Below are 57,671 nucleotides of genomic sequence, written 5' to 3'. Positions count from 1 at the left end.
TTAAATCAGCCAAGGAGGCCACCATGAGTGTTCGTGGTAAAGATCGGCAAATCGACAAGATCGAGTTCAACGTTGGCGACATTGCCCGCAGCAAGGCGTTCTACGGTGACCTCCCCACCTCCAGACAACAAAAAAGCACCCGAAGGTGCTTTTTTTGTCGCTGCTGTGAGCGTTACGAAGTCTTCACGCTGGCCCGGGCCGCGTGCAGTTTCTTGTAACTGTCGATCAGTCGCAGGTGACGGTCGAGGCCTTCGAGTTTCATGCTGGTCGGCGTCAAGCCGTAGAAGCGAACGCTGCCGTCCACCGAGCCGATCGCCGCGTCCATCCGTTCGTTGCCGAACATGCGGCGGAAGTTGGCTTCGTAGTCGGCCAGTTCCAGGTCTTCGTCCAGTTGCATCTCCAGCACCCCGTTGACGGCCTGATAGAACAGGCCCCGCTCCACGGTGTTGTCGTTGTACTGGAGGAACATTTCCACCGCTTCTTTCGCTTCCTCGATTTGTCCCAGAGCGAGCCAGATCAGCAGTTTCAGTTCCAGGATCGTCAGTTGACCCCACACGGTGTTGTCATCGAACTCGATGCCGATCAGCGTGGTGATGTCGGTGTAGTCGTCCAGTTCGCTTTCCACCAGACGCTCGACCAGTGACTGGAGTTCTTCTTCGTTCAAGCGATGCAGGTTGAGGATGTCTTCGCGGAAGAACAGCGCCTTGTTGGTGTTGTCCCAGATCAGATCGTCCACCGGGTAGATTTCCGAGTAATCCGGCACCAGGATGCGGCAGGCAGTGGCGCCGATGTGCTCGTACACCGCCATGTACACTTCCTTGCCCATTCCCTTGAGGATGCCGAACAGGGTTTCGGCCTCTTCGACGTTGGAGTTTTCACCCTGGCCGGTGAAGTCCCACTCCACAAATTCGTATTCCGCCTGGGCGCTGAAGAAGCGCCACGACACCACGCCGCTGGAGTCGATGAAGTGCTCGACGAAGTTGTTCGGTTCGGTGACCGCCTGAGCTTCGAAGGTCGGCTGCGGCAGATCGTTCAGGCCTTCGAAGCTGCGGCCCTGCAGCAGCTCGGTCAGGCTGCGCTCCAGCGCCACTTCGAAGCTCGGGTGTGCGCCGAACGAGGCGAATACACCGCCGGTACGCGGGTTCATCAGCGTGACGCACATCACCGGGAATTCACCGCCCAGCGACGCATCCTTCACCAGCACCGGGAAGCCCTGGGCTTCCAGACCTTGAATGCCGGCCATGATCGCCGGGTACTTTTCCAGCACTTCCTGCGGCACGTCCGGCAACGCGAATTCGCCTTCGATGATTTCGCGTTTCACCGCACGCTCGAAGATTTCCGACAGACACTGCACCTGGGCTTCGGCCAGGGTGTTGCCGGCGCTCATGCCGTTGCTCAGGTACAGGTTTTCGATCAGGTTCGACGGGAAGTACACCACCTCGCCGTCCGACTGGCGCACGAACGGCAGCGAAACGATGCCGCGTTCTTCGTTGCCGGAGTTGGTGTCGATCAGGTGCGAACCACGCAGCTCGCCGTCGCGGTTGTAGATCTTCAGGCAGTACGGGTCGAGGATCTCGCTCGGCAGCTCGTCATTGCTGCCCGGCTTGAACCAGCGCTCGTCCGGGTAGTGCACGAACGGCGCATCGGCCAGGTCCAGACCCCAGAACTGATCGTTGTAGAAGAAGTTGCAGTTCAGGCGCTCAATGAACTCGCCCAGCGCCGACGCCAGCGCGCCTTCCTTGGTCGAGCCCTTGCCGTTGGTGAAGCACATCGGCGAGTGCGCGTCACGAATGTGCAGCGACCACACGTTCGGCACGATGTTGCGCCACGAAGCGATTTCGATCTTCATGCCGAGGTCGGCGAGGATGCCCGACATGTTGGCGATGGTCTGCTCCAGCGGCAGGTCCTTGCCCGGAATGTAGGTGCTGGCGCTGGAGTTCGCGCCCGGCATCAGCAGTGCCTGGGCGTCGGCGTCGAGGTTTTCCACCTCTTCGATGACGAACTCGGGGCCGGCCTGCACCACCTTCTTCACGGTGCAGCGGTCGATGGAGCGCAGGATGCCCTGGCGGTCCTTGTCGGAGATATCTGCCGGCAACTCGACCTGAATCTTGAAGATCTGGTTGTAGCGGTTCTCCGGGTCAACGATGTTGTTCTGCGACAGGCGGATGTTATCGGTCGGGATATTGCGGGTTTCGCAATACAGCTTCACGAAGTACGCCGCACACAGCGCCGACGAAGCCAGGAAGTAGTCGAACGGACCCGGTGCCGAACCATCGCCCTTGTAGCGGATCGGTTGGTCGGCCACCACCGTGAAGTCGTCGAACTTGGCTTCAAGTCGAAGGTTGTCGAGAAAGTTGACCTTGATTTCCATGGGGGACTACCAGAATAGCGAGCTGAACAGAATGGCCGCCATTATCCGGTTTTTGAGCGGGAAGTCTTGTGCTTTGGCGTTTTGGCCGCCGACCGGAGCCCCGCTCAGGTCGAGATATTGCGTTGCGCCATCTCGTCGGCGATGGCGTCGATCACGCAGCGGGCGGTCGGTGACAGGCTTCTGTTGGGCAGGCTGACGACACCGATTTCGGAGTGCAGTCCGGGCCGGTCCACGACCTGCAGTTCGATCAGCTTGCCCCTGAGCAGGTCTTCAGCCACGGCACCGTGGATCACGCCGAGGATCGTATCGGTCGAACAGGCCACCGTCCTGAGCAACGCCACATCGTCGCACTCCAGTGCCAGCGGCAAGGCCTGGCGAGCGGAAATGCCCAGGGTATGCGCAGTCTCCTCCTTCACTACGGCCGGCAGGCGCGTCGTGGCGATGCCGTACTTTTCCAGGTCTCTCATCGCCACCGCGCGTCCGGCCAACGGGTGCTGTGGCCGGACGAAGAACCCCGCCGAGGCCTGACCCAGCGGGCGGATCAGCAGATCGGTGTCGGCCGAGAAATTGCGAATGTCCGCGACGAAGAATTCGATCGCCTCATCCCGCAACCGTGCTTCGAGTATCTGCCAGTTATTGATCTCTACCCGCAGGGTGACTTGCGGATATTCCCGGCGCAACCGAGGCACCACCTGGTGCATCAACATCGCCGCCGGAAACGGTCCGACGCCAAATGCGAGGCTGCCGAGCCGGCCATCACCGTAAAGCGCCAGATCCCGCTCCAGCGAGCGTGCATCGAACAACAGCCGTCGCGCCCGCTCGATCAGAAACTCCCCCGCCGGCGTCGGGCGCACATCGCCGCTGTCCCGGTCGAACAGACGCTGACCGGTCTCGCTTTCGAGCGCCTGGATGCTGCGGCTCAGGGCCGGCTGGCTGAGGTGCACGCGTTCGGCGGCGCGGCCGAAATGGCGTTCATCGGCAAGGGCCAGCAGGTGTGTCAGTCGCTTGAGGTCCATGTCGCCGATGCTAGCCACGCATTATCCGGATGTAAACAATGCATTGGATACATCGCACCCACCTCCCTACTCTCTGATGAATTGATCCTCGGAGAACAACAAGAATGAGACCGACCTTCCATACACTGATCGCCCTGACGCTGGTTTCCCTCGCCGGCTGTGACAAACCGCCCAGCGTTGCCAGCGGTGAAGCGACGCCCGCCACTGCGGCGGTGATAGAAGCCTCGATCAAGGGCCTGGACCTCAACGACACGCGGGACATGGAAGACGCCCAGCGCGGTCTCATCGCCCGCCCGACCGGCCAGATCCTCGGCTCCGACGGCTCGGTGCTGATCGATTTCGATGCGTTCAGATTCGTCGAAGGCAAGGCCCCCGCCACGGTCAACCCGAGCCTGTGGCGCCACGCGATGCTCAACGCCCAGATCGGTCTGTTCAAAGTCACCGACGGCATCTACCAGTTGCGCGGTTTCGACATCGCCAACATGACGCTGATCGAGGGCCAGACCGGGTGGATCGTGGTCGACCCGCTGACCTCGAAGGAAACCGCCGCCGCAGCCCTGGCATTCGCCCGCACACAACTGGGCGACAAACCCGTGACCGCCATCATCTTCACCCATGACCACGCCGACCACTTCGGCGGCGTACTGGGCATTACCTCGGTCGCGGAAGTGGCCGAGCGCAAGATTCCCGTGGTGGCTCCTGTCGGTTTCATGGAGGAAGCCACCAGCGAAAACGTGTTGGCCGGGCCGGCGATGTCGCGCCGTTCGATGTATCAGTTCGGCAAGAACCTGACGCCGGGCGCCACCGGCATGGTGGATACCGGGCTGGGCAAAAACGTCGCCTACGGCAGCATCGGCATTCTGCCGCCGACGCAAATCATCGATCAGCCGACGCAGGAACTTGTGATCGACGGCGTGACCTTCGTGTTCCACAACATTCCCGGCGCTGAGGCCCCGGCCGAGCTGACCTTTTCCATCCCCGAACGCAAGGCCTACGGCGGTGCCGAGCTGCTGGCGCAGACCATGCACAATCTGTTGCCGATCCGTGGCGCCAAGGTCCGCGACGCGTTGCTCTGGTCCGACTACGCCCAGGCTGCCCTTGATGAACTGGGCGACACCGAGGTCTATTTCGGCCAGCACAACTGGCCGGTCTGGGGTAATGAACGCATCCGCGAATTCATCACCAAGCACCGCGACGTCTACAAGTACATGCACGACCAGACCGTGCGCCTGATGAACGCCGGCTACACGCCCGACGAAATCGCCGAAAAGATCCAGTTGCCCGACTCGCTGGCCTCGTATTTCGGCACCCGCGGCTATTACGGCGACGTGCGACACAACGTCAAGGCGATCTACCAGATGTACCTCGGCGCCTACGATGGCAACCCGGCGCATCTGAATCCGCTGCCCCCCAGAGAGTCCGCCAGACGCTACGTCGAGTTGATGGGCGGCAGCGCCAAAGTGCTCGAAGCCGCACGCGTGGCCTATGACAAAGGTGAATACCGCTGGGTCGCCGAGCTGCTGGATCAAGCCGTCCTCGACCAACCCGGCGACAAGGCCGCCAAGGAACTGCTGGCCCGGGCCTATGAACAGCTGGGCTTTCAATCGGAGTCAGCCACCTGGCGCAACAGCTACCTGACCGCCGCCCAGGAACTGCGCAACGGCCCGCCGGAAAAAGGCGTGCGCCGCTCGGACCTGATCGAGCTGATGAAGCAGACGCCCACCGAACGCTTCCTCGAAGCCATGGCCGCGAGCCTCGACGGGCCGGCGGCGGACGGCAAAAACTGGACCTTCAACCTGCAACTGACCGATACGAAGGAATCGTTCGTGCTGTGGATCGAGAACGCCGTGCTGCACTATCGCCGGGGCGCACCGGCCAGCAATGCCAACGCCACGTTGAGCGTCACCAAGGATCTTTTTGTGCAACTGCTGGGCGGCACGGCGGGGTTCAAGGACGCGCTCACCTCCAAAGACCTGAAAGTCGATGGCAGCACGGTTGACCTGGTGAGATTCCTTGGATTGCTGGAGAAAGCCCCAGGTAACTTTGCAATCGTCGCCCAGGCGCGCAATTGATTCGTGCAGGGTCGTTCGGATGTAATGCCTGAAGAGGTCAAACCCTGAGCAAGTCCGGCTAGGTATGTGTACGCCGCTTTCGACGATTCTAGGGCCGACCGTTACTCCAGGAGCTTCACTCCGTGCCAGACGCACCGACGCAAACTGCCTACGCAAAGCGCTTCACCGTCGTACTCGCCTACATCGACGCCAATCTTGAGGGCGATCTGTCGGTGAAAACGCTGAGCCAGGTGGCGAACTTTTCCGAGTTCCACTTTCACCGCCAGTTCACGGGATACGTCGGCGTGCCCGTCTCGCGCTATGTGCAGTTGATGCGCCTGCGCCGTGCCGCGCACCGTTTGAGCACCCTGCCCGACCACTCGGTGATGGAAGCCACGCTCGACGCGGGGTTCGAAAGTCCCGAAGCGTTTTCCAGGGCATTCAAGCGGGCCTTCGGCACCTCGCCGGGGGCATTTCGCAAGGCTCCGGACTGGAGCGTCTGGCACACGGTCTTCGCCATACCTCACTTTTCAAGGAGCATTGCCATGCAGGTACGAATCGTCGACTTCCCCGGAGTCCAGGCCGCTGCGCTCGATCACCGTGGGCCACCAGCTCTTGTCAATCAAAGCGTGCAACGCTTCATCCAGTGGCGCCAGCAGAGCGGGCAGTCGCCGGTGACTTCGAGCCGCACGTTCGGGATTCCTTACGGCAACCCTGACACGACGCCGCCGGAGGACTTTCATTTCGCGATCTGCGGCGAAATCCGGGAAGCGGTGGCACCGAATGAATTCAGCGTCCGCGAGCTGAACATTCCTGCCGGCCGCTGCGCGGTGGTGCGTCACACAGGTTCCACCGATCACATCGGTGAAACCATCTACCCGGTCTACCGCGACTGGCTGCCCGCCAGCGGCGAAGAATTGCGCGATCACCCGCTGTTTTTCGAGTACTTGAGCATCAGTCCCGAGACCCCGCAGGAACAGTGGCAAACGGATATTTACGTGCCGCTACGCTGACAATCGCCTGCCCCTCAGGCTCAGCTAAGTTTCACTGGATACCTTCTCTCCTGCGCACATTCAGCGCTGCTCAGGAGAGGCCATCCACCCATGAAACCCGCCATAGCCGACTGGCTCAACAAAGTGCCCGAAGTGACGCTGTCCTTCTGGGTGATCAAGATCCTGTCCACGACCGTGGGTGAAACCGGTGCCGACTTTCTGGCCGTCGACGCCGGTTTCGGCGCCGGCCCGACCAGCCTCGGCATGGCCGCGCTGCTGGCCATCGCGCTGTTCACCCAGTTGCGTACCAAGGCCTACACCCCGTGGATCTACTGGCTGACCGTGGTGCTGGTGAGCATCGTCGGCACGCAGATCACCGATATCCTGACCGACATGCTGGACGTCAGCCTCTACGCCAGCACGGCGGTGTTCTCTGTGTTGCTGGTGGTGAATTTCCTGATCTGGTACCGGACCGAGCGCAGCCTGTCGATTCGCGAAATCGTCACTCCGCGCCGGGAGCTGTTCTATTGGGCCACGGTGCTCTGCACCTTTGCCCTCGGCACCGCCGCCGGCGACCTGGCCACCGAAGCGCTGGGCCTGGGCTTCACCGTCGGCGCAGTGATTTTCGGCGCGTTGATCGCCGCCACCCTGATCGCCTGGCGTCTGGGTGCCAACACCGTGCTGACCTTCTGGATCGCCTACATCCTGACCCGTCCCTTCGGCGCCTCCCTCGGCGACTTGCTGACCCAGGCCAAGACCTACGGCGGCCTCGGCATGGGCGCAACCTGGACCAGCGCGATCTTCCTCTGCGTCATCGTCCTGCTGGTCACCGTCGCGCAGATCAGCGTCGGCAATCGCAAAGCCATCACTCAGTAAACCTTCAGACTTTCATCAAGGAATCATCATGCGCCAGATTCAAAACATCATTCGTCACGTTGCCATCGTCTCGTCCATCTGCCTGCTGAGCATTGCTGCCGGCTGCTCGAAGCCGGCGGACAAGCCGGCTGCAAACGCCGCTGCAGGAGCCGTCAGCACACAAGGCCAGGCCGCCTCCAAACTGGGGGATCTGTCCGAGTTCCGCAACATCGCGGCCGACGTCGCTGCCCTGGTCGATAAAAACGATCTGCCCGGCGCCAAGGCCCGGATCAAGGATCTGGAAACCGCCTGGGACTCGGCCGAGGCCGGGATCAAACCCCGTGCCGCCGGCGACTGGCACATGCTGGACAAGGCCATCGACCGCTCGCTCGATACCTTGCGCGCCAGCGCCCCGCAACAGAAAGACTGCAAGGCGCGGATGGACGAGTTGCTCAAAGCCTTCGACTCGCTGAAGGGCAACGCCTGACCCGGGGCCGGACAAACCCTTGCACAGATGCTTCAATACAAGCGCGACGGCCCTGCCCGTCGCGCTATTTTTTTTGGAGAGCAGGTCATGCGGATATTACTGGTGGAAGACGATCCGATGATCGGCGATGCCATCCAGGGCGCGCTGAACGACGCCAGCTACGCCACCGACTGGGTGAAAAACGGCCTCACCGCACTGGCCACCCTGGACACCCAGCACTACGACCTGGTGCTGCTGGATCTCGGTTTGCCCGGCAAGGACGGCCTGGACGTGCTCGACAGCATTCGCGCTCGCAACAACCCGGTGCCGCTGCTGATCATCACCGCCCGGGATGGCCTCGACGATCGCCTGCGCGGCCTCGATGGCGGTGCTGACGATTACCTGCTCAAACCTTTCGACATGGCCGAGCTGCTGGCGCGGATGCGCGCGGTACTGCGGCGCAAGGGCGGGACTGCGTTGTCCTTGCTCGACAACGGCGTGGTGTCCCTCGATCTGGTCTCCAAGCAAGCCACGACCGTCGACAACCCGGACGTGCAGTTGTCCAGCCGCGAATTCGCCCTGTTGCAGGCCCTGTTGATCCGGCCCGGGGCAATCCTCTCGCGCAGTGAACTGGAAGACCGGCTCTATGGCTGGGGCAATGAAGTGGAAAGCAACGCGGTGGAGTTTCTGATTCACGCCCTGCGACGCAAACTCGGCAGTCACGTCATCAAGAACGTCAGGGGAATGGGATGGATGGTTTCAAAAGGCGCCTGAGGGATTCGGTGCAACTGCGGCTGTCGGTCACCCTGTCGCTGGCGATTCTGCTCGTTGCACTGCTGGCCGCGGCGTTTGCGTTCGTTTCGGCGCTGGACGAAGCCCACGAAATGCAGGATGAAACCCTGCGCCAAGTGGCGGCCCTCTACGACCGCCAGCAAATGACCCTGCACTACCCCGCCGCTCAGGCCGTGGACGACGACAACGAAGAATCCCGGGTCATCGTGCAATACCTGGCCGACGGCAGCCAAGCGGTCGGCAACGACGACGCCCTGTTGCCACTGCCCTTCCCCACGACCCTGTCCGATGGCCTGTCGACCTTGAAAGTGACGGGTGAAGACTTCCGCGTACTGGTGAGAACCACCGCCCGTGGCGAGCGCATCGTCGTCGCCCAGGAAACCGGCGTGCGTGACAAGGAGGCCCGCGAAAGCGCCTGGCGCAGCCTGCTGCCGTTTCTGATCCTGTTTCCGGTGCTGTTGCTGGTGGTGGGCGATCTGGTGCGCAAGATGTTCCGCCCGATCGCCACGCTGTCGGCCGACATCGATCAGCGTGACGAACAGGCCCTGCACCCGGTGGACGAAAGCCATGTGCCGAGCGAGATCCGGCCGTTTGTGGTGGCCATCAACCGCCTGCTCGGTCGCGTCGCCCAGTCCGTGGACAACCAGCGGCGTTTCGTCGCCGATGCCGCCCATGAACTGCGCTCGCCGATGACCGCCCTGTCGCTGCAGGCCGAACGACTGGCCGCCACGGAAATGCCGGCCGCCGCCCGCGAACGCCTGCTGCCGTTGTCCCGGGGCATAGAACGCAGCCGGAACCTGATCGATCAACTGCTGAGCCTGGCTGCTGCGCAGTCGAGCTCTAATACAGCGCCAACCAGCGTTTCAGTCCTGCACATTTACCGACGGATTCTGGAAGACCTGCTGCCGCTGGCGGACCGCAAGAATATCGATATCGGCGTCGAGAGCAGCGAGGACGTGCAGGTCAGCATCAATGAAACCGACCTGCTGATCCTGATCCGCAACCTGGTGGACAACGCCATCCGCTACACCCCGTCCGGCGGACGCATCGACCTCTCGGTCAAACGGGAGCAAGCGGCGGTCGTCCTGCAAGTCAGCGACACCGGCCCCGGGATTGCCGTGGAAGAACAGGCGCGCGTCTTCGACCCGTTCTACCGCAGCCTGGGCACCGATGAGTCGGGCTCGGGGCTGGGTCTGTCCATCGTCAAGGCAATTGCCGATCGTACGGGGCTCAAGGTTGATCTGGGGTTTACCGACGTCAACGAGAACAGCGGACTGTGTGTCACTGTCAGCATCGAGCAGCCCTGAGCCGTTTCCAGTCCTTACATTTCGACCTGCGTGCCCAGTTCGATCACCCTGTTCAGCGGCAGCTTGAAGTACTTCAGGTTGCTGTTAGCATTCTTGAGCAGGAACGCGAACAGATACTCGCGCCACTTGGCCATGCCGATGCGCTTGGTCGGGATGACCGTTTCACGACTGAGGAAGTACGTGGTGCGCATCGGACTGAAATCCAGTTCGGCCAGGTGGCAAAGGCTCAGCGCCATTGGCACATCCGGTTCCTCGGTAAAACCGAAATGCAGGTTGACCCGGAAGAAGCCGTCGCCATAGGACTCGACTTCAAAGCGACGATCCACCGGCACTCGCGGGCTGTCTTCGGATACCACGGTCAGCAGCACCACCTGCTCATGCAGCACCTGGTTATGCAACAGGTTGTGCAGCAGCGCGTGGGGAACCGCGTCGGCCCGCGCCGTCAGGAACACCGCCGTGCCCTGCACGCGATGAGGTGGCTGCGCACGGATGCTGCTGATGAACAACGGCAGCGGCAACGCGGTTTCATCCAGTCGCTCGACGATAATTTTGCGTCCGCGCTTCCAGGTGGTCATCAGGATGAACAGGCCGATGCCGGCGATCACCGGGAACGCACCGCCCTGCAGAATCTTCGGCGCGTTGGCCGCGAAGTACAGGCTGTCCACCAACAGAAAACCGAACAGCATCGGAATCGCCAGCCAGCGCGGCGTCTTCCACAGCAACAACACCACGGCGGCGGACAGGAGGGTGGTGATCAACATGGTGCCCGTCACCGCCACGCCATAAGCGGCAGCCAGGGCACTGGAAGATTCGAAACCGATCACCAGCAGCACCACACCGACCATCAACGCCCAGTTGACCGTGCCGATGTAGATCTGGCCCTGCTCCTGGCTTGAGGTGTGCTGGATGAACATGCGCGGAACGTAGCCCAGCTGGATGGCCTGGCGCGTCAGGGAGAACGCACCGGAAATCACCGCTTGCGAAGCAATGATCGTCGCCAGCGTCGACAGCGCCACCATCGGCAGCAGCGCCCATTCCGGGGCCAGCAGGTAGAACGGGTTACGCACCGCTTCCGGATTGCCGAGGATCAACGCGCCCTGGCCAAAATAATTCAGGACCAGACCGGGCAAAACCAGCATGAACCAGGCACGGGCAATCGGTTTGCGACCGAAGTGGCCCATATCGGCGTACAAGGCTTCCGCACCGGTCAACGACAGGACGACCGCGCCCAGAATCGCCACGCCCATGCCCGGATGGGCCGTAAAGAAGCGCACCGCCCAAATCGGGTTCAGCGCCTGCAACACCTCGGGGCGCTGCACAATGCCGTAGACCCCGAGCGCGCCCAGCACCACGAACCACAGCACCATGACCGGGCCGAACAGGATGCCAATCCGCGCGGTGCCATGTTTCTGGATCAGAAACAGCGCCACCAGCACCAGCACCGACAACGGCACCACCCAGTGCTCGATGCCGTCGAACGCCAGCTCAAGCCCTTCCACCGCCGAGAGCACCGAGATCGCCGGGGTGATCATGCTGTCGCCGTAGAACAGCGCCGCACCGAACAGTCCGAGCAACACCAGCACCTTGCTCAAGTGCGGGTAAGGCGCCGACGCACGACGGGCCAACGCCGTCAGCGCCATGATGCCGCCCTCACCCTGGTTGTTGGCCCGCAGGATGAACAGCACGTACTTGATCGACACCACCCAGATCAGTGACCAGAAAACCAGCGACAGAATGCCCAGCACACCGTCGTGATTGAGCTGCACACCGTAGTGGCCGGAAAACACTTCTTTGAGGGTGTAGAGGGGACTGGTGCCGATATCCCCGTAAACCACACCGACAGCAGCCACCAGCATGGCTGCGCCCGAGGTTTTGGTTGGGGAATTTTCGTTGGTTTTACTCAAGGGTCGCGGCTCTCGAACGGCGGGAATTAGTGGCATGCCATCCTTGGGCAATACGCGGACCGTGGCCTTCAGGAATACAAGGCTCAGGTGCGGTCAAAAAAACGCGGCCAGTATCGATGCGAACCCAATCCTCCACCGTAAAGAATGCGTAAAAAATCCACCTGACCCGAGCCGTCGCGCAGTTTTTTAGAGTCGGCCGATTGTTATGGCTGATGGCATAATCGCCAGCAGTTCATAACAGGGGCGCATCAATGTCCGTTGAAAGCTACGACCTGCTCGCGATCTTTTCGGCGGTGGCGCAAGAGCGCAGCTTCACCCGTGCGGCGGCGAAACTGGGCATGTCGCAACCGGCCTTGAGCCGGGCGATGCGTCAACTGGAGGAGCGTCTGGGCGTGCGCCTGCTCGCGCGCACCACCCGCAGTGTTTCCCCGACTCAGGCCGGCGAGCATCTGTTGCGCGTGATCGCGCCGCGGTTCGAGGAGATCGATCACGAGCTGGCCTTGCTCAGCGAGTTTCGCGACAAACCCGCTGGCAAATTGCGCATCACCGCTGGCGAGCATTCGGCGATCACCATTCTGCAACCCGCCCTCGCCCGGCTGATGCCCGACAACCCCGACCTGAATGTCGAGATCATCGTCGACTACGGCCTGACCGACATCGTCGCCGAAGGCTTCGACGCCGGCGTGCGGCTGGGCGAACAGGTGGCCAAAGACATGATCGCGATGCGCATCGGGCCGGACATGCGCATGGCGGTGGTCGGCTCCCCGGCGTACTTCGCCCGCCATCGCAAACCGCTGGTTCCACCCGACCTCATGGAACACAACTGCATCACCCTGCGCATGCCGACCCATGGCAGCCTGCTGCTCTGGGAGTTCGAGAAGAACGGGCAAACCCTGAATGTACGGGTCGAAGGGCAACTGGTGTTCAACAACATTGCCATGCGCCTGCAGTCCGTGCTCCAGGGTCTGGGGCTGGCGTACATGCCGGAAGACCTGGTGCAGGAGCATGTCGCGCAGGGCCGGTTGATCCGGGTGCTCGCCGACTGGTGCGAGCCGTTTTCCGGCTATCACCTCTACTACCCCAGTCGACGCCAGAGTTCACCCGCCTTCACTCTGCTGCGCGATGCGTTGCGATATGGCGGCTGACGCGGCTCAGGGTTGAGCCAGGTGTTTCTCCAGCGCTTCGCTGGCGCGTCCCGCCGCTTCGACTTCTCCGTGCCGGGTCAGCACCTGCGTTAACTGACGCAATTGTGCAGCACTCAAGCCCACCCGCAGGCTTGCCGCGACATGCGAACGCAACTGCGATTCGGCCCCGGGCGTAGCCGCCAAGGCTGAAACCGTAGCCAGTTCGCGGCTTTGCCAGTCCAGGTTGTCGCGTTCGAAAATGTCGCCGAACAGGTGCGTCTGCAAAAACTGGTTGATGACCGGCGCGAAGTCGAACAACGGGCCCTGAACCGGCGCCCCGGCGATACGGGTCTGATTGGCCTTGCCCACTGCCAGCAAGGCGTCGCCTGTCGCCACAGCGTGACCGGGTTCGCGCCCCGGTTCATCGTAAAGGCCCCGTTGCTTGCGGGCCTCGACCACTTTCATCAATTCGCCCAGCGCATTGAGGCTGCGTGGGAAACCGGCGTAGGCATACAGTTGCACCAGGATTTCCTTTGCCTCGCTGACGGTCAGCCCGGCATCCAGCCCTTCGTTCAATGCGCTGTTGAGACGCGGCATGTTGCTGCTGGCCATGGCCGCGCCAATCGGCACAATTGCCTGCTGCCGCGCGGACAACACTTCGGAGACGGCGGCTTCTGCCGGTGCTGTCGGCGGCACCGGCCGATCTTCGGTGACTTTCTCCAGCCACTCCACATTCTTGCCGTTCACCGAGCCGGTCACCGCCAGATGGGTCATGGTGCTGTTGGGCGCGGCGCCATGCCAATGCTTGACGCCCGGCGGGCAGACGATCACATCGCCGGGATGAATCTCCTGCACAGGCTTGCCCCATTCCTGGGTCTGCCCGACACCGGAAATCACCACCAGGCGCTGTCCGGCGGGATGGGTGTGCCACGCTGACCGGGCGCCCGACTCGAACGTCACGTAAGCGCCGGACGCATTGATTTCGCCCGTGTCGTTGAACAACGGATCGACGCGCACACGACCGGAGAAATAATCTTCAGGCCCCACAAATGACGCCTGAGACCCCGCACGACGGATCTGTTGCGCGCTCGACGGCTCGCTGCCGCCGCCCGCGACTTCGGCAGCGCTGGCAAAAGGGGTGGCCGCGCACATGGCGAGGCCCAACAAGGTTTTGTTCATGAAGATGGCTTCCTTCGAATCAGAGAGTTCGGGCGTAGAACGCCGTCAGCTGTTGCATGGCGACGTCGACGTAGGCCGGCACCCAATAGGTTTCGATGTGGGTGGCGCCGTCGATCTTGAACAGCGTCTTGTCTTGGGTCCCGGTAGCCTTGGCGAAGGCTTGCTCCGACATGTACAGGCTGTCGGCCTTGCTGCCGGCGATCATCAGCAACGGCTTGTCGATCAGTTCGATCTGGTCCGTCGCGTCGAAACTCATCAGGTCCAGCAGGCTGCTGAGGGTGTAACGGAAAGTCGAGTTGGGATGCGTGTGGGTCTTGCCGTAATACTCGAAGCCCTGGCGGTACAGATCGAATGGCAATTTGGCGATCTGCTCGTCGGTCAGTTTGGCATCGTCGATGTATTGGATTTCCCCGCCGGCGGCTTCCTGGGCGCGGGCGGCCGAGGCTTGCTGCAAGCGCTGCTGGATGGTGTCGAGTTGCGAATCCTGATACCCGTTGCGGCGCACCAGCCCGGAATTGAACATGCTCACCGTGGCAATCGAGCGGAAGCGTTTGTCGGTCTGCGCAGCCTTCAACGAATAGCCGCCACCGCCGCAGATGCCCAGCAAGCCGAGATGGGCAGTGTCGACGCCGGGGTAGCTGGCGATGAAGTCGGCCATGCCGTGAATGTCTTCGACGCGGTTGGCCGGTTTGTCGATATTGCGCGGCTCGCCCCCGCTCGCGCCCTGATAGGCCGCGTCCGCCGTGATCGTGATGTAGCCCTGGTCGGCCAGACGCTGAGCATAAAGACCGGCAACCTGCTCTTTCACCCCGCCATTGGGGTGCGCGACGACAACGGCGGGATAGTGCCGGGCAGGATCGTAGTTCGCGGGGGTGTAGACGTTGGCGGAAATGGCCAGGCCATTGAGCGTGTAGGTCACCGGGTGAATATTGACCTTGCCCGGTTCGTTGCGGGTGATCGCGCCACCGTAGGTCAAGGTGAACGGGTTCTGCCGGTAATCCGCTGCCTCGACTTCAGCGCCCGACATTCCGATCATCGCGGCCAGCACGCCGGCCTTCATCGTGGTTCGCATCGTTTGCGCCCTCCTTTCCATCAATACGGTATGGAGATGCAAACTACCCTTCGACGATTGATTGATAAACGGCACTAATTGGATAGCACTGATATCAGAATCACATAAGTCCAACTTCGGCTTCCTGACCATGCACTCGCGACGCTGGCCCGCAGTCGAGCGGGCCAACGCCGATCCTCTCAACTTGCCCTCTGCCCTATCCACCGATGGCGATAGGCAAGCCCGGCCTGCAAGCCGAACGCGAGCAGCACCGTCGCCGGTGCAGAAAAACTGCCGGGAACACCGCCTGTCCACATCAGTAACAACCCCAGCGCCGTGGCAGCGAACCACGCCATCAGGCCGACCGGGTTGAACGCCGGGCTGCGTTCAAGTGCAGCCTCGTCATTGCTGCCATAGACAATCTGCGCCAATGCCACACCGACCCAGGCGACCACAAAAATGCCCTGATACGCCAATGCCTTGAGCAAGTAGGAAAACACGTCAGCGAGCATCAAGCCGTACACGATCACCCCGACCACCAGTGCCCACAGCAGATACGAACCGCGTACGCCGAAACGAGCGAAGAATGCCTGCATGTTGAGGGTCGCCAGATAGTAGTTGGCGGTGTTGATCCGGGTTTGCGTAGCCCAGACGAACAACAGGCCCCACAACCCCATCAACTGCAGAATTGCCATCACCACAGAGACTTCGTTCAGCGCGCCTTCATGGGGAATGCTGCTGACCAGATAGATGCCTGCCGCGCCGTTGAGCAGAAACGTCACGGCATAAAACGGCATGCCGAAGTTCCAGCGCCCATGATACTGAGCGTCCTGCGGCTTGCCGAAGCGGGCGTAGTCGAAGGTGAACAGCATCAGGATCCAGACGCCCATGTAGGCCACAAAGCAATCCCACCAGCCGAAGGTCGCGGGGGTTGCCGGGCCGAAATCGAGCCATTGCGGCTGGTAACCATAACGGCTGATCGACAGCCCGACCGCCAGCAGCAAACCGCCCAGATACACCGGCAACAACACGCCGTTGAGCTTGTCCAGCCAGTGCTGCACGCTACCCAGGATCATCGGCACGCTGTACAGCACCACCAGCAGGGCAGCCAGTGGATAGACCAGTTCCGGGTACAGGTGATTGAGCGCCACGGCGATCACCGATCCTTCGAACACGGCGTAGTAAATCGCCGTCGAAAAGAAAATCAGCGTGGCCAGGCATGCCCCGGTCCGGCCGAACAACACGCTTGAAAACAACGCGACCGACCATCCACTGCGCATGGCGAAACGGCTGAGAACGCTGTTGACCAGCCCGTAACTGATCACCGACAGCACCATCCCGATCAGCGCATTGCGTGCACCGAAAGACAAGGCCAGCGAAGCGCCGACCACGATGTAGAACATGGCGCTGCACACGGCCCACCAGGCCATGGTGAGAGACAGTCGGCCCATGCGGGCTTCGGTGGAAACGGGATGATGGGCCGGATCTTGCCCGGTTTGACTCGATTGCGATAAAGCAGCCATATGCGTGTACTCCAGAACCAGTCAAAGGTTGAAGCGCGGGCAGCCTTCACCGCACCGAAGTGCGGCGTTGGCCTGGCGTGTGGCAGGGCCCGCGCGGTGCGGCGGGCAGAGTCAGGAAGGGAAAAGCTTGCTCAGGCAGCTGAGTTTTTTCTTGTAGGAACGCCGTGCGTCCAGGGCCTCGTCGAGGCTGACCGCTACAAAGCGAGCCTTCTGGTTGGGCTGCATCTGGCCGATCAGATCCAGGTCGGCACTGATGACGGTGCCGATCATGGCGTAACCGCCACCCGATACGGCATCGCGATGCAGCACGATGGGTTCGAGGCCGGCAGGTACCTGAATCGAGCCGATCGGGTAGCAGCTGTCAACGATGTTCGAGGGATCGGAGCCAGCACCAAAGGGTTGTTCTCGCGGCTGGAAGTCCAGCGCGCTGCCGCCCTTGAAGCGATAGCCGATGCGGTCCGCTTCCGATCCGACGGTCCACGGCTCGGCGAAAAAGCTCTTCGCTGCCGCGTCGGTCAGGCGATCGTAATAGAGTCCCGGCACCACGCGCAGCGTGATCTCACCGCCCAGTGACTGGCGCAGCGCCATGGGCAGACTGGCCCCGACACGCCCTTTGCCGCTGGCGTTGCCCACCGGCAATTCGTCTCCGGCGATCAAGCGGCGTCCGGCAAAACCGCCCAACGCCCCGAGCGCATAAGTCGACCGACTGCCCAGCACCAGCGGCACGTCGATTCCGCCTGCCACCGCCAGATAAGCCCGGGCACCGGCCTTGGGAAAATCGAAACGCAGAACCTGGCCGGCCTTCACCGCGAACGCGGTGGCGTGATGCATTTCCACACCATCGAGTCGAGGCGCCATGTGCGCGCCGCACACCGCGACCAGTGCGTCTTGCTGAAACGCCAGCTCAGGGCCCAGCAACGTACACTCCAGCGCGGCGCAATCCGCCGCGTTGCCGACCAGATGATTGGCCGCTCTCAGCGCATATTGATCGAGCGCGCCGGACGGCGGGATGCCGAGGTGGTAGTAACCTTCGCGGCCCAGATCCTGAACCGACGTGGCGAGACCGGGTTTGAGTACCTTGATCATGCCAACACCTCCTGCAGCGACACGGGATAACCGACCGGGTCGGCGAGAAACGCATCCAGTGAAAACTCCACCGGCCGGATCCGTAAATCGAAATGCCCGGCCTCCACCTCTGCAACGGCCTGGTCATACGCTGCACGATCCATTGGCTTGAACTGCACGATGTCACCCGGACGGAAAAACACCATGTGGTCTTTCAGGTACGCCAGCGATTGCTGCGGGTCGTAAATGGGTGCCGGTGTGACACCGAACATCTGATAGCCCCCGGCGCCACGCACCGAGTAGATACAACCGAAGCAACCACCGTGACCCAGTGTCAGTTTCGGCGTGTCGGTACGTGGGCGCAGATACTTGGGCACCTGCAACTGACGTTCGCGCTCGACCATCTGGAACATGAAGGGCAAACCGGCGACAAACCCCACCATCGAGACAAACCATGGCGCCCCGCTATGAGCCGCAATGAACGCATCGACGTCCGCCAGGCCATTGATGCGCGCGGCGTATTCCAGATCCGTGGCGCTCGGGTCCTGGTGGCGGTCGCGAAAACGCATCAGCGTTTCATGGGTCCAGGGATCGTTGTACAGCACCGGAATCTCAATGATCCGGGTCTGCAATGTGCGCTCGGCAACGGCTTCTGCCTCGGCGCCCTGCACCGCCTCGAGCAAGGTCTGCGGCGCAATGCGATCCGGATCGAAGCGGATCTGGAAAGAAGCGTTGGCCAGACACACATCGAGTACGCCATCTAGCTTCAACCGCTTCACGGCGCGGGTGACCGCCATGCCCTTGAAAAACGCCTCGAGGGACATGCTTTCGCTGACTTCGGCAAACAGATGCTCATCGGCACCAAAGCTGTAGCGGATCGGACGACTCATGCTTCACCTCCGCTGCGGCGTGCGGACAGCCAGTTTTCCAGCGTCCCGGTATGAAAGTCGGCGGTTTGCAACCACGGTTGCTGCAGCAATTCAGCGTGCAGCGACAAGGTGCTGGCCATGCCGGTCAGCAAGGTTTGCGCCACCGCTGTCCGGGCACGCGCCAGGGCTGTGGAGCGATCCGGCCCATGCACAACGAGCTTGGCCAACAGCGAGTCATAGTACGGTGGCACCCGATAACCTTCATACAGGTGGGTGTCCACGCGAACGCCTTCGCCTTGCGGCCAGACCAACGATTCCACCAGACCGGGGCTGGGGAAAAAGTCCCGGGCCGGGTCTTCGGCATTCAAGCGCATTTGCAGGGCCGCGCCATTCAGGCGGATGTCACTCTGTTTCAGGCCCAGTGGTTCGCCACCGGCAATTCGCAGCATCGCCTGCACCAGATCGATACCGGTGACCAATTCGGTGACCGGGTGTTCCACCTGGATTCGGGTGTTCATCTCGATAAAGAAGAACTCGCCGGTGACATCGTCATACAGGTATTCCAGCGTGCCTGCACCCTTGTAGCCGAGGGATTCGGTCAAGCGTACGGCACTGGCACAGAGTGCCTCCCGCTGCTGCGCGTTCAGTACGGGCGACGGTGCTTCTTCAAAGATTTTCTGACGCCGGCGCTGTAGCGAACACTCGCGCTCGAACAGGTGCACGGCGTTTTTCCCGTCGCCCAGAACCTGTACTTCAATGTGCCGGGCCTTGCCGATAAAACGCTCCAGATACACCGCACCATTACCGAAAGCGGCCTGCGCCTCGCGCTGCGAACGGGGAAATTCTTCACTCAATTGCGCGGCATTTTCTGCCAGGCGAATACCCCGCCCGCCACCGCCTGCCGAGGCTTTGATCAGCAGCGGGTAACCGACCGATTCGGCCGCCCGTAGCGCCGACTCGACATCAAACAGCTCACCCGGCGAACCCGGCACCACTGGAACACCTGCCGCCTGGGCAGTACGCCGCGCTTCGGCCTTGTCGCCCATACGCCGGATCGTGTCCGGGTCCGGCCCGACAAAAATCGCGCCGCTGGCAATCACGGCTTCGGCAAACCCGGCGTTCTCGGACAAAAAGCCATATCCAGGGTGAACCGCATTGGCGCCCGTCGCTTGCAGGGCACCCAGCAACGCCTCGATGTTCAGGTAGCTTTTATCGGCACGGGCCGGCCCCAGCAGATGCACTTCATCGGCCAGGCGTGCGGCCTGAGAGTCGATATCGGCCTCGCTGCACGCGGCAACGGTGGGAATGCCCAGGGCCTTGGCCGCACGGATGATGCGCACGGCGATTTCGCCACGGTTGGCGACCAGCAATTTACGAATAGGTTGAGTCATGTTCACGCCCTCACTCGCTATCAAGCGTAGCGACGACCTGACCCGGCTCCACCGGATCACCGTCTTCAACCTGAAAGGCACTGAGGCGCCCCGCCGTCCCGGCGGTCAGTTCGGAAAACTGCTTCATGACTTCGATCAGGCCAATCACCGTGTCGGCGCTGACAGGATCGCCGACCTCGACGTAATTCGCCGAATCAGGCGTGGCCTTTCGGTAGAAAGTCCCGGGTAACGGGGTAATGACAGTGTGTTCGGCCATGTCTGTTCCTCTTGGAATAGTTGTAGAAAGGCAGGCAAAAAATCGATGTTTGAACACCGGCGTCTGTGTGCCGGGTGTTTCGTTTTTATTCAGCGAGGCCGGCGCACCTCGATCCCGGCGGCATCGAGCGCATTGCGGGTGGCCTCGACCAGCGCCAAAGCACCCGGCGTATCGCTGTGCAGACAGATGGAGTCGAACTCGATCGGCAGATCCTCACCCTCGACGGTGCGCACCACGCCCTCCTGGCAAGCGCGCAACACACGGGCGGCGACAAATCCCGGATCGTAGGCGCGAACATTGCGGGTGAAGACGATGGAGCCGCTCAAGTCGTATTCGCGGTCTGCATAGAATTCACGAACAACCGGTTGGCCGAGCTCTTTGGCGACACGCCAGATAACCGAATCGGGCATGCAATACAGCAACAGGTCGGGCTCCAGCCGTTGCAGGTTTTCCACCAGCAGACGCGCTGCTTCTTCGTCCCGGGCCAGATGCATGTACAGCGCGCCGTGAGGCTTGATGTGTTGCAGCGTCACGCCCTGCACCCGTGCCAGTTCGCGCAGTGCGCCCAGTTGATAAAGGATGTCGTCGACCAGTTCCTGAGCCGGTGCATTGATGTGTCGGCGACCGAAACCCACCAGATCGCGAAACCCCGGATGCGCACCGATGCCGACCTTCAGACGCTTGGCCAGCTCGACGGTGCGACGCATGGTGCCGGGATCGCCGGCATGGAAACCGGTGGCGATGTTGGCGGAACTGATGAACGCCATCAGTTCGTTGTCGACGCCATCGCCAATGGTCCACGGGCCGAAGCCTTCGCCCATGTCCGAGTTGAAATCTACTGCCTGCATAACCCTTGCTCCTGACCCTTGTGACTTCATGCAGGCCACGTTAAATTCCCGCCAACCCCTTGGGAAGATCTATTAACAGATAGGGTATCTTCTGAAAAACAGATACCTGAAAAAACAGGAACACCCATGTCGTTGACCTTGCGTCAGGTTCGCTATTTCGTTGCCACCGCCGAGATCGGGCAGATATCCCAGGCAGCGATTCATTTGAATATTTCCCAGTCGGCGGTGACCACGGCGATCAAGGAACTGGAAGGCATGCTCGGCACGTTGCTGTTCCAGCGCTCGGCACAAGGTATGAGTCTGACGGATGCCGGTCGGCACTTTCTGAACCGCGCCTACGTGATTTTGCGCAGCGTCGACGACGCGCTGAACAGCCCGCTACCCGACATTCGCGCCAGCGGTCTGATTCGCCTGGCCGCGAGCTACACGGTGATCGGCTATTTTCTGCCGCACCATCTGCAACGGCTGGAACACTGGCACCCGGACGTCGCCATCGAGGTCCACGAGCAGGAACGGCAGGCCATCGAACAGGGATTGCTGGAAGGCAAATTCGATATGGCGGTGGTGCTTACCGCGAACCTCACGCACCCCGACATCGTTTCGGAAACCCTGTTCAACTCCGAACGCCGTCTGTGGCTGCCCAGCCACCATCCACTCTGTGAGCGCTCGGCCGTCAGCCTTGCGGATGTCGCGCTGGAACCCTACATCCTGCTGACCGTGGATGAAGCGGAACAAAGTGCCATGCGTTATTGGGAGAACGCCCGCCAGCAACCCAACGTGCGGGTACGTACCAGTTCTGTAGAGGCCGTGCGCAGCATGGTCGCCAATGGCAGCGGCGTGGCGATTCTCTCGGACCTGGTGCACCGCCCCTGGTCGCTGGAAGGCAAGCGCATCGAGACCCTGACGATCACCGACAAGGTGACCCCGATGAGCGTCGGCCTGGCCTGGCACCGCGAGCGCGAATTCAGCCCGGCGATGCAGGCCTTGCGCAATTACTTCCACGATGCGTTCCTGGCTCCGCAGCAACTTTCTGCACGGCGCTGACGCACAGGATCAGGCAAGTATTCGATAGGAATGCACTAACGGAATGCAGGTTCGGAGCGGGAAGATGACTGTCCGACAGATCCATCGAGGACGTTCCCATGCTTGTACAAGCCTACGGTGCCCACGCGGGCGACAAACCCCTTGAGCCCATCCAGATCAATCGCCGCGCCCCTGCGGCCCATGACGTCCAGATCGACATCGCCTTCTGCGGCATCTGCCATTCCGACTTGCATCAGGTGCGCTCCGAGTGGGCCGGCACACAATTCCCTTGCGTCCCGGGACACGAAATCGTCGGCCGCGTTTCGGCGGTTGGTGCCCATGTGTCCGAATACAAGGTCGGCGATCTGGTCGGCGTCGGTTGCATCGTCGACAGCTGCAAGCACTGTGATGACTGCGAAACCGGCCTGGAAAACTACTGCGACAGCATGATCGGCACCTACAACTTCCCGACCCCCGATGCCCCCGGCTGGACCCTCGGCGGCTACTCGCAAAACATCGTGGTGCATGAGCGTTACGTGCTGCGCATCCGCCACCCCGAAGCGCAACTGGCCGCCGTCGCACCGCTGCTGTGCGCGGGCATCACCACTTACTCGCCGCTGCGTCAGTGGAACGCCGGGCCGGGCAAGAAAATCGGCGTGGTCGGCATCGGTGGCCTGGGCCACATGGGCATCAAGCTTGCCCATGCGATGGGCGCGCACGTGGTGGCGTTCACCACGTCGGAATCCAAGCGCGAAGTGGCGAAAGCACTGGGTGCCGATGAAGTGGTGGTGTCGCGCAATGCCGAAGAAATGGCCGCGCACACCAAGAGCTTCGACTTCATCCTCAACACTGTCGCCGCCCCTCACGATCTCGATGCGTTCCTGGTGCTGCTCAAGCGCGACGGTGCACTGACTCTCGTGGGCGCGCCCGCCTCGCCGCATCCATCGCCGAACGTGTTCAACCTGATCATGAAACGCCGCACCATCGCCGGCTCGATGATCGGCGGCATTCCAGAGACCCAGGAGATGCTGGATTTCTGTGCAGAACACGGCATCGTGTCCGACATCGAACTGATTCGCGCGGACCAGATCAACGAGTCTTATGAGCGGATGCTCAAGGGCGATGTGAAGTATCGGTTCGTGATCGATAACGCGACGTTGGCGGGCTGAGCGCCGGGCTCGATAAACGCGTCAAAGTAACAATGAAAATCCCGGGTGCTTCAATGCCCCGGGATGACCGCTGGACCACCCCCTCTCTGTTGCCGAGATCGCTTCGGGACCGTTCATTTACCCAGATTCTGATTCATCAGGTTGTCCAGTACCGGTTGTTGACTGGCCGCCTGCCAATCGCGCAAATGCTTGCACCCTTCGACGTTGACTTCCGCTGCATGACTGCGTGCATCGCAGATCATTGCCCACTTTTGCCTCAAGGTCGGATATTTGATGAAGTCCGCCCGGGTGGGTGGTTCGCAGCCGGACAACGTGGCGACCGACAGAATAGTGGCCGCAAGTTTCCAGGCGAATGGATAGCTGCTGACTGGCGTCATGACAATGAATCCCCCTGCGGGAGACCCTCCTGAAGTAATGAAAAATCGGTTGTTTTCATAGGCTGCAGAAGAATCTTAGGGATTGATTGGCCCCTCCACGAGATCCACTTCCAGATCATTTCATGGAACCATTTCCACGCACTGGTGGCGCCTTCGAGGCCTCGCCGTAGTGGCGGACAAGGCACGCCATCCGACTCAGCGCGTACCAGACGCCGTCAGCGAAACCCAGGATTGCTTTCCAAGATCACTCCATTTGAAGTAGCCTTTTGATATCAAAAGGATATCAATCATCTTCGAAGGTCTTGCGGACCCGAGTTTTTTGCGGAAAGGAATTTCATGAACAAAGCGATTTACGTAAAAGCCTTCTTTTGCCCGATCGGCGAAAACGTGGAAGTCAAAGTACCGACTGGCCGGATGAAGAAAGGGCTTTTTGGCGAAAAAGAGGAGATGGAGAAGGTCATCGAGTGGCGGCAGACCGGCTGGTCCGACTCACAGATCGATGGCCAGCGTTTGAACGAGGACATCAATGAAGCGGTAAGTCGCCTCAACGAAGAAGGCTACGAAGTTCAATCCATCCTCCCGATCCTTTCCGGTGCATACAACTACGAATTCAAATACAAAGAAGCACACAACTCAGGAAACCTGGCCGAGGGCGGCGGTTGGGGGTACGGCTATGGCTACGGTTACAGCTATACCGAAGGCGTCACGATCATCGCTAAAAAAATGAATGCCCAGGCTCAGTAAAACCATTGAGCCGCCAAGCGTTTCAGCTCATTGATCTTTCCCCCCACACCAAGTAAAAAACGCTCTCCCTTTTCCATCTTTGCAAGGAGCAGCGGATGCTCGAGCTCACCACGCAACGACTGGACCTGCGCACGATGGTCGAGTCGGACTGGCCTCTGTTTCTCAGGCTGCATTCCGAGCCACAGACCATGCAGTACGTGTTCGGCGAGATTGCCGAGGAACAGGTTCGCCAAGGCTTCGAGCACCGGCTCCCGACATGGGGCCCGCAGTCGCAGCACTGGCTGTGCCTGGTGGTGACTGACAGAGCCAGCGGGCACGAGCTGGGCGTGACCGGTTTTCGCATTCTGTCTCCGGGGCATGCCGAAGTGGGTTGCCTGCTGTTGCCGGAGCATCAGGGCAAAGGCTTTGGCACCGAGTCGCGAAAGGCGATCATCGATTACGCCGCCGCCATCGGGCTGAACTCGCTGGAATCGACCGTGACCGACGGCAATATCGCATCCTGCAAGGTGTTGGAGAAATGCGGCTTTGTGTTCGCACGTCGTGTGCCGCAGGCCTACCAGATCGGTGATCGGTGGTTCGACGATCTGATCTACCACTATCAAATCCGCTGAGCCTTGCGCTCAACGACTCGCCAAGGAGGCCTCTCGTCGTGAATCCCTATCAATGCCTGCCACCCCGCGCTTTCTGGCGTACGGCCGTCGCCGACAAGTCCGCGCCGGACATCGGTGAGCTGTGGACCCCGCAATTCGAGATCGGCAACAAGGATGCCATCGTCACCGCCGGCTCCTGTTTCGCCCAGCACATCGGCCGCGCGCTGGTGGAACGCGGCATGCACTGGCTGGACGCGGAACCCGCCCCGGACGCGTTGCCCGAGGCGGACTGGAAAGCCCACAACTACGGGGTGTTTTCGTTCCGCACCGGCAATCTGTATACCCCGGCCATGTTGTGCCAATGGCTGGAATGGGCGCTGGGCGTGAGCGCTCCGTCGGATGAGGTCTGGGTGCATGACGGGCGTTTCTTCGATCCGTTCCGCCCCGCCGTGGAGCCTGACGGGTTTGCCAGCGAGCAGGCGCTGTTCGAGTCGCGCGAAGCTACCCTGGACGCCATTCGCGAAGCGCTGCGCCGGGCCAAGGTGTTTGTGTTCACCCTCGGTTTGACCGAAGCCTGGCAACATCGCGAGACCGGTCTGGTCTATCCCGTGTGCCCCGGCACCGTGCGCGGCACTTTCGATCCGCTGCTCCACCGGTTCTGCAACTTCGGCTTCATGGACACCTATGGCGACATGGTCAGGGCGCTGGAGCTGATGCGTTCGATCAACCCGCAACTGCGCCTGCTGCTCACCGTTTCACCGGTGCCCCTGACGGCCACCGCCACCGGGCAACATGTGCTGAGTGCCACCACTTACTCCAAATCGGTGCTGCGCGCCGTCGCCGGGCAATTGTGTGAAGACCTGCCTGACGTCGACTATTTCCCGTCCTACGAAATCATCACCGGCACCCCGTTCAAGGGCGCGTTCTACCAGCCCAACCAGCGCGAAGTCACGCCAGAAGGCGTGGCGTTCGTGATGCAGCAATTCTTTGCCGGACTTGAAGCCGTCCAGTCGGTGCAGGCGCCGCCCCCTTCCACCAGCGTGTCCAGCGAGGATCTTGTCTGTGAAGACGCCGTACTCGATTACTACGCCTAGGTTTCTGCTGCTGGGCGACTCCCATGCCGGCGTCATCGGCAAGGCAGCGCAGGCCCGTGAGATATCTTTCGGCGGCGGTCCGCTGGGAACCGGTCGGGACTTCGCCGTCGACTTCTTCCAGTTGACCCGCCATGACGTGGCCTTTCGGGATGCGGAAATAGATCGGCTGTACCGCCAGGCCCTCGACACGCTGGAAGTCCCGCAACTGGCGAAGGTCGGCGTACCGCTGGTGAGCACCCTCGGCCTGAGCCTGCACTATCTGGCCACCGCGCCGAACTGGACCTGCTACCAGAATGCGCACGGTGAGTTCGACGACGGTTTTCTCGCCGGACCGTTGTTCGAGACGGTCATCGACACCTTGTCCCGCCCCGCCCTGGCCTTCTATGAACAGGCCCTGGCGCTGAATCTCAAGGTGTTCGCCGTGCTGCCGCCGCAACGGGTGCCGGAGCTGTCCGACCCGCGCGTGTTCATGGCGGCGCAGTCATTGTTGATCGAACGCCTGCACGGGCTTGGCGTCGAGCTGATCGACGTGCGCGAGGCGGCGAACGATGAGCAGGGTTTTCAGCGTGAGGCGTTCTGCGAAGTGGATGACCCGCTGCACGGCAATCTGGCGTTCGGTGAGTTGATCGTCGAGCAGTTGATCCGGCGCGGCGTCTAGAAAAAGAGGGAGCGCATGGCTCCCTCTGATGTTTTCAAGACTTGGGCTGCGTGCCGAGAATCGTCACCCGCTCGCCATAACGCGAATGCGGGAAGTAATCCCAGATCGCGTGGTGCTGGGTGCAGCGGTTGTCCCAGAACACCAGCGTGTTCGGCGCCCAGCGAACGCGGCAGCTGAGGGACGGTTCCCGGGCCACCAGGTCGAACAGCATGTGCAGCAACACCTGACTTTCGCCCCCGGACAACTGCACGATGTGCGACGTGAACCCGGAATTGACGAACAACGACTTGCGCCCGGTTTCCGGGTGACGAACCACTACCGGGTGTTCAGTCTTGGGCAGGTTGGCCGGCGCCTCATAGCCTCTCCACGGAATTGCACCGTCGTGAATCGCGGTCAGTTCGCCGAGAAACTGCTGCATCGTCGGCGAGAGCATTTCGATCGCCAGGTGCATGTTGGCGAACAGCGTATCGCCGCCCGTGCCGATGGCCGGGGTTTCCTTGACGTACAGCATCGACCCCATGGACGGCGCCAGGTCAGCCGTACCGTCGGTGTGCCAGGTTTCGCCGGCCACATAGCGCGATTGCGCATTGGCGCGGATCACCACCAGTTCCGGGTCATCGCCGTCGATGTCTTCCACCGGCAACGCCCGCAGTTCGCCGAACAGCCGACCAAACGCCTTGTGCTCCTCGACCGTCAGATGCTGATCGCGAAACACCAGCACGTGGTTCTCGAGAAAGGCCCGACGGATTTCCGCGAGCTGAGCGTCATCCAGCGGTTGCGAAAGATCGACGCCGCCGATTTCGGCACCGATGATCGGTGTGATCCGGTCGACCGTGATGCGCTGATACGGCGCACGTTTTTCTGCGGCGATGCGCTCGATTGCCTTGAGTGCCAACTGATCCATGTTTCCTCACCTTTTTATTGGAACGACACCGATGACTGCTCGCGCAGAGAACGCGGACGCATGTCGATCCAGTGCTCATTGATGTAATCCAGACAGACCTGACGTTCGCCACGCATCCCCGCCGCGCTCCAGCCGCTGGCCATCGGCTTGCCCGCCGGCCACAGGGAATACTGACCCTGAGCGTTGATCACCACATCGAATTGCTGCTGTGCGTCATTCATGTCGTTTCTCCTGTTGAACGGGATTGCAGCGCTGCCAGGTGCCGGATCAGCCCTTGTGCGAGATGGTTGAACAGCGTGCGCCGCTCCTCGTCGGTCTTCGCACAGGCCCAGACATAAACCCGCGCCGACGCTGCGCAAACCTGCGCATACGCATCCGCGTCGTCAGCCGCGAAGGCCCGGGACGAGATTTCAACATTGGCGGTGGCATGGGCCTGAACGAACGCCGAGGCGCTGGCCTCGGTATTCAGTTGCGCGTAATACACCGCGAACGCCTCGGCATCGCCGAAGTGCTCGGCGATCATCGCGGTGTTGCGCGGCGCGAGGCCGTAAGTCATCGCACTGGCATGGGCCTGGGCGTACGCCGCGTCATAGGCATAGGCCCGTCGATACAGCGCCAGCAACACCGGTTTGAGCGTGGCCCGCCACTCGCCCTGACGCCCGGACAAACCGAGAGCCGCCCGTTGATGCAGGCTTTGCAAGGCGAGCAGCGCTGGCCGGTGTTTCGGCAATGCCTCGCATAGCATCGGCAGCACCACGTCGGCTTGCCAACGATGAATCGGACGAAGCGACTGCGTGTCCTCGAACCCGTGAATCCGCTGATGCAAGACTTCGGGCTGGTCTTCACACAGCACCTGCGTCAACGTCAGCCACCAGCGGGGCATCAGGATCGGCTCATTCATATCGACGGTCCCTCCGTGCCAATGACCTCGGCCAGCATCCGCGCCCAGCGGCCTGCCACGATGCCGTAGTGATCGGTGTCCAGTCGCTGCCAGTTCTGCAACTGCGGCAGCAAGGCCTGCCAGTTGCGTTGCAGGTCATTCATGTTCCAGGTGTTGCCCAGCCCATAAGGGTTGGCGTGCCCGGCGATGAACATCTGCACCTGTGTGTTGCTCAGCACTGGAGGCTGAAAGTCGACCATGCTGGCCATGTTGTTGCGGCAGCACACCGTCAGCCGTTGCAGATAAGTCTGACGTTCCTCGGACATCGCCTGCCCTTCGACGTCAGGCCAGCGCTGGGCGAATTCACGCTGGAACACCTGCTCGATGGTCTGCTCGTCGATGCCGGCCAGTTCCGCACCGGCATCCGGCGCGGGTGGGTCGATCAGGTACAACTGCGGTTGCCTGAATCCGTCAGCCTGGGCTTGCAGACACAGCGCCTGCGCCACCCAGGCCCCGAACGACCAACCCGCCAGGCGCCAGGCGCAACCTTCCGGGAGGTGGGCCTTGATCGCCTGCAGATACAACCGGGCCCGCTCGACAATGCTGATGTTCGGTAGCGCCGGCACACGCAACGCAGGATCCGCAATCACGCAGACACCCAGATCCGTCGGCAGCGTCGAAACCAGTTCCCGGTAGGCCTGAACATCGCCGCCCACCGGATGGATCAGATACAGCCATTCGCGACCGGCGCCGGCATGCCACTGATCGATCCGCACCGCGTCGTTCCAGCTGTGCGGCGCGTCATCTGAAGCCTCTGCCGTGGAATCTGCCACCAGCCCCAACACCTCGCTCAGGCTGACTTTGTGGCTGAACTGCGACAGCTGGAACACCTCGCCGGTGGCGGCTTGCAGTTCATCGATCAGGTCCAGCAAGGTCAGCGAATCCGCGCCCAGGTCGTACAGCGAATCGTCGTCCTCAAGCTCAGCCACGCCGAGCCATTTGCACAGGCATTCGCGTAGACGCACGGAAAGATCCACGCCTTTCGGAACTGCGACCTGCGCGACAACGGCGCCATGGCGAACCGGATAAAACCGCCGCGCGGTGTCGATTCCGGTGGTGGAAATCAGCAATTGCGGCAACTGCGTCGCCATCGCCAGATCGAACACCCGACAACCCTCTTCGGCCGACAAGCCGACCGTCAGATGCTCCTGATGCGCAGCGTCCCCGCCATTGCTGGTCGTGGCCATGCCGATGTCGCGCCAGATGTCCCAGTTGATCCCCAGGCGCAGGCAAGCATTGGCCGTGTCGGGACGGTAATGCGCGAAGCCGTCGAGCACACCGCTGGCTGCCGAATAGTCCAGATGCCCTGCGCCGCCGAACAGTGCCGACATCGACGAGCAGTACAGGACGAAGCCCGGCGAAAGCTGTTCGATCAGGCTTTCGACCGCGAGCATGCCGCGAGTCTTGGCGGCCATCGCCTCGGCCATCTGCCGGGCATCGCGATGGCGAATCAGACTGCCGGCACCGACACCCGCCGCATGAATCACCCCGGTCAGTTGACCGTAGCGTCGGGCCAGTTGATCGAGTACCTGCGGCCAGCGTGATAGATCGGCGATGTCCGCCTGAAGGCAGTCGATTCGCGAGGCGTAGGCCGCGAGTTCCGCAGGCAATTCACCTTGACGGGAGAGCAGCACCACACGCCGCGCAGGTGCCTGCAGCAGGTGTTTGCACAGAGTCCGACCGATTCCGCCGGTGCCACCCAGGACCAGAACCGTGCCGTCTTCCGGCAGCAGGCTGGAAGTCGTGGTCGGGCCCGGCAATGGCTGAGCGATCAACCGTGGCTGCCACAGGTAACCGTCGCGCACCGCCATCCGCCGAGGCAACGCGGCCGGACCACCGAGCAGCGCCGCCAGCTCTCCGGCCTGCGCATCAAGGTGCGGCGACGGCCAGTCCAGCCAGTGGCAACGCACCGGGTATTCCTGCGGCACCACTTCGCTGATCCCGGCCAGCGCCCCCAGCTCGGGACGCCGGACCTCGCCGTCCACCGGGCACGCCTGCCACGACATCAACCACAACCGCAGACGTGTCGTGCGTGCAGTTTGCCCCCAGGCCTGCATCAGCGCGCTGACCGTGTCCAGACAGGCCCACTGCGCCAGATCCAGCGATTGCTCGTTGACCGCGCCTGAGACCGCCAGCGGCAAGGTGTGCAGCCAGTCGAGTTCGCCGGGTTCAGGTTCTGTGACTTCGGAGAGCAAACGGCTCAGGGCTTCGGTGTCCAGCGGATCCAGTTCGAAACGATCTGCGCCGAGAGGCTTGAAACCATTGCCGGTGCGGACTTGAACCACGCGGCGATAAACCGTTCGCAGATTTTCCAGCAATGCCGCGCCGGGTGTTTCATGGCTGCAAAGGATCAACGTTTCTCGTACGGCCTCTGGTGCCTTCAAGCCCAGGCGTTGGACACGCACCCACTGCCGCTGATGAAACCACTGCGCCAGAGGTTGCCGCTCGATGCCGACCGAAACGGGGGCATCGATTCCGCCAGCGGGTTGAAACCGATAGGTCTGGAGATCAAAAGACGACGGCTGCAAATCCCAGGGCGGCGGTGCCGAGCGCTGCGGCCAATGGATATGGGCGCCTTCGTACCAGGCCTCCAGCAATGCCTGCGCTGAATGATCACGGGCGATCAGTTGTGCACCCGACGTGGTGATTTCCTTGATCGATGTTGGTTGCAAGGGAATTTCGTCACCCGGTTGGCAGACCATCGCAAAGCGCCAGCGCAGTTGTCGGCGACCTGACTGCAAGTGCCGCAGCAATGCGGTCTGCTGTTCCGGGTGCGTTTGCATGTGCTCGCGGATCACCGCGATATCGCGCAGCAGTTCCGCTCGGCTGTGAGCCGAGATCATCAGCAGTGGCAGCGTTTCCTCGGTCACGTCCTGCACCGTGGGTGCAGCACCCACAATCACATGAGCGTTGGTCCCACCAATCCCGAAACTGCTGACACCCGCCAGTCGCCGCCGGCCTTCCGGCCATGGCCGCGATGAAGTGGGGACGTAGAACGGTGAATGCTCCAGATCGATCTGCGGGTTGATCCGGCCAAACCCGAGGTTCGGCGGCAGCACGCCATGGAACACCGCCAGACTGGCGCGGATCAGCCCCACCACCCCCGCCGCCGCGCCGAGATGGCCGATCTGGCTCTTCACCGAGGCCAGCGCGCAACTGCCGGCCGGCGCCTCGCCGAAGGCCTTGGTCAACGCCGCGACCTCAATCGGATCGCCGAGCAAGGTGCCGGTGCCATGGGCTTCGATGTAGCCGATGTCAGCGCCAGTCAGTCCGGCGCGGCTCAAGGCATCGCTGATGACCGCGCTCTGCCCGGCCACCGACGGCGCGGTGTAGCTCATTTTGGCCCGGCCATCGTTGTTCAGTGCAGAGCCTTCGAGCAACGCGTAGATCCGGTCGCCATCCGCCCGCGCACTGGCCAATGGCTTGAGCACCACCACGCCATAACCGCTGGCGCCGATGGTGCCGCTGGCGTCGTCACTGAACGGGCGGCACAGGCCATCGGCGGAAAAGATGTGCTGCGAGCGATGTCGGTAACCATCGGTCAGGGTCGGATCGATCAGCACACCGGCAGCCAGCATCACGTCACTGTCGCCCTGACGCAGCATCGAACTGGCCAGGTGCACGGCGATCAGCGAGCTGCCGCACGCTGCCTGCACGCTCAGGGCCGGGCCATTGAGGTCCAGGTGATACGCGGCCTTGGTCGTCAGAAAGTCCTTGTCGTGATGCAGCGCCATCTGGAAGCCATCCGGCAGATCGCCTTCAGCGGTGTCGCGCAGCAGCTGCTGGAAGTAGGTGGTTTCGCCGCAACTGGCGATCAGGCCGATGCGCGGACCGTCCGCAGACGGGACGATGGCCGCGTGTTGCAGGGCCTGCACACAACCCATCAGCAAATGCCGCTGTTGCGGGTCCATCAGGCGCGCCTCCTGGCGGCTGATGCCGAAGTACTCGGGATCGAAATCGAGCATGCCGGCCAGTTGGCTGCGGGCGCCGACCAGACCTTCGCTCGCATCAAAGTGTTCGATGCCCAGCTCATTTCCCTGCACCATCGCCCAGAACTCGGACAGGTTCCGCGCCCCGGCCACATTGACCGACATGCCGATGATCGCCATCGGCTGGTGACCTGCATCGGTTTGCCGGACACGCTCCACTGCTGCCACCGAAGCCGTCGACAGATGCGCCGCCAGACGCCGTATCGTGACGTGCTCGAACAGGTCGGCCATCGTCACCTTGTGCGGCAGCGCTTCGGCGTAACGACCATGCAAACGCATCAGCCCGAGACTGGTGGCGCCGGCCTCGAAGAAGGTCTGTTCCGGTTCGATGTCACGGCCAATCACGTCCCGGAACAGCTCGCTCAGTTGCCGTTCCAGTGCGCTCAACTGAACAACCGGTTGTGGCGTGCTGCGACGCTCCAACGCCTCGCCCACATTCGGCAAGGCCTTGCGGTCGATCTTGCCGCTGGGGGTCCGTGGCCAGACATCGATCCGGCGATACTCATCGATCCGCACATGGGCCGGCAGCCGTTGCGCGACCTGACGATCCAGCTGTTGCGACGTCGCAGGCTCGCCGTCGAGTTGCAGCCAGGCGATCAGGCGTGGCGGATCGCTCTGAACCGCCACCACCGCATTGATCACTTCCGACACCTGCATCAGCGCCGCTTCGATCTGCCCCAGCTCCAGACGATGGCCGCTGAGTTTGATCTGCTGGTCGTCACGTCCCAGATAATGCAGGCAGCCTTGGGCATCGGCCCACGCCAGATCGCCGGTGCGATAGAACAAGCGGCCCTCTGGCAACTCTACAAACCGCTTGGCATTCAGATCAGCATCAGCCAGATAACAACGGGCAACCATCGGCCCCGCCACCAGCAGATAGCCGCGACTGCCAATTGGCACCGGGCGATCAAACTCATCGACCAACAGCAACCGGGCATTACCGACGGCATGACCGATCGGTGCACGCAACGGCCAGTCACGGGTCTCCGCTGGCAATCGCAAGGCACTGACCACGTGGGTTTCGGTCGGGCCGTAGTGATTGAACAACGAAGCTTGCGGCATGCCGCCAAACCAGTTGCGTAGCGCGTCGGTACAGAGCAACTGCTCCCCGGCGGTAATCACTTCGCGCAATGCCGACGGGTAGATTCCCCGAGCCACAGCGGTTTGCGCCAGATGCTGCAACGCCACGTACGGCAGGAACAACCGTTCGATCCGCGCCTCGACCATGTAACCCAGCAATGCCTCGGCATCCTGCCGCCAGCGCGGCGTGATCAGGTGATAGCAGCCGCCCCCGCACAGAGTGCTGAAAATCTCCTGAAACGACACGTCGAACGACAGCATCGAGAACTGCAAGGTCACCGCTTTCGCCGGCAACTGCCCTTCGCTGCGCTGCCATTGCAGCAGGTTGCACAGGGTGCGTTCCGACACTTGCACGCCTTTGGGCGTGCCGGTGGAGCCTGAGGTGAACAGCGTGTACAGCGGTCGTTCACCGGCGTGGCGTGGGCGCTCGAACGCTTCGGCATCGACATGCAGATCGACCCGGTGCGTGGCGAATCGTCCGGCATTGAGATCATCGAGCGCAGCCGCCGTCGTGTCGCTGAACAGCACACAATGCGGTTGCGCCTGTTCCAATACCTGACGCTGGATCGCCACCGGATAATCGGGATCCAGCGGCACGGCGGTCAGGTTGAGTTTGGCCAGGGCCAGCAGCGCAACGATGTGCTCAACCGAGGCATCGAGGAACAGCACCACATGCAGCGGCGCATTCCCAGTCGGCAACGGATGGCGCTCAACCAAGTCAGCAGCCAGAGCGTCGGACAGTCCATTCAGCTCGCCATAAGTCAGGCGGCGCTGACCTTGAACCAACGCAACCGCATCCGGTGTGCAATGCACCTGATGCTCGAACCAGTCCGCCAGGGTGTTGAACGGCAGTTCACCCTTCGGCCCTTCACTGGACGGGGTCAGACCGTGTCGATAAGGGCCCAGCAGACTGTCGAGCGTCGCCGTCGGGCATTCCAGCAACAGGTCCAGACCACGGCGGAACAACGCATGCACCGTGCTCATCTGTCCGGCATCGAAATAGCTGCACTGGTATTCCCACCAGCACTCCATCTGCGAGCCGCTGCCCACCATCAACAAGGTCAGCGGACACTTGGCTTGCAGGTGTTCGTTGAACTCAAGGGTCGCGCGCAGGCTGGAGTCAGCCAGTGCCGCGTAATCAGTGTTTTCCAGCACGAACATGAAATCGAACAGCGCGGTACTCGACGACAGCCGCAGGTCTTCGACCAGATCCGCCAGCGCCACATCTTGCAGCGCCAGCACCTCGCGCACGGTGGCGCTCTGTTGATGCAGCTGTTCGCTCAGGGTCGTTGTGTGGTTTACGGCGGTGGGAATCAGCACGGTGTTGGCAAACATGCCGACGCTGTCTTCGAATTCCGCCAGTGGCCGGTTCGCCACCGGGCTGGCGATCCGGGCCCGCTCGCACCCGGTCAGGGCGTAAAGACTCCAGGCGAAGACAATGAACAGCACTTCGAAACGGGTCAGTCGCTGTTGCGTGCAGAACCGTTCAAGGGCTGCACTGCGCACCGCGCCCAGGGCTTCGCGGTGCAACCTCGCGTCCGGGCTGACCGGGCCCATCGGCATCAACGCGGGCGATGGTTCTTCCTGCCGACGATGCAACCCGGCCAGGGCTCGCCGCTGGTCACGGTAATGCGGATCGACGCTCCATTGCCGCTGCCACTGGCCAAACTCCAGCGTCGTCAGACGGGCTGCCGATTCCGGGTTCTCGCGACCCTGCACAGCGTCGGCATAGAGCTGCTTCAGATCGTCGAACAGCAGGTTCACCGACCAGCCATCGACGATGATGTGATGCAGATTCAGCAGCAGCCGGCAGCTGCCATCGGCGAACGGCAACAGCCACGCCTGAAACAGGTTCGGCGTGGACAGGTCGAACGGCGTGGCGAACACCAGCTCCGCGAACGCCTCCCAGTTGTCTTCGGTGAAATGCCCGACGGCAAAGGCGCGGCAGGCCGAACCTTGCTCGGCAATCACCTGATCAAGACCCTCGGCACCCGATGCGAATGCCATACGCAAACCAGGATGGCGCTTCACCAGACGGTCCACGGCCTCGCCCAGTGCCGCGACCTCGACACCGGCCGCCAGATGCAGAATCAGCGGCACGCTGTAAGCGGTCGAGGTCGGCGAACGTTGCTGCAACAACCACAGGCGGCGCTGTTCGGCGGTGGCCGGCAAGCGTGCGGCGCGACTGATCCCGGGCGCAGGGGGATAGATCGACTCGCCACGCTCACCCAGCAGCTGTCCGGCCAATGATGAGAAAGACTCGTTGAGCAACGTGTCGAGGGGGATCTCGCGCTGCCAACGGTTACGAATCGCCGAACGCAGACGCATGGCCTTGAGCGAATCACCACCACTGCCCAGCCAGTCGTCCTGCGCACTCAAGCCCGGTTGGCCGAGCAGCGAACGGGCCTGACTCAGCAACCAGTCCAGCGCCGGCGAAGCATTGTCGTTTTCCATGGCCACTGAAGCTGGATGCCACGGATTCAGCGGCTGCCCCAGCAAGCTGTCGCGATCGATCTTGCCATTGGCCGTCAGCGGCAGGCGCTCCAGCAGGAACAGTTGATGCGGCCGCATATACGGCGCCAGTTGCGCCCGGAGATGGGCTTCGAAGGCGTGAAAGTCCAGCTCCCCGCGAGGCACGATGAACGCCAGCAGCTGATGATCCTCCGCCGCCTGACGCCGGGTGCAGACGTACGCCTGCGCCACCCCCGGATGCTCCAGGATCCGTTGCTCCACCTCCCCCGGCTCGATGCGGAAACCGCGAATCTTCACCTGACGGTCGACCCGCCCCAGACATTCGATCAAACCTTCGGCATTGCACCGCACCAGATCGCCGGTGCGGTAATGGACGTGCGCGCCACCGTCGAGGTCGGGTAACCGAACGAACTGGCGGGCGGTTTCTTCGGGCCGGTTACGGTAGCCACGGGCGACGCCACTGCCACTCAGATACAGCTCGCCCACCTCTCCCATTGGAACCGGCCGTTGCTGTTCATCCAGCACCTGCACGCCGGTATCCGGCAGCGCCCGGCCAATGGGCGCCAGGTCACCGGTAAAGTCGCGGCTGATCGGCCAGCACAGGGCAAACGTGGTGCATTCGGTGGGACCGTACACGTTATGAATCCGGCACCCGCTATCAGGATTCGCCCGATACCAGCCACGGACGGCCGCAGCACTGATCTGCTCGCCGCCGATCAGCACCTGCCGCACGCTGGAAAAACACGACGGCCACTCGGCAATCAAGGTGTTGAACAGCGACACCGTCATGAACAGGTTGTCGACCTGCGTCCGCTCCAGGACCTCGGCCAGACGCCGGGCATCCAGCACGTCTTCGTCGGCGATCATCACGCAGCAACCGCCGTTGAGCAGCGGCGCCCACAGCTCGAAACTGCACGCGTCGAACGCCGGATTGGACAGGCAGGCAAACCGGTCGGTCGGGCGAATTTCGATATAGCCGTCGGTGTGCGCCAGACGCAACAAGCCGCGCTCGCCGACTTCCACGGCTTTCGGAATGCCGGTGGTGCCCGAGGTGTAAAACAGGAACATCACCTGGGCGAACTCTGCGGTCAGCGCTCGCGGCGGAGTGTCCGGCTGGTCGAGCAAGGCCTCGACGCTGGATTGCCACAATGAAGGCGACCACTGAGGTTCTTCGTTCAGGGTAATCAGCCCCACGCACGCTGCATCCGCCAGCATCAATTCCCGGCGCTTGAGCGGACTGGCACGGTCCAGCGGCACAACCACGGCGCCGATTTTCAATGCGCCAAGTATCGCCGCCAACCATTGCCAGCAACGCGGCATGCACAACGCCAGCGACTGGCCGGGCTCGACGCCGCGTGCCAGCAACCCTCGGGCGATGCGCTCGCTGGCGCTGGCCAGTTCGGCGTAGGTCAGGGTTACCGAGCCGTCGATGACGGCCGCAGCTTGTGGATTGCGCTGCACTTGCCCGGCAAAACGCGCGAGCAACGTCAGGTCATTGGACGCACTCATCATTTCGCCTCCTGCGCGGCGAAGCGTTGCAGCTCCTGCCGGATGATCTGCGAGACCCGATGGATTTCCGCGCTTTCGAGCATGTCCCAGTGCCCGCCGCTGACCAGTTTCGCCAGATAGCCGCTACCCGCGCGACGCCGCCAGAAGCCGCGCAGCTCATGCAACTGATGGCGGCTGAAGTCTTCCCGCGCCTGAATCAGCACCACGCGACCGGCACGCGGCGCACATTCATAGGCGGCCATGGCCAGGCGGTTGTGGTTGTAGATGTTGAAGTAGCGCTCGACTTGCGCGTCTTCGATGCCGGGGTACATGCCGTTGAAGCGCACCAGTTTGTCGCGGAACTCGGCCATGTCCACGGTGCCGATCTGCTCGCGGAAACCCGGATCATCGCTGCCTTGGGTATCGAGCAGCACCACCGTCACCTGACGATGCCCGGCCGCCGTCAGCAACCGAGCCATTTCATAAGCCACCAGACCACCGAACGACAGCCCGGTGAGAATCAGCGGTTGCGTCGTCAGCGGTTCGATCAATCGCAGATACGCTTCGGCCATCGCTTCAACCGTCGGTTCGGTGCTCTCCCCCGGATTCAGCCCCAGCGATTGCACCCCGTAAACACCGGCCTCGTCCGGCAACACCTTGGCCAGCGACAGGTAACAGAACGCCGTGCCGCCCGCCGGGTGAATGCACACCACATTGCTCTGCCCCGCGCCACGGCGGAACTCGATGAGATTGCCCTGCGCCACCGCGGGGTTCGCCCCGACCCGCAGCCAGCCGCCCAGCGCCTCGATGGTCGGATAGCTGAGCACCACGCGCACCGGCATCTCAACCGCGAACACCTGGCTGATTTCATGGGCCATCTTGATCGCGGCGATGGAGGTGCCGCCGACGTTGAAGAAGTTGTCGCGAATGCCGATCTGCGGCACCAGCAGCAGGCGTTTCCAGATCTGGTACAGCGTCAGTTCGATGTGGTCGCGCGGGCTGCTCAGGTTGACCTGACGATTGACCATTTCCTCATCCGCCAACGCCGTCAGCGCAGTCCGATCGACCTTGCCATTGGCGGTCAGCGGCAAGGCGTCGAGCCACAGATAACTGCCGGGGACCACCGCACGGGGCAGCGTCGTCGCCAGATAAGCCTGAACCGCCGCTTCATCCATCGACTCGGCGACCACGCAACACGCCACCAAACGCTGATCCTGCGCCGCCTCGCCGACCATCAGCACCACGGCGCTGCGAATGCCGGGAAACGCTTCGAGCCGGGTTTCGATCTCGCCCAGCTCCAGACGCACGCCGCGCAACTTGACCTGAAAATCGTTGCGCCCGAGAAACTCCAGCTGACCGTCCGGGCGATAACGCGCCAGATCGCCGCTGCGATAGAGGCGATCCCCCGCCACAAATGGATTGTCGATAAAGCGCTCGGCACTGAGCTGCGTCAGCCCCAGATACCCCCGGGCCACGCCGACGCCGCCAATGTGCAATTGCCCGGTGACACCCACCGGCACCGGCTCGTCGCGGTCATCGAGTACGTAAAAACGGTTGTTGGAAATCGGCCGGCCGATCGGCAGTTGCCGGGCCGGCACCTCGGCGCCCGGTTCCAGGGTCCAGATGCTGTTGATCACCGTGGTTTCGGTCGGGCCGTAGACGTTGTGCAGGCGCGCATGGGGCAAGCGTTCCTGAAAACGCCGGGCCAGGGCTGGCGGCAATTCACCGCCGCCGCTGAATACATCGGTCAGCGATGTACACAGGCTGACCTCTTCGACTTCCAGAAACAGCTGCAACATCGCCGGCACGAACACCAGCGCCGTGACCTGCTGCTCGCGCACCTCGCGGGCCAGATACGCCGGTTCGTAATGCCCGCCGGGCCGTGCGATCACCAGCCGCCCGCCGGTTGCCAACGGCCAGAACGTCTCCCAGGCCGACGCATCGAAACCGAACGGGATCTTGTGCAGCATCGCCCCCGCTTCGCCACAGACCTGCAAGCACCACAGCAGAAGATTGCTCAGACCACGGTGAGCGACCATCGCGCCCTTGGGCAACCCGGTGGTGCCCGAGGTGTAGATCACGTAGGCGAGATGGTCAGGGGTGACGCCGACATGGCGTGGGTCGAGATTGTCGGCGGGCAATGACGCCCAGCTCGCGGCATCTTCTTTGATGTCGAGAATCGGCGCTTCCCAGGTCGAACCTTGTATGGCCTGACGCAAAATCCCGTGCGCCGAGCCGAGGGTCAGCAGCACCGCCGGCGTGCTGTCGCCGAGCATGTGGCTCAGGCGCCCCAACGGGTAATCCGGATCCAGCGGCACGTAGGCACCGCCGGCCTTGAGCACCGCCAGCAGCGCCGCCGGCAACTCCAGCGAACGCTCGATGCACACCGCCACGCGCACGTCCGGGCCAACGCCCAATGTGCGCAAATGCCGCGCGAGTCGGTTGGACCGGGCATTGAGTTCGGCGTAACTCAGTGACTCGCCTTCAAAGACCACCGCGCAAGCCTGAGGGTTGCTTGCGACCTGAGTTTCGACCAATTGATGTACACATTGCGCCGGTTGCGTCAGCGGCATTGTGCGGTTGAAGTCGACCAGTACCCGCTGACGCTCAGCCTCGTTCATCAACGGCAACGCATTGATCGGTTGCTTGGCGTCAGCGGCGATTCGTTCGAGCAGGTGACGGTAATGTCCGCTCAAGCGTTCGATGGTCGAGACGTCGTAGAGGTCGGTGTTGTACTCCACCAACAGGTCCAGCCGCCCTTCCCGCTCGACCCACTCGAACGCCAGATCGAACTTGGCCGTGGCACTGCTGGTGCCGTACGGCGTCAATTCCAGATCAGGCATCCGCACACCGCTGCCGGGGGTGTTCTGCAGCACCAGCATTACCTGGAACAACGGCGAATGGCCGGGATCGCGCTGCGGATTGACGGCCTCGACCACACGGTCGAACGGCACGTCCTGATGGGCGTGGACGTCGAGCATCTGGCCACGCACGTCGCGCAGCAATTCGGCGAAGGTCTGCTGCGGATTCAGACGCTGACGCAGCACCAGCGTGTTGACGAAGTGACCAATCAGCGGCTCGACTTCCGGGCGATTGCGGTTGGCGAACGGCGTGCCGAGGCACAGATCCTGCTGGCCGCTGTGGCGCCACAACAGCACCGCCAAGGCGCCCAGCAGCACGTTGAACAGCGTGCCCTGGGTCTGCCGGGCCAGCGCCGTGAGTTCGCGCAAGGTTTCGCCATCGACGGATGAACTGAACGTAGCGCCGACATAGCGCTGCACCAACGGTCGTTGCCGGTCGGTGGGCAAGGTCGACAACAGCGGCGCATCGTCCAGGATGCGCCGCCAGTAATCGAGCTGCGCGTCCAGCGCCGCACCGCCGACGCTCTGTTGCTGCCAGCAGGCGTAGTCGGCGTATTGCACCGCCAACGGCGTCAGACTCGAGGCCTCACCACGCCGATAATCGCCGTACAGCGTGGCGACTTCCTGCAGGATCACGCCCATCGACCAGCCGTCGGCGATGATGTGATGCACGCTGTACAGCCACAGGTATTCGTCGTCCGCCAAACGCAACAAAGACGCGCGCAGCAATGGCCCGGTGGCCAGATCGAACGGTGCCCGGGCGTCCTGTTCGACGGCGAATCGCACGTGCTGCTCACGCTCTGCGGCCGGCAACTGGCACAGATCCGTCACCGACAACGATAGCGGCATCGACGGGTGCACCACCTGACGCGGCTCGCCCTCCACGCTGCAAAACGTCGTGCGCAGGGCTTCGTGGCGGGCAACCAGTTCGTTCAGTGCCCGTTCCAGCAACGCTACATCCAGCCGTCCCTTCAGCGTCACCGCCGTGGGCACGTTGTAGAACGGGTTGCCGGGTTCCAGTTGATCGAGAAACCACAGCTGCCGTTGCGAGAAGGACAACGGCCAGGACGCGTGCTCGCCGGTGCGGCGTGGAATCACCGCGTCATCCCGGCCGCCGAGCAAGGTAATCAGTTCCTGCTTGTGGAGCTTGAGCGCCGCTGTCAGTTCTTCGGTGAGAAACCCGCGCGGCGCCTTGCAGCGCAGCCTGTCACCGTCCACCTCGAGCACCACGCCATGGCGAGCGAACAACGCCAGCAATTGATCGGCATTCATACTTCGAACTCCTCCATGTCTTCGTCGTCCAGGCTTGCGGTCACAGGCTCGATGGCAAACGCCTCGACCGGCGCGCGGTGTTGTTCATCGGCCGTGCGCAGGCCGCCGATCATCGAGTAGATCAATTCATGACTTGGCCCGAGGTCGAACAGCGCCGTCAGTTGCTGCTCCTCGACCGAGCCGATGCCGCACAGGCCCAGGCCGTGTTCAACGGCGGTCATGCTCAGCAACTGGGCCATGGCGCCGCTTTCGATGTGGCAGAAGTCACGGCTGCGCTCGCCGTACAACGGACGTATCGCGGCCATGTCGGCGATGAAGAACAGCGAGAACGCGGCGTTTTCGTACACCGGGCGATTGACGAAATAGTCGTAGGTGTCCGGGTCGAGCAGTCCGCTCTGGAGCGCCAGCAAACGATGCTGGCGAGGATCGTAGTAATACGCGCCACCGGGCACGCCGAGCACGCGCTCAGGTTTGACGTAGAGGTAGGCCTGAATCGGGTACAGCCCGCCCGCCGACGGGAACTGGTATTTCACCTCGCCGTCGAGTTGCCCCTGGGCCAGTGCGGCCAACAAATGCGCGAACGCCTGAGTCGCAATCGGTTGGTCGCCGAACTGACGAACCGAGCGGTAATCGCTCAAACGCCGGGCGAAAGCCGGGTCTTGCGGCAAGTCCAGTGCCACCTCCGACAAGGCTTGAGTGAAGACACGGCGACCGCGTTGCTCAGCCTTGAACTGTGCCCGCTGCTGTGGATCTTCGATGATGTCCTGCGGGGCCTCCGGCGTCTGCTGGACGTTGCCGAGCAACTCCTGGCGGGCCCGGTTCTGGCGGTACATGCCGAGCAGATGCAGCAACGTCGGCTGGGCCAGCAACTGGGCCACATGCGGGCGGAACTGCAAGGCGCCGGACAAGGCGTTGCTGATCCTGACGATATCGATCGAGGTCGCGCCGAGGTTCAACAGGTTGGCATTGGCGGCAATGGATTCGCGCTTGAGCACACCCTGCACGATGTCCACCAGTCGCTGTTCCTGCGGGCCCTCGACTTCCAGCGCCGGGCCTTGTTCCTCGATTTGCTCAGGTTCCGGCAGGCGCTTTTTGTCGACTTTGCCGTTGGAGGACAACGGCCATACTTCGACGAAGGTGAACGACGTCGGAATCATGTAAGCCGGCAGCTTGTCCGTCAGATAGTCGGTGAAATCGCTGGCCTGCAACGCCGGATCGGCCTTGAGCACATAACCCGCCAGACGTTTTTCGTCCAGCGTGCTGCCCAAAATCCGCACCACCGCGCTCTGCACACCGGGATGGCGATTGAGCGCGGCTTCGATCTCGCCCAGCTCGATGCGATAGCCCTGGACCTTGACCTGATTGTCTTCACGACCGAGGAACTCAATGTTGCCGTCGGGCAGCAAACGCCCAAGGTCGCCTGTGCGATACAGCCGTTCGCCAGTCAGTGGATGATTAAAGAAACTGCCCGCGCTGAGTTTTTCATCGCGCCAGTAACCTTTCGCCAGACCGATGCCGCCGATGTACAGCTGACCGGCAACCCAGGTCGGTCGCACTTGCAGGGCTTCGTCCAGCACGTAGAAACGCTGATGGTCGAGGGCCTTGCCGTAGGGAATACTGCGCCAGAGCGGATCGATGTGCTTCACCGGATAATAGATCGACCAGATCGACGCTTCGGTGGCGCCGCCCAGGCTGATCAGTTGCAAATCCGGCTGCAACGCCCAGGCCCGCTCGGGCAGGGTCAACGGAATCCAGTCGCCGGACAACATCGCCACCCGCAGGCTGGCAGGCAATGCACCGCCCTCGCCCTCCACGTACTCGACCAGCATGCCGAGCAACGCCGGCACCGAGTTCCACAGGCTGACCTGGTGACGTTCGATCAACGCCAGCCAGTGCGCCGGATCGAGAGTCAGTTGCGGGTCGAGGATGACCACCGCCGCGCCCACGGCCAGCGTGCCGAAGAAGTCATAGACCGAAAGGTCGAAGCTCAGCGACGAGATCGCCAAAACCCGATCATTCGGCCCGACGGCAAAACGGCGGTTGATGTCGAGCAAGGTGTTGACCGCACCGCGATGGTCGATCACCACGCCTTTCGGCTGGCCGGTGGAGCCGGAGGTGTAGATCACGTAAGCGAGGTCGTTTTCGTTCACCTGCACCAGTTGCAGTGGCAATGCATCGTTTGAGACTGCATCGGTCACCGCGATGGGCGTGACCTGCGCCGGCCATTCGATCCTGTCGAGCAGCGCCGGTTGGGTCAGGGCCAGACTCGCCTCGGCCCGCTCCAGAATATGCCGCAACCGTTCCGCCGGCTGGGTTGGCTCGATGGGCAGGTAAGCGCCGCCGGCATACAGAATCGCCAGGGTCGCCACCACTTGCTCCCAGCCGCGCTCCATCACCACCGCCACCAATCGGTTCGATAGCACGCCCTGCGCTTGCAGGCGGGCGCCGAGTTGTCGGGCCTCAAAGCGCAACTGGGCGTAAGTCAGTTGTCGCGCGCCGATTACCGCCATTGCATCTGGCGTGGCGAGGGCCTGACGCTCGAACAGTTCGTGCATCAACGGCAGCATTTGCTGATTGTCGACCGGTGCCGGCAACCGCGCCTGCGGCAGCAGTTGTGGCGTGTTGGCGCCCCAGGCCGCCGGCTCGCACAGGCTGTCGAGCAGCGTGTTATAGGCGACGAACATCTGCTCGATCATGCCTTGCGGGAACAGTTCGTCGATGCTGTCCCAGTTGAACAACAGCCGTCCTTCCAGTTCCAGCAAGGTGTGGTCGAGCCACACCTGCGGGGTCTGGGTGATGCTGTGCATGTGTTTGGCATTCAATGCGTCCGCGAGGTTGAACTCGGCCAGTTCCGGCGCCGCTTCCGACAGCGTGCTGTTGAACACGATCGGCATCGCCGTCTGCTGCACACCCCGGGCCTGGGACAATTCGCGCAGCACCCGTACGCCGCTGACCACCGAATGGTCGATGTCGCGCCAGAGTTGCGCCTGCACCGCGCGGGCCTTGTCGGTGAAGCTCAGTGCCCCGTCGATGCCGACTTCCAGCAGCACCAGCGAGGTGAAGTCGCCGATGATTTCGTCGACATCCGGGTGCAACGGCATGCGATTGAACAGCGGCAGACTCAGGGTAAAACGCGGGGTGCGGCTCCACAGCGCCAGCACTTCGCTGAACGCTGTCAGCAGCATCACCGACGGCGTCACCGCAAACTGCTTGGCCACGGCTTTGAGTTGCGCCCACTGCGCCGCCGACATGTCGCGGTCGCGGCGGGTGAAGTGCGGGTTGGCGATGCTTTCGGGCTGGCGCACCAGCGGCAGGTCCGGCGCCGGGGCCAGAGTGGTCACTCGTTCGCGCCAGTAGCCCAGCGCCTGCTCGTAGCGGCGACCGCTGCGCAGTTGCTGTTCAGCCAATACGTAGTCGCGGAAAGTCAGGCCCGGTTCCGCCAGTTCCAGCGCCGGATCGACGTAGAACGCCATGAGTTCGCGCGCGAGAATCTGCGTGCTCGCGGCGTCGACGATCAGCGCGTCGAGGCTGATGTGCAAATGGGTGATGCCGTCATCGAGCAGCGACAGGCTGAACTCGAACAGCGGCCAGCGACTGGCGTCCAGCACCTGATGGGACTGGCGTTCGCGGGTTGCTTCCAGCGTGCGTTGCGCCACGTCAGCAGGCAAACCGCGCAGATCGCTGCGGGGCATGCGATAGGTCGGCACCTGCGCCAGCACCTGTTGCGTACCGTCGCTGAGGAAGATCACGCGCAGCATGTCGTGGCGCAGGATCATGCGATTCAGGGCTTGCTCGAAACGCTCGGCGTTGAACCCGGGAATACGCAGTTCTTCGTAACCATGGGCGCTGACGCCGCCGAGGCTGACCGTGGCCTCGCGGCCGAACCAGTAGGCCTGCTGGATATCGGTCAGCGGGAAGGGTTCATGCCGATTGCCGCGATCCGGCTCGATCTGGATGAACGCCGGTTCAACGCTCTGCTCTTCACGCGATACCTGCGCCGCCAGATCCCTCAGCACCGGGGTCTGGAACAGGCTGCTCAGAGACAACTGCGCGCCCATGCGCTGGTTGATCGCGTAGATCATCCGCGTCGCCAGCAGCGAATGGCCGCCGAGGTCGAAGAAGTTGTCGTGGATGCCGACCCGCTCGCACTTGAGCACTTCAGCCCAGATTTCGGCCATCTGCCGTTCGATGTCGTTACGCGGCGCCTCGTAAGTCGCCCCGGCGCTGCGTTCCGGTGCCGGCAGCGCCTGTCGGTCGAGTTTGCCGTTGCGGGTCAGCGGCAATTGCGAAAGCCGGACCCAGGCACTCGGGATCATGTGTTCGGGCAACTGGCGTTGCAGTTCGGCACGCAAGGATTCACTGGTCGCGGAGCCGACCACATAGGCCACCAGACGCTTGTCCCCGGCCACGTCTTCACGCAGCAACACGGCGGCTTCCTGCACGCCGGGTTGCTGGTGCAACAAGCTGTCGATCTCGCCGAGCTCAATGCGGAAGCCGCGCAGTTTCACCTGTTGGTCGATGCGTCCCAGGTATTGCACGTTGCCGTCGGCCTGGAACTTCGCGAGGTCGCCGCTGCGGTACATCCGCGCGCCCGGCTCGTCGCTGAACGGGTCAGGCAGGAAGCGTTCGGCGGTCAGGTCCGGGCGGTTCAGATAGCCACGGGCCAGACAGTTGCCAGCAATGTACAACTCGCCCGCCACGCCGACCGGCACCGGATTCAAATATTCGTCCAGCACGTAGAGCCGCGCGTTGGCGATGGGGCGGCCGATGGGCGGTGCGTCCGGCCAGGATTCTGCCTCGTTGCAGTCGAGGCTGAACTGGCTGACCACGTGGGTTTCGGTCGGCCCGTACTGATTGTGCAACTGCGCGCCGCCGAGCCCACGGACAAAACCGCGCAGCTCGTCATTGATTTGCAGGGCTTCACCGGCGGTGATGATTTCGCAACCACCCAGCGGCATCGGTGCACCCGCTTCGGTCAGACCGGCGAGTTGTTGCAACACGGCGAATGGCAGGAACGCCCGTTGCACGCTTTCGGCCACCAGGGTCGGGCGCAGCGCGGCGAGGTCCTTGCGACTGTCCTCGGTCATCAGCAGCAGGCTGCCGCCCTGGCAGAGGGTGCTGCAGATTTCCTGGAACGAAACGTCGAAATTCAGCGAGGCGAATTGCAGCACGCGCTGAGGTGCCGTGGCTTGATCGAGTTGCCAGTTGATCAGGTTGTCCAGCGCGCGGCGGTTGTGGGCGACGCCTTTCGGGCGGCCGGTGGAACCGGAGGTGTAGAGCACGTAGCCGAGGTTTTCCGGGGTCACCATGACTTGCGGATCATCCGTCGGGTGCTGTGCCCATTGCGATGCGTCAGTGTCCAGGCAGCAGATCTGCGCCTCGTTCACCGGCAGCCCGGCCATCAGGCTCGATTGCGTCAGCAGCATGGTCGGCGCGGCATCGCTGAACATGAACGCCAGACGTTCGCTCGGGTACGCCGGGTCGAACGGCACGTACGCCGCACCGGCCTTGAGGATCGCCAGCAGGCCGATGACCATTTGCGGCGAACGCTCCAGGCACAGGCCGACACAATGCTCGGGGCCGACGCCTTGTTCGATCAGGTAATGCGCGAGTCGGTTGGCGGCGCGATTCAGTTCGCCGTAACTCAGTTGCTCACGGTCGGCGAGCAGTGCCACGGCATCGGGCGTTTGTCTGGCCAGGGTTTCGAAACGCGCCACGCAACCGGGCAGCGACGCAGTGTCGTGCGCGGTGCGGTTCCAGTCATGAACGATCTGCTGGTGTTGCTCGGCGCTCAGCAGCTTGATCCCCGCCAACGACTGCTCGCTGTCCTCGACCATCTGCGTCAGCACCCGGCGCAGGTACTCGCCAAACCGCTCGACCGTGGATCGTTCGAACAGACCCGAGGCGTATTCCAGACCGCCGACAATCTGCCCGTCGCGCTCATGGAGCGCCAGTTGCAGATCGAACTTGGCCACGTGATGACTGCTCTCGACCGGCGTGACGTCGAGCCCGGTCAGCAGCAGATCGGAATCCTGATCCTGCTCCCAGGCAAACAGCACCTGGAACAGCGGACTGTGGGCCAGACTACGCGGCGGGTTGAGCAACTCCACCACTTGCTCGAACGGCAAATCCTGATGTTCCTGAGCCTCCAGTGCGACCCGCCGCGCCTGTTGCAGCCATTGCGCTACTGACGGCGAACCCGATCGGGTCATGCGCAGGGCCAGGGTGTTGACGAAGAAGCCGATCAGCCCTTCCAGCTCCTGTTGCGGACGGTTGGCCGATGGCACACCGATCACAACATCGTCCTGCCCCGAGAGGCGCGACAACAGCAGCGAAAAACCGGCCAGCAAGTTCATGAACAGCGTGGTGCCTTGCTGCATGCCCAAGGCTTTCAGGCGCGTGGTCAAGGCTTCGTCGAAGACCAACGGGACAAAACCACCGAGGTAGTCCTGCACGGGGGGGCGCTTGTGATCCGTCGGCAATTGCAGCACCACCGGCGCTCCCGTGAGGGTTTCGCGCCAATAGCGGTTTTGCTGTTCCAGCACTTCACCGGTCAGCCATTGCTTCTGCCACACGGCGTAATCCACGTACTGCACGGGCAATGCCGGTAGCGGATCGTCGCGATCCTGTAGCGCGGCTTCGTAGAGTTGCCCCAGCTCACGAGTGAGCACGCCCATCGACCAGCCATCGGAGATGATGTGGTGCTGGGTCAGCAGCAACACATGGTCGTCCGGCGCCAACCGCGCCAGGCATACACGCATCAGCGGGCCCCGGCTCAGGTCGAACGAGCGGGCGCCCTCTTCGTCGATCAATCGAGTAAGACGCTCTTGAGCATCAGGCCCTTGCAGATCGGTTACGGTCAGTCGAAGGCTGTGGGCAGGCGGTGAGACCTGCTGCCGCCCTTCCCCTTCAACGGCGATGAACGTCGTGCGCAGCGCAGCATGTCGTGCCACCAGTTGATTGAAGCTGCGTTCGAGCGCCGGAACGTCCAGCAAACCACGCAAACGCAGGTTCAGCGGCATGTGATACGCCGCGTTGCCGCCCTCCATTTGTGCCAGAAACCACAGGCGCTGCTGAGCAGACGACAACGTTTGCGCGCCCGAGCGTTCAAGGGCCGTGATGGCTGGACGAGCCGTAGCCTGACTGGCTTGCAGTCGTTCGGCGAACTGTTTCAGAACGGGTGCGGCGAACAGCGTTGAAGGCGCGACTTCCAGACCCAGCGTATGGCGGACCTGCGCCAGTACGCGCATCACCAGCAGCGAGTGACCGCCGAGGGAGAAGAACTGATCTTCACGTCCTACTCGCTCTACGCCGAGAACTTCGGCCCAGATTGCGGCGAGCGCAGTTTCCAGCGTTCCCTGCGGCGCCTGGTATTCCTGCTGATCGAATGCCTCGACATCCGGCGCCGGCAGACCGGGCCGATCGACCTTGCCATTGGCGGTCAGCGGCAGCGCATCCAGACGCACGAATGCCGTCGGCACCATGTAGTCCGGCAGGCTGATTTTCAGCTGTTCGCGCAGTAAACGCGTGCTCAAAGTGGCGTCTGGTTTTTCGCAGTAGTAGGCAACCAATCGCGGTTCACCGGGACTGTCTTGGCGCAACAGCACCACGCTTTCACGAATGCCCGGGATGTCCGCCAACCGGGTTTCGATTTCTCCCAACTCGAGACGCAAGCCACGCAACTTGGCCTGGGAGTCGTTGCGGCCGAGGAACTCCAGTTGGCCGTCGGCCCGATAGCGCGCCAGATCCCCGGTGCGGTACAAGCGTTCGCCTGCCACGAACGGGTTGTCGATGAAGCGCTCGGCGGTCAGTTGCGGCAGGTTCAGATAACCCCGCGCCACACCGACGCCACCGATGTACAACTCACCCGCGACAGTCTCGGCAACGGGCTCGCCTTGTTCGTCGAGCAGATAAATCCGGGTATTGGGTAGTGCCCGGCCAATAGGCAGCACAGTCTCGACCTGACTGCTTTCGGTGAACTCGAAACAGGTGCTGTCGATGCTCGCTTCGGTGACGCCATAGGCCTGGACGATCTGCACCCGCTCACCGCACAGCCTGCGCAATTGTCGGGCGCTGTGGGCGGTCCAGATGTCCGAGCCGCAGACCACGTTGCGCAGGAATGACAAGTCATGGCCGCTCTCTTCGACCCACGCCAGCAAGGGATTGAGCAGCGCCGGGACGAAGTCGGCAAAGCCGATCTGCGCATCGCGCATCAGGCGATACAGGGCCGGCGGGTCCATCAAAGTGTCCCGAGGGCACAGCACCAGCGTGCCGCCAAACCCCAGCGCACGAATCAGATCGGCGCTGAATACGTCGAAGGAAAACCCGGCCATCTGCAGATGATTGATCGGCTCGCCCAAGGCATAGAGTTGCGCCCAGGCAGCGCTCACGGCGATCAGCCCGCGATGCTCGACCATCACGCCTTTCGGGGTGCCGGTAGAACCCGAGGTGTAGATCAAGTAGGCCAGGTGTCGGGGTGTCAGGCCTGTCGCGCAGGGATCAGGATTCTCGGTTGACTGTGAAGCCCAATGCGTTGAATCGCCCAGATCGAGCACCGTGGTCGATTGTTCGAGCGCAGTCATCAGGACATGCCGCGCCTGACCGTGGGTCAACACCACCGGCGGCGCGCTGTCGGCCAGCATGTGCGCCAGCCGCGCTTGCGGATACGCCGGGTCCAGCGGCACATAGGCACCACCGGCCTTGAGCACCGCGAGCACACCCACCAGCATCTCCAGCGAACGCTCAAGACAAATCCCCACCCGCACATCCGGCCCGACGCCGAGGCTGCGCAGATGATGGGCCAGGCGGTTGGCGTGGATATTGAGATCGCGGTAGCTGAGCGCCTCTTCCTGCCAACGTACGGCAATAGCCTCGGGGTAGCGCAGCACCTGCGCTTCAAACAGACCGTGCACACACAGATCGGTGTCGAACGGAATCGAGGATGAAACGTCGGGCTGCGCGGGATTCGTCCCACGCAAGGAAGTGTTGTCGAGCATCGGCGGCTACCGTCCATGACTGCATTATTTTTGTGATCAGGCAGAGACAGCACGCGCCCCGCCAGTCAGGCCCCGGTATCAGGTACCGGTTCGGTCATTCGAATTCAGGAAGATGGCGCGGCACGCGCATGCAGACTCGCGTCGCACGCAGGCACACACAGGAAACCGGGGGGAGAAAGGCTGGCGAAGAACACCGCGGCGCGGTCCGCGCAGGCAGCTGGGGAGATGACAGAATCGTTGACGACATCCGTCGCCCTGCTCATTGCATCGTCGATTGCAAACCGCGTGATCAATTGAAACCTCGACTTCCATTTGAGGGTCAACGACGAGGAACAACCTGCGCGGTGGGTGACAGCGCCAGGGTGGTCCCGATCGGCTGCGACTGCCGGGTCTGTAGACACTCGGCAATCTTCTGGCGCCGGGTTTGTGACCCGTAGCGCCGCCGGATAATAACCACGTTTTTTGCTGGAGAGGCAAACAAAATGTAGGAAAAGTGCGAAATAAATATCGGAAGTTTCCTACGCCATCGGAATGATGGCCAAGCGACCGGGTTGTCATAAATGCGCCCGCGCAAACCTGCCCGTCCTTCGGGTATCCACTGCCGGAAAACCACGCAAAGACCCCGGCCTGACAGCCAGGCAGTCATCACTTCAAACACAGCCTTCAGGCATCGCTAACAAGCGCTAACAACGCATAACTGGCAGTCGATCAGGTCCCGGGGGCAGGATTGACGCTCACCGCTGAACGTCAGGCAACCTGCAGACATCATGGGTTGTCGCGGTCGGTCGAACGATGGTTTTGCGAGGGATCCGATCATGGCTGAAGGTTATCGCCAACATTGCCTGTGCGAGGCTGACCGACTCGGCAACGACGAGCTGTATGCCTTGGTCACGGGCGCCGTCAGGCATGACAGGGCTGAATCCCAGCAACTGTTCGCGACGGTGACACCGTTGCTCATCGCCTATTTCGAAGGCCAGGTACAGGCCGGAAGGATCAGTCGCGAGGACACCGGCCGCCTAGTCCAGCAAGCCTTCAAGACCCTTTATCTCGAGCAGGCCCGGCATGACCCCGGCTTTCCGTTTCGGGCATGGCTCATCGAGATTGCACGATCCACGCTGCTCGACAACCTGGCCCATCGGGGCATCACAGCGCCGGACCACCCCGGGCCGCTAGCGGGTGCGTCTGCCGCGGAACGTCACGACACCCCACGCTCAGCCTGCATCGATCTTTCGACGCAGTGAAAATCTTCACCAGGGAATACCCATGATCAACATCGAAAAAACGCTCTACACCGCACAGACCTGCACCACAGGAGGCCGTGAGGGGACCGCACGCAGTCACGATGGTCGACTTGATCTCAGGCTCTCTCCACCGGGTGCACCGGGGATGGGAACCAATCCCGAGCAGTTGTTCGCGGTGTGCTGGTCGGCTTGTTTTCTCGGTTCCCTGCGCCACGCCTGCAATGCGCGCAGGATCGGCTTCCCGGCAAACGCCGGGGTGGAAGCTCAAGTCGATCTCGTACACGCAGAACACGGGTTCTTCCTGCAGGCCCGCCTGGCCGTGTCGCTGCCGGAAATCGAGCCGGAAGTGGCACACCAGTTGATCGAAGCCGCGCACCAGAATTGCCCCTACTCCAAAGCCACACGCAGCAACATCAACGTCAGCATCACCCTCGCCTGATCCCTCCTCTGCCGCTCCCGAACGGACCTTCCGCCGACACGCCAGACACGCCAGCCCTGCCCGGCGGCCATGCAGCGACACCATGGTGCAATAGAGGGCTCCCAAGGCTTTTGATGTGATGGCGGCAAACCGACAAAAGCCAGGAGTAGCGCATGAAAAAGCTGACGACCGCCGCCGGCGCACCAGTGGTGGACAACAACAACTCGCAGACCGCCGGCCCGCGAGGCCCGGTGCTGTTGCAAGATGTATGGCTGCTGGAAAAGCTGGCGCATTTCGATCGTGAGGTCATTCCCGAACGGCGCATGCACGCCAAGGGTTCGGGAGCATTCGGCACCTTCACCGTCACCCGTGACATCAGCCGTTATACCAAGGCCAGACTGTTTTCGAGCGTGGGCAAGACCACCGATATCTTCGTCCGGTTTTCCACCGTGGCCGGCGAGCGTGGTGCCGCCGATGCCGAACGTGACATTCGCGGGTTTGCGATCAAGTTCTATACCGAGCAAGGCAACTGGGATCTGGTGGGCAACAACACGCCGGTGTTCTTTTTGCGCGATCCGCTGAAATTCCCCGACCTCAACCATGCGGTCAAACGCGACCCGCGCACCAACCTGCGCAGCGCCCGCAACAACTGGGATTTCTGGACACTGCTGCCCGAGGCGCTGCATCAGGTGACGATTGTCATGAGTGATCGCGGGTTGCCGCGCACCTACCGCCACATGCACGGCTTCGGCAGCCATACGTTCAGTTTCATCAGCCCGGCGAACGAGCGATTCTGGGTGAAATTCACCTGGAAGACCGAGCAAGGCATCGAGAACCTGACCGACCAGCAAGCCGCGACCCTGATCGGCGATGATCGCGAAAGTGCCCAGCGCGACCTGTACACAAGCATCGAGGAAGGCCACCTCCCGCAATGGAAGCTCTACGTGCAAGTGATGCCGGAGCTGGACGCCGAGACGTACCCGATCAATCCCTTCGACCTGACCAAGGTCTGGCCCCACAAGGATTACCCGTTGATCGAAGTCGGTGTGCTCGAACTCAACCGCAACCCCGACAACTACTTCGCCGACGTCGAGCAGGCAGCCTTCAACCCGGCCAACGTCGTGCCCGGCATCAGTTTCTCACCGGACAAGATGCTCCAGGCCCGCCTGTTCTCCTACGGCGATGCACAGCGTTATCGGGTGGGCGTCAATCATCATCAGATCCCGGTGAACGCCCCACGCTGCCCGGTCAACAGCTATCACCGGGACGGCCAGATGCGCACCGATGCGAACGCGGGCAGCACCCTCGGCTACGAACCCAACAGCCATGGCCAATGGGCCGAACAAGCGGATTTCAGCGAGCCACCGCTGGCCCTCAAAGGCAGCGCGGGGCACTGGGATCACCGGGAGGACGACGACTGTTTTTCGCAACCCGGCGCGCTGTTCCGAGCCATGACCATGGCCCAGAAACAGGCCCTGTTCGATAACACCGCGCGCTCGATTCATGGCGCCAGCGCAGCGTCGAAACAACGACACATCGACCATTGCACCCGGGCAGATCCGGCGTACGGCGCAGGAGTCGCGCAAGCCATCGAGGCACTGGGCTGATCTGCAAAGACGCTGGCAGCGAGCCGAAACAACAACGCCCGGATCATCCGGGCGTTGTTGTTTGTACGGGTCAGTCAGGCAATGATTCGCGACTGAAGGCCTGCACCTCCTGCACCAGACCGCGAGCCGCCATCTCCACCAGTTGCCGGCCCTTTTCCGGCGAAGCCTGGGCCGGGTCCGAGCCCATGCGGCCATCGGGGTGACGGGCACGGAAGTCCGCGGCTTCGCGGATCGGGCCCCAGTTGGCGATCTGCGGCGAGTAGTCGGCCGACTTGATGGAATCGGGATAGGCCCACTGGGTCACGGCGATTTCCGAAGGCGTCGCATGAATGCCGTGGCCGGTCGGGAACTGGTCACGCGCCAGCTCATTCACCCCTTCCAGATCCCACCAGTTGCACAGTTTCAGGGCGAACCCGGCCTTGCGCCGGGCAAAACTCGCCTCCGCGTACAGCTCCGAAAACGCCGCTTCGATCGAGGCGATGTTGCCGCCGTGGCCATTGAGGAAAAAGATCTTTTCAAAGCCGTGGGCGGCCAGCGAACGGGTCCAGTCCGCGATGGCCGCGATGAAGGTCGAGGGCCTGAGCGAAATGGTGCCGGGGAAACCGAGGTGATGTTGCGCCATGCCGATATTGAAGGTCGGGGCGATCAGGATGTCTGCACTTTTCTGCGTTTCATGGGCGATGATCTCCGGGCACATCCAGTCGGTGCCCAGCAGGCCGGTCGGCCCGTGCTGCTCGTTGGAGCCGATCGGGATGACGATGGTGCGGCTGCGTTCGAGGAATTGGGCGATTTCGGACCAGGTCGATAGATATAAAAGCATCAGGATTCTCACTCTTCGAAGGTTCCTCGCGGAACGAGGGTTGGCGTTCAATGCACCTGCAACAGCAGCGTCATTGATAACACCCGCCTCCCTTTGACGACAGAATACGAAGGTATCGGAATCGGCAGAACGCTTTAATCGCGAACGAGAAACTCACGGGGCGATTCGCCCATGACCCGTCTGAACATCGCACTGAAGGCGCTTTGGCTGGCGTAGCCCAGGTCCCGGGCAATCACCCCGATGGACTGCCCTTTGTCGAGCCGGTCGATGGCGGTCGCCAGCCGCACCTGTTGCAACCAATGCCGGAAATTCAGGCCGGTTTCATTGACGAACAGGCGAATCAGCGTGCGCGAACTGGCGCCAACCCGGTCTGCCCAATAGCCAATCGAATGGTCTTGTCCGGGGTCCTGCAGAATCGCCTCGCACACCGTGACCAGTCGCCTGTCGACCGGCCACGGCAATTCGATCGGCAACGTCCGCGCCGCCTGCAGTTCACTGAGTATCAACGCCACGATGTGCGCGTTGCGCCCTTCCTGCGGGTATTCGATCGGCTGGTCGGCCAGGGCCAGAATCAACTCGCGCAACAGTCCGGGGATCTCCAGCACTTTGCAGTGATGGCCCAGCCCTGCGCAGACCTGCGGCTCGATGTAGATCGAGCGCATCTTGACCGCGCTCAGCATCAACTGGTCGTGGATCACCCCGGGCGGAATCCATAACGCCCGCTTCGGCGGCAGGATCCACAACCCGCGTTCGGTGGCCACCCGCATCACGCCGTTCGAGGCATACAGCAGCTGCCCGTGCCGATGCACGTGCGGTTCGTTGTATTCGCCGGTGGCCTGATCGCGCACCAGCACGGTCATCACCCGCGGCACATCCTGATAGTCGGGATAACGTTCGCTGCGCCGCGTGGGCTCACGCCTGGCGACGACCCTGCGCACCTCTTGTTTCATCGCGTGGAGTCTCCTGAAAACAGCCCTTGATCGTCGTAAGGCCAGGATTGTCACTTTGACGACAAATCCTGGCATTTGCCATGGCCGGCCCATTGTTAGCCTTGCGCTCATTGTTCATCAATGAGGCATTTTCCCATGGCAATCACCCGCAATCTCTCCAGCAGCCAGCAGGCCATTACGGCGGTGATCGGCCTGCTGATCCTGTCCATCGCCCTGCGGCCGCCGATCATTTCGGTGGGGCCGATCCTGCTGTTGATCCAGCAGCACTTCCAGTTGAGCTACACCCAGGCCGCGCTGCTGACCTCGATCCCCGACGTCTGCATGGGCGTGTTCGCGCTGGTGGTTCCAAGCCTGGCCAGACGCTTCGGGATCGATCGCAGTGTGGTTGTCGCACTGACGCTGCTGGGGGCCTCGACCTTGCTGCGGGCACTCTCGCCGAATGCGTTTTTCCTGCTCGGCAGTACGTTCTTCGCCAGCGTCGGCATTGCGGTTGCCGGTGCAATGACCGGCGCGTGGATCAAGACTCACTTTGCGCAACGACCGGCACTGTTCATGGGCATCTATGCCGGCGGACTGAGCCTGGGCGCGACCCTCGCGGCAGTGTGCAGCGCGCCGATTGCCGAGCTGGCGCAGGACTGGCGGGTCAGCGCCGGTATCTGGAGCGTGTTGTGCCTCACCGCCATCGCCAGTTGGGTGTGGATGGCGCGGCGTTTTGCGACCCCGGCGCCAGTAGTGAAATCGCCGTCGCACCAGCGCAAGTGCCTGCCGTGGGGCAATCCGCAGGCGTGGTTGATCGCGTTGAATTTCGGTGCAGGTCAGTTTGTGGTTTACGCCCTCTTCGCCTGGATGGCACCTGCGTCGGTGGAAGCGGCCACGACGAGTGTGTCTCCGGGCGTCCTGCTGGGCATTTTTACGGCGGTGTTCGCCGTGGCCAGCGTGGGTGCGGGGCTGATTCCAGGCAAGGCCCACGACCGGCGCGGCCTGCTCGGGCTGTCGGCGTTGCTGGCCCTGCTGGGGCTGGGTGGCATGGCGTTCCTGCCGGGGTACTGGCCGATGCTTTATGTGGTGCTCGCAGCCATCGGGCTGGGCATGGGCTTCACCGTGGCCATGACCTTGCCGCTGGATCACGCCAGCACCAGCGAACAGGCCGGATTGTGGACGGTGTTCATGCTGTTCATCGGTTACCTGATCGCCGCGCTCGGGCCGTTGCTGTTTGGTGCTCTGCGCGAATACACCGGACACTATGGCCCGGCGTACACCTTGCTGTTTGCGGTCCTGCTGTTGATGCTCGGCATCACTCCGCTGCTCAGAGTGACACCGGCAGCATCGCCACAGGTATCTGCTGCCTGAGCGGGAAGTGAAAGACCTGCGACGCGCCTCGGCACGTCGCAGGATTTCAGTTGGCCGCCGCGGCTTTTTCAATCAATCGGGCCACCGGTGCCGGGTTCGACACCATCACCACGTGAGAGCCGCCCTTCACCACCTCCACTGCCTTGGCATCCGCACGCTGGGCCATGAACGCCATCGCCTGGGGCGGGATGTTCCTGTCCTTGTCGCCGTAGATGTACCACGACGGAATGTGCTTCCAGGCAGGCGTGCCGGCTTGCTCGTTCAGCGCTGCTTCGGTGACCGGGCGTTGGGTCGCGGCCATCAGCGCCGCTTGTGCAGCCGGGACATCGGCGGCGAACTGATCGTGAAACTTGCTCTGCTGGATGTACAAGTCCTTGCCGCCATCGGCCAGTGCGACGGGTGCCGCCAGTGTCGGGCCGAGGGTGCTGCCGGGAAACTTGCCGGCGAGCCCGGCAACGGTTTCACCGGCTTCGGGTGCAAAGGCACTGACATACACCAGCGCTTTGACATTGGCATGATCGTTGGCCGCCTCACTGATGACGTTGCCGCCATAGGAGTGACCGACCAG

Annotated in this window: 38 protein-coding genes and 1 pseudogene (1 of these 39 cut by a window edge); 18 read left to right on the top strand and 21 right to left on the bottom strand. The window is 62.4% G+C overall.

Annotation, left to right across the window (positions count from 1 at the left end; translation table 11 throughout):
- Window positions 1-23: 23 nt before the first annotated feature.
- Window positions 24-107 (top strand): annotated as a pseudogene (locus M5B44_RS10195) (VOC family protein); the annotation flags it as partial.
- A 65-nt stretch (window positions 108-172) separates the two neighbouring features.
- On the opposite strand, the gene M5B44_RS10190 reads toward M5B44_RS10195, so the two are convergent.
- Both M5B44_RS10190 and M5B44_RS10185 read right to left on the bottom strand, forming a co-directional pair.
- Window positions 173-2,371, bottom strand: coding sequence for an OsmC domain/YcaO domain-containing protein (locus tag M5B44_RS10190; RefSeq protein ID WP_248739074.1), 2,199 nt, complete (start codon window positions 2,369-2,371; stop codon window positions 173-175).
- Between the two features lie 104 nt (window positions 2,372-2,475).
- Window positions 2,476-3,405 (bottom strand): LysR family transcriptional regulator, encoded by a 930-nt coding sequence (locus tag M5B44_RS10185; RefSeq protein ID WP_248739073.1) that lies wholly within the window; start codon window positions 3,403-3,405, stop codon window positions 2,476-2,478.
- A gap of 86 nt (window positions 3,406-3,491) precedes the next feature.
- On the opposite strand from M5B44_RS10185, the gene M5B44_RS10180 reads away from it, so the two are divergent.
- The 6 genes from M5B44_RS10180 (at window position 3,492) to M5B44_RS10155 (ending at window position 9,850) form a co-directional block, all read left to right on the top strand.
- Window positions 3,492-5,459, top strand: coding sequence for an alkyl/aryl-sulfatase (locus M5B44_RS10180; protein WP_248739072.1), 1,968 nt, complete (start codon window positions 3,492-3,494; stop codon window positions 5,457-5,459).
- Window positions 5,460-5,581: 122 nt separating this feature from the next.
- Window positions 5,582-6,451, top strand: a complete 870-nt coding sequence (locus tag M5B44_RS10175) for an AraC family transcriptional regulator (protein WP_248739071.1) — start codon at window positions 5,582-5,584, stop codon at window positions 6,449-6,451.
- A 90-nt stretch (window positions 6,452-6,541) separates the two neighbouring features.
- Window positions 6,542-7,306, top strand: a complete 765-nt coding sequence (locus M5B44_RS10170; RefSeq protein ID WP_248739070.1) for a hypothetical protein — start codon at window positions 6,542-6,544, stop codon at window positions 7,304-7,306.
- A gap of 28 nt (window positions 7,307-7,334) precedes the next feature.
- Window positions 7,335-7,772 (top strand): hypothetical protein, encoded by a 438-nt coding sequence (locus tag M5B44_RS10165; protein ID WP_085708504.1) that lies wholly within the window; start codon window positions 7,335-7,337, stop codon window positions 7,770-7,772.
- Between the two features lie 87 nt (window positions 7,773-7,859).
- Window positions 7,860-8,525 (top strand): response regulator, encoded by a 666-nt coding sequence (locus M5B44_RS10160; RefSeq protein ID WP_248739069.1) that lies wholly within the window; start codon window positions 7,860-7,862, stop codon window positions 8,523-8,525.
- Entirely contained in the window at window positions 8,501-9,850 is a 1,350-nt protein-coding gene (locus M5B44_RS10155; RefSeq protein WP_248739068.1) for an ATP-binding protein, read from the top strand. The genes M5B44_RS10160 and M5B44_RS10155 overlap by 25 nt, the downstream gene beginning before the upstream one ends.
- Before the next feature lie 14 nt (window positions 9,851-9,864).
- On the opposite strand, the gene M5B44_RS10150 is transcribed toward M5B44_RS10155, so the two are convergent.
- Window positions 9,865-11,706 carry a potassium transporter Kup gene (locus M5B44_RS10150; protein ID WP_134827353.1) on the bottom strand — a complete coding sequence of 614 codons (1,842 nt, stop codon included), beginning with the start codon at window positions 11,704-11,706 and terminating at the stop codon, window positions 9,865-9,867.
- A 299-nt stretch (window positions 11,707-12,005) separates the two neighbouring features.
- Here M5B44_RS10150 and M5B44_RS10145 point away from each other — a divergent pair, with 299 nt between their 5' ends.
- Window positions 12,006-12,899: a LysR family transcriptional regulator gene (locus tag M5B44_RS10145; RefSeq protein WP_085708508.1), complete on the top strand. Its 894-nt coding sequence runs from the start codon at window positions 12,006-12,008 to the stop codon at window positions 12,897-12,899.
- A gap of 6 nt (window positions 12,900-12,905) precedes the next feature.
- On the opposite strand, the gene M5B44_RS10140 is transcribed toward M5B44_RS10145, so the two are convergent.
- The 8 genes from M5B44_RS10140 to M5B44_RS10105 all read right to left on the bottom strand — a co-directional run bounded on the left by M5B44_RS10140 (window position 12,906) and on the right by M5B44_RS10105 (window position 21,060).
- Window positions 12,906-14,057, bottom strand: coding sequence for a cupin domain-containing carboxymuconolactone decarboxylase family protein (locus tag M5B44_RS10140; RefSeq protein ID WP_248739067.1), 1,152 nt, complete (start codon window positions 14,055-14,057; stop codon window positions 12,906-12,908).
- A gap of 19 nt (window positions 14,058-14,076) precedes the next feature.
- Window positions 14,077-15,129: an alpha/beta hydrolase gene (locus tag M5B44_RS10135; protein ID WP_248739066.1), complete on the bottom strand. Its 1,053-nt coding sequence runs from the start codon at window positions 15,127-15,129 to the stop codon at window positions 14,077-14,079.
- A 179-nt stretch (window positions 15,130-15,308) separates the two neighbouring features.
- Window positions 15,309-16,631, bottom strand: coding sequence for a purine-cytosine permease family protein (locus M5B44_RS10130; RefSeq protein WP_248739065.1), 1,323 nt, complete (start codon window positions 16,629-16,631; stop codon window positions 15,309-15,311).
- Window positions 16,632-16,742: 111 nt separating this feature from the next.
- On the bottom strand, window positions 16,743-17,717 hold the full coding sequence (locus M5B44_RS10125) for a biotin-dependent carboxyltransferase family protein (RefSeq protein ID WP_248739064.1): 975 nt from the start codon (window positions 17,715-17,717) through the stop codon (window positions 16,743-16,745).
- Window positions 17,714-18,586, bottom strand: a complete 873-nt coding sequence (locus M5B44_RS10120; RefSeq protein ID WP_248739063.1) for a 5-oxoprolinase subunit B family protein — start codon at window positions 18,584-18,586, stop codon at window positions 17,714-17,716. The genes M5B44_RS10125 and M5B44_RS10120 overlap by 4 nt, the downstream gene beginning before the upstream one ends.
- The gene (locus M5B44_RS10115) at window positions 18,583-19,956 is read right to left on the bottom strand and encodes an acetyl-CoA carboxylase biotin carboxylase subunit (protein ID WP_248739062.1); all 1,374 of its coding nucleotides are present in this window, start codon (window positions 19,954-19,956) and stop codon (window positions 18,583-18,585) included. The genes M5B44_RS10120 and M5B44_RS10115 overlap by 4 nt, the downstream gene beginning before the upstream one ends.
- A 10-nt stretch (window positions 19,957-19,966) precedes the next feature.
- The gene (locus M5B44_RS10110) at window positions 19,967-20,212 is read right to left on the bottom strand and encodes an acetyl-CoA carboxylase (protein ID WP_114882361.1); all 246 of its coding nucleotides are present in this window, start codon (window positions 20,210-20,212) and stop codon (window positions 19,967-19,969) included.
- Window positions 20,213-20,301: 89 nt separating this feature from the next.
- Window positions 20,302-21,060: a 5-oxoprolinase subunit PxpA gene (locus M5B44_RS10105; RefSeq protein WP_248739061.1), complete on the bottom strand. Its 759-nt coding sequence runs from the start codon at window positions 21,058-21,060 to the stop codon at window positions 20,302-20,304.
- Window positions 21,061-21,186: 126 nt separating this feature from the next.
- Between M5B44_RS10105 and M5B44_RS10100 the strand changes: the two genes are divergently transcribed.
- Together M5B44_RS10100 and M5B44_RS10095 are read left to right on the top strand one after the other, a co-directional pair.
- Complete coding sequence (locus tag M5B44_RS10100) at window positions 21,187-22,104, top strand: LysR family transcriptional regulator (RefSeq protein WP_085708517.1); 918 nt, start codon at window positions 21,187-21,189, stop codon at window positions 22,102-22,104.
- A 98-nt stretch (window positions 22,105-22,202) separates the two neighbouring features.
- Complete coding sequence (locus M5B44_RS10095) at window positions 22,203-23,252, top strand: NAD(P)-dependent alcohol dehydrogenase (RefSeq protein WP_248739060.1); 1,050 nt, start codon at window positions 22,203-22,205, stop codon at window positions 23,250-23,252.
- A gap of 113 nt (window positions 23,253-23,365) precedes the next feature.
- On the opposite strand, the gene M5B44_RS10090 is transcribed toward M5B44_RS10095, so the two are convergent.
- A complete protein-coding gene (locus tag M5B44_RS10090) occupies window positions 23,366-23,629 on the bottom strand; it encodes a hypothetical protein (protein ID WP_248739059.1) in 264 nt (87 codons plus the stop codon).
- A 336-nt stretch (window positions 23,630-23,965) separates the two neighbouring features.
- On the opposite strand from M5B44_RS10090, the gene M5B44_RS10085 reads away from it, so the two are divergent.
- From M5B44_RS10085 to M5B44_RS10070, 4 genes are all read left to right on the top strand, one after another.
- Complete coding sequence (locus M5B44_RS10085; RefSeq protein WP_248739058.1) at window positions 23,966-24,373, top strand: hypothetical protein; 408 nt, start codon at window positions 23,966-23,968, stop codon at window positions 24,371-24,373.
- A 95-nt stretch (window positions 24,374-24,468) separates the two neighbouring features.
- The gene (locus M5B44_RS10080; protein ID WP_248739057.1) at window positions 24,469-24,984 is read left to right on the top strand and encodes a GNAT family N-acetyltransferase; all 516 of its coding nucleotides are present in this window, start codon (window positions 24,469-24,471) and stop codon (window positions 24,982-24,984) included.
- Window positions 24,985-25,022: 38 nt separating this feature from the next.
- On the top strand, window positions 25,023-26,057 hold the full coding sequence (locus tag M5B44_RS10075) for a GSCFA domain-containing protein (protein ID WP_248739056.1): 1,035 nt from the start codon (window positions 25,023-25,025) through the stop codon (window positions 26,055-26,057).
- Window positions 26,026-26,715, top strand: a complete 690-nt coding sequence (locus M5B44_RS10070; protein ID WP_248739055.1) for a hypothetical protein — start codon at window positions 26,026-26,028, stop codon at window positions 26,713-26,715. Before M5B44_RS10075 ends, M5B44_RS10070 begins: the two co-directional genes overlap by 32 nt.
- A gap of 34 nt (window positions 26,716-26,749) precedes the next feature.
- Here M5B44_RS10070 and M5B44_RS10065 read toward each other — a convergent pair whose 3' ends face one another.
- Genes M5B44_RS10065 through M5B44_RS10040 form a run of 6 tightly spaced genes read right to left on the bottom strand, consistent with a single transcriptional unit; the run spans window position 26,750 to window position 50,717 of the window.
- Window positions 26,750-27,619: a TauD/TfdA dioxygenase family protein gene (locus tag M5B44_RS10065; RefSeq protein WP_248739054.1), complete on the bottom strand. Its 870-nt coding sequence runs from the start codon at window positions 27,617-27,619 to the stop codon at window positions 26,750-26,752.
- Between the two features lie 14 nt (window positions 27,620-27,633).
- Window positions 27,634-27,840 (bottom strand): MbtH family protein, encoded by a 207-nt coding sequence (locus tag M5B44_RS10060; RefSeq protein ID WP_085708523.1) that lies wholly within the window; start codon window positions 27,838-27,840, stop codon window positions 27,634-27,636.
- Entirely contained in the window at window positions 27,837-28,520 is a 684-nt protein-coding gene (locus M5B44_RS10055) for a hypothetical protein (RefSeq protein ID WP_248739053.1), read from the bottom strand. Before M5B44_RS10055 ends, M5B44_RS10060 begins: the two co-directional genes overlap by 4 nt.
- On the bottom strand, window positions 28,517-37,612 hold the full coding sequence (locus M5B44_RS10050; protein ID WP_248739052.1) for a hybrid non-ribosomal peptide synthetase/type I polyketide synthase: 9,096 nt from the start codon (window positions 37,610-37,612) through the stop codon (window positions 28,517-28,519). The genes M5B44_RS10055 and M5B44_RS10050 overlap by 4 nt, the downstream gene beginning before the upstream one ends.
- Window positions 37,609-41,721 (bottom strand): amino acid adenylation domain-containing protein, encoded by a 4,113-nt coding sequence (locus M5B44_RS10045; protein ID WP_248739051.1) that lies wholly within the window; start codon window positions 41,719-41,721, stop codon window positions 37,609-37,611. Before M5B44_RS10045 ends, M5B44_RS10050 begins: the two co-directional genes overlap by 4 nt.
- Window positions 41,718-50,717: a non-ribosomal peptide synthetase gene (locus tag M5B44_RS10040; protein WP_248739050.1), complete on the bottom strand. Its 9,000-nt coding sequence runs from the start codon at window positions 50,715-50,717 to the stop codon at window positions 41,718-41,720. The genes M5B44_RS10045 and M5B44_RS10040 overlap by 4 nt, the downstream gene beginning before the upstream one ends.
- Window positions 50,718-51,532: 815 nt before the next feature.
- Between M5B44_RS10040 and M5B44_RS10035 the strand changes: the two genes are divergently transcribed.
- The 3 genes from M5B44_RS10035 (at window position 51,533) to M5B44_RS10025 (ending at window position 53,983) form a co-directional block, all read left to right on the top strand.
- Window positions 51,533-51,958: a hypothetical protein gene (locus M5B44_RS10035; RefSeq protein WP_248739049.1), complete on the top strand. Its 426-nt coding sequence runs from the start codon at window positions 51,533-51,535 to the stop codon at window positions 51,956-51,958.
- Window positions 51,959-51,980: 22 nt separating this feature from the next.
- Complete coding sequence (locus tag M5B44_RS10030) at window positions 51,981-52,397, top strand: organic hydroperoxide resistance protein (protein ID WP_248739048.1); 417 nt, start codon at window positions 51,981-51,983, stop codon at window positions 52,395-52,397.
- A 152-nt stretch (window positions 52,398-52,549) separates the two neighbouring features.
- Window positions 52,550-53,983: a catalase gene (locus M5B44_RS10025; RefSeq protein ID WP_248739047.1), complete on the top strand. Its 1,434-nt coding sequence runs from the start codon at window positions 52,550-52,552 to the stop codon at window positions 53,981-53,983.
- Window positions 53,984-54,053: 70 nt separating this feature from the next.
- Here the strand turns inward: M5B44_RS10025 and M5B44_RS10020 are convergent, their stop codons facing one another.
- Together M5B44_RS10020 and M5B44_RS10015 are read right to left on the bottom strand one after the other, a co-directional pair.
- Entirely contained in the window at window positions 54,054-54,803 is a 750-nt protein-coding gene (locus M5B44_RS10020; RefSeq protein WP_248739046.1) for a creatininase family protein, read from the bottom strand.
- Between the two features lie 134 nt (window positions 54,804-54,937).
- A complete protein-coding gene (locus M5B44_RS10015) occupies window positions 54,938-55,753 on the bottom strand; it encodes an AraC family transcriptional regulator (protein WP_248739045.1) in 816 nt (271 codons plus the stop codon).
- 135 nt (window positions 55,754-55,888) lie between these two features.
- On the opposite strand from M5B44_RS10015, the gene M5B44_RS10010 reads away from it, so the two are divergent.
- Window positions 55,889-57,103: a CynX/NimT family MFS transporter gene (locus M5B44_RS10010; protein WP_248739044.1), complete on the top strand. Its 1,215-nt coding sequence runs from the start codon at window positions 55,889-55,891 to the stop codon at window positions 57,101-57,103.
- Window positions 57,104-57,149: 46 nt separating this feature from the next.
- Here M5B44_RS10010 and M5B44_RS10005 read toward each other — a convergent pair whose 3' ends face one another.
- On the bottom strand, window positions 57,150-57,671 hold the 3' portion of the coding sequence (locus tag M5B44_RS10005) for an alpha/beta fold hydrolase (protein WP_248739043.1). Its footprint extends 255 nt past the window's final position; the window shows 522 of its 777 coding nt (coding positions 256-777); its start codon lies beyond the right edge, outside the window; the stop codon is at window positions 57,150-57,152.

This window comes from Pseudomonas sp. MWU12-2029 (assembly GCF_023242425.1).
Classification (GTDB): domain Bacteria; phylum Pseudomonadota; class Gammaproteobacteria; order Pseudomonadales; family Pseudomonadaceae; genus Aquipseudomonas; species Aquipseudomonas kribbensis.
The sequence above is the reverse complement of the archived record's forward strand: the minus strand, read 5'-3'. Positions and strand labels throughout refer to the sequence as shown.

What these genes read in the sequence shown, in the direction of transcription:
- M5B44_RS10190 (WP_248739074.1), bottom strand. Translation starts at nt 2,371, where the DNA reads ATGGAAATCAAGGTCAACTTTCTCGACAACCTTCGACTTGAAGCCAAG.
- M5B44_RS10180 (WP_248739072.1), top strand. Translation starts at nt 3,492, where the DNA reads ATGAGACCGACCTTCCATACACTGATCGCCCTGACGCTGGTTTCCCTC.
- M5B44_RS10170 (WP_248739070.1), top strand. Translation starts at nt 6,542, where the DNA reads ATGAAACCCGCCATAGCCGACTGGCTCAACAAAGTGCCCGAAGTGACG.
- M5B44_RS10165 (WP_085708504.1), top strand. Translation starts at nt 7,335, where the DNA reads ATGCGCCAGATTCAAAACATCATTCGTCACGTTGCCATCGTCTCGTCC.
- M5B44_RS10160 (WP_248739069.1), top strand. Translation starts at nt 7,860, where the DNA reads ATGCGGATATTACTGGTGGAAGACGATCCGATGATCGGCGATGCCATC.
- M5B44_RS10155 (WP_248739068.1), top strand. Translation starts at nt 8,501, where the DNA reads ATGGATGGTTTCAAAAGGCGCCTGAGGGATTCGGTGCAACTGCGGCTG.
- M5B44_RS10150 (WP_134827353.1), bottom strand. Translation starts at nt 11,706, where the DNA reads ATGCTGGTGGCTGCTGTCGGTGTGGTTTACGGGGATATCGGCACCAGT.
- M5B44_RS10145 (WP_085708508.1), top strand. Translation starts at nt 12,006, where the DNA reads ATGTCCGTTGAAAGCTACGACCTGCTCGCGATCTTTTCGGCGGTGGCG.
- M5B44_RS10140 (WP_248739067.1), bottom strand. Translation starts at nt 14,057, where the DNA reads ATGAACAAAACCTTGTTGGGCCTCGCCATGTGCGCGGCCACCCCTTTT.
- M5B44_RS10135 (WP_248739066.1), bottom strand. Translation starts at nt 15,129, where the DNA reads ATGCGAACCACGATGAAGGCCGGCGTGCTGGCCGCGATGATCGGAATG.
- M5B44_RS10130 (WP_248739065.1), bottom strand. Translation starts at nt 16,631, where the DNA reads ATGGCTGCTTTATCGCAATCGAGTCAAACCGGGCAAGATCCGGCCCAT.
- M5B44_RS10125 (WP_248739064.1), bottom strand. Translation starts at nt 17,717, where the DNA reads ATGATCAAGGTACTCAAACCCGGTCTCGCCACGTCGGTTCAGGATCTG.
- M5B44_RS10120 (WP_248739063.1), bottom strand. Translation starts at nt 18,586, where the DNA reads ATGAGTCGTCCGATCCGCTACAGCTTTGGTGCCGATGAGCATCTGTTT.
- M5B44_RS10115 (WP_248739062.1), bottom strand. Translation starts at nt 19,956, where the DNA reads ATGACTCAACCTATTCGTAAATTGCTGGTCGCCAACCGTGGCGAAATC.
- M5B44_RS10110 (WP_114882361.1), bottom strand. Translation starts at nt 20,212, where the DNA reads ATGGCCGAACACACTGTCATTACCCCGTTACCCGGGACTTTCTACCGA.
- M5B44_RS10105 (WP_248739061.1), bottom strand. Translation starts at nt 21,060, where the DNA reads ATGCAGGCAGTAGATTTCAACTCGGACATGGGCGAAGGCTTCGGCCCG.
- M5B44_RS10100 (WP_085708517.1), top strand. Translation starts at nt 21,187, where the DNA reads ATGTCGTTGACCTTGCGTCAGGTTCGCTATTTCGTTGCCACCGCCGAG.
- M5B44_RS10095 (WP_248739060.1), top strand. Translation starts at nt 22,203, where the DNA reads ATGCTTGTACAAGCCTACGGTGCCCACGCGGGCGACAAACCCCTTGAG.
- M5B44_RS10090 (WP_248739059.1), bottom strand. Translation starts at nt 23,629, where the DNA reads ATGACGCCAGTCAGCAGCTATCCATTCGCCTGGAAACTTGCGGCCACT.
- M5B44_RS10085 (WP_248739058.1), top strand. Translation starts at nt 23,966, where the DNA reads ATGAACAAAGCGATTTACGTAAAAGCCTTCTTTTGCCCGATCGGCGAA.
- M5B44_RS10080 (WP_248739057.1), top strand. Translation starts at nt 24,469, where the DNA reads ATGCTCGAGCTCACCACGCAACGACTGGACCTGCGCACGATGGTCGAG.
- M5B44_RS10065 (WP_248739054.1), bottom strand. Translation starts at nt 27,619, where the DNA reads ATGGATCAGTTGGCACTCAAGGCAATCGAGCGCATCGCCGCAGAAAAA.
- M5B44_RS10060 (WP_085708523.1), bottom strand. Translation starts at nt 27,840, where the DNA reads ATGAATGACGCACAGCAGCAATTCGATGTGGTGATCAACGCTCAGGGT.
- M5B44_RS10055 (WP_248739053.1), bottom strand. Translation starts at nt 28,520, where the DNA reads ATGAATGAGCCGATCCTGATGCCCCGCTGGTGGCTGACGTTGACGCAG.
- M5B44_RS10050 (WP_248739052.1), bottom strand. Translation starts at nt 37,612, where the DNA reads ATGATGAGTGCGTCCAATGACCTGACGTTGCTCGCGCGTTTTGCCGGG.
- M5B44_RS10045 (WP_248739051.1), bottom strand. Translation starts at nt 41,721, where the DNA reads ATGAATGCCGATCAATTGCTGGCGTTGTTCGCTCGCCATGGCGTGGTG.
- M5B44_RS10040 (WP_248739050.1), bottom strand. Translation starts at nt 50,717, where the DNA reads ATGCTCGACAACACTTCCTTGCGTGGGACGAATCCCGCGCAGCCCGAC.
- M5B44_RS10035 (WP_248739049.1), top strand. Translation starts at nt 51,533, where the DNA reads ATGGCTGAAGGTTATCGCCAACATTGCCTGTGCGAGGCTGACCGACTC.
- M5B44_RS10030 (WP_248739048.1), top strand. Translation starts at nt 51,981, where the DNA reads ATGATCAACATCGAAAAAACGCTCTACACCGCACAGACCTGCACCACA.
- M5B44_RS10025 (WP_248739047.1), top strand. Translation starts at nt 52,550, where the DNA reads ATGAAAAAGCTGACGACCGCCGCCGGCGCACCAGTGGTGGACAACAAC.
- M5B44_RS10020 (WP_248739046.1), bottom strand. Translation starts at nt 54,803, where the DNA reads ATGCTTTTATATCTATCGACCTGGTCCGAAATCGCCCAATTCCTCGAA.
- M5B44_RS10015 (WP_248739045.1), bottom strand. Translation starts at nt 55,753, where the DNA reads ATGAAACAAGAGGTGCGCAGGGTCGTCGCCAGGCGTGAGCCCACGCGG.
- M5B44_RS10010 (WP_248739044.1), top strand. Translation starts at nt 55,889, where the DNA reads ATGGCAATCACCCGCAATCTCTCCAGCAGCCAGCAGGCCATTACGGCG.